Genomic DNA, 57,368 nt, shown 5'->3' with positions numbered 1-57,368 from the left:
CATGAAGGACGCGGGGCTGACCAACGGCGGCTTCTACACCCACTTCGCGTCGAAGGAGGACCTCGTGGCCACCGTGGTCGCCGACCAGTTGCAGACACAGAACGCGAACATCGTCGCGCATGCGGCACCCGGCCACGCCGGGCTCGAACAGATCGTGCGGTGGTACCTGTCCGCCCGGCATCGCGACAGCCCCGAAGACGGCTGCCCATCCGCCGCCCTGCTCGACGAAATCGGGCGCTGCGCAGACCTCACCAGGCAGGCGTACACCGAGGGTGTGCTGATCGTCGTCGACGGCATCGCCGCGCGCCTGGCACCCGACGACCCGCTCTCGGCCCGCACCAGGACGCTCAGCGCCTACGCCATGATGGCCGGGACACTGCAGCTCTCCCGAGCCCTCGCCGATGAACAGCTCGCCGATGAACTTCTCGATCAGGGCATCCACAACGCCCTGGCACTACTCGGCGTCGAGCTTGAACCCCCAGGACATCGAGCCGACTCACCCGCAGAGCCCGCCCGCTCGCGCCACCACTTGCCCGTAACGCCGGAGCAGCGCACCACCTGACCCCGCACCGCGCCACCAGGAACGGCCCCACTTGCGGTCCACCGACCCACCACTTAGCATTATGAACGTAATCCAATAGGCCGCCTCCCGCTCCCGCCCGCCACGTGGACTGGTGCACAGCCCTCCGCGGACAGCCGGGACCAAGAGCTCCGCCCCCCATAGAACCCATCACACATAAATCGCACATCGCCACAAAGAATCACTGCAGCTACTACCCGGGGATCCCGGGAGGAACAGCACCCCCGACCGCTTGCGGACGAGCTATGGAGACGACGATGAGGGCCTTCACGGTAGAGCGCTACGGAGACAAAGCCGGCGTGCGTGCCCGCGACGTGCCGGACCCGGAGGTGGGCGCGGACGACGTGCTGGTCCGGATCCGGGCCGCGAGCATCAACCCGCTCGATCGCATGATCCGCGACGGGGAGATGAAGGCGATCCTTCCCTACCGGGTCCCGTTCGTCCTGGGCAACGACCTGGCCGGAGTGGTGGTCGAAGTGGGTACGGCCGTCACGCGGTTCGCAGTGGGGGACGAGGTCTTCGCGCGGCCCGACAAGGACCGGATCGGCACGTTCGCCGAACTCATCGCGGTGCACCAGGACGACGTGGCGATCAAGCCGGCCACGCTGACCATGGAGGAGGCGGCTTCCCTTCCTCTGGTCGCCCTGACCTCGTGGCAGGCGCTGGTCGAGCGGGCGCGCATTCAGCCGGGTCAGAAGGTCCTCGTCCACGCGGGTTCCGGCGGCCTGGGCACCATCGCCATCCAGCTGGCGAAGCAGCTGGGTGCGCACGTGGCGACCACCACGAGCACGGCCAACGTCGACTTGGTGAAGCGTCTGGGCGCGGACGTTGTCGTCGACTACAAGAAGCAGGCGTTCGAGACGGTGCTGCACGACTATGACGTCGTCCTGGACTCGCTCGGCGGCGAGACGCTCAAGAAGTCACTGGACGTACTCAAGCCCGGCGGGAAGGTCATCAGTGTCGCGGGCCCGCCCGACGCCGCTTTCGCCAGGGAGCTGGGCGCGAATCCGGCTATTCGGCTGGTGATGTCCGCGCTGAGTTTCCGCACCCGACGACGCGCCCGGCGCCGCAACGTGACGTACTCGTTCCTGTTCATGAAGGCCAGTGGGGACCAGCTGCGCGAGCTCACTCCTCTCATCGATGCCGGCAGGATCCGCCCCGTCGTCGACACCGTGTTCCCGTTCGAGTCGACCCGAGAAGCGTTGGAGTACCTCGTGGCAGGCCGCGCGAAGGCCGGCAAGGTCGTCGTCAGGATGACGTGAGGGAACCGGCCTGCCGGGCAGCGAAAGTCCCCCGCGAGCGCGGGGCCGACACCGCGCCCGCGCCGACGGCAGAGTGCCTGAAACCCGCTACCCCAAGGACCTGGACATGAACACACCGCGGAATTCACCCTCCCCCTCGACGTCGTCGTACAAGCACGCGCCGACCCGCTCCGTGTCCGTTCGCGGCGAGGACTTCGTCTACCGCGAACTCGGTCCCGAGGGCGGCGTGCCGCTGATCCTCCTGGTCCACTTGGCCGGCGTCCTGGACAACTGGGACCCGCGCGTCGTGGACGGGCTCGCGACACGGCGTCGGGTCATCGCCTTCGACAACCGTGGGGTGGGCGGATCAACCGGCTCCACGCCGGACACGATCGAGGCGATGGCTCGCGACGCGGTGCTGTTCATCCGAGCCCTCGGGTTCGACCAGGTCGATCTGCTCGGTCTGTCGATGGGCGGCTTCATCGCGCAGGTCATCGCGGAAGAAGAACCGCACCTCGTCCGCAAGGTCATCCTCGCGGGCACGGGTCCCGCCGGGGGCCCCGGCATCGACAAGGTGCCGTCACTCACCCTTCAGGCCACACTCAAGGGCGCCCTGACCCGCCAGGACCCCAAGCTCTCCCTCTTCTTCACCGACACCGCAGGCGGTCGGCGGGCCGGACGTGCCTTCCTGGAACGACTGAAGGAGCGCACGGACAGCCGCGACAAGGACATCTCGCTGCCGTCGTTCCGCGCCCAGCTGAAGGCCATCAAACGATGGGGCCGCCAGGCGCCGTCGGACCTGTCGGCCATTGGCCTACCGGTCCTCGTGGCAAACGGTGAGAACGACCGGATGGTGCCCAGCCAGAACACAGTCGACCTGGCCGCACGCCTGCCCCGGAGCGAACTCGTCCCCCTCTTCCCGGATGCCGGACACGGGGGAATCTTCCAGCACCACGATGAATTCGTGACGAGGGCGCTTGGGTTCCTCGAGCGCTGAGCCGCGCAGAGCAGTGCCGCATCCGCCCGCTGGTCCCACCGACGGCCTCCCCGCCCTAGACATTGACGTACGGTCGCAATGGCATGACCGTACGTCAATGAGAGGCGCCTCTCGGCCTTTGGGCTTGCCGAAGCAGCGCATCCAGAAATGAGGCTCTCCGTGCGTGACCTCCCCTTCCAACCAGCCGCGGACCAGTTGGATGCGCTGGCCGCGGGCCAGGTCTCGAGTGAGGAACTGCTCGAGGTCTACCTGAGCCGCATCGGCACTTACAACGAGACGAGACCGCCGGTATGCGGACAGCCTGTGGTCGGACCCACCTCAAGGACTACATACCCGAGCAGGACGCCGAGGCGGTACGACGGTTGCGCGCCGCGGGTGCGGTGATCATCGGCAAGACCAACCTGCCCGCGGGAAACCAGGACGTCCAGGCGGACAACCCGGTGTTCGGGCCCACACTGAATCCGTGGAACACCGCCCGTACGTCCGGAGGTTCCGCAGGGGGTGGAGCCGTGGCTACAGCCGCAGGGCTGACCGCTTTCGACTTCGGCTCGGAAATCGGCGGATCGACCCGGATCCCAGCACACTTCAACGGCCTCTACGGACACAAGGCGACCTGGCGGTCCATCCCACTCATCGGCCACGTGCCGGGCGGACCAGGCGTGGGGCGGTGGGCGGAGATCGACCTCGCCTGCGCGGGCGCCCAGGTGCGCGAGGCACGCGACCTTGTCCCCATCCTCCACGCGACGGTGGGACCACCTGAGCGCGACGGTGGCTTCAGCTACACCCTCGCACCACCCAGGGCGAGCGAGTTGGGTGCCTTCCGGGTCGCGGTGTGGACCGAGGACCCGTCGTGCCCCATAGACGATGATGTCGCCGCCGCCGTGGACGACGCCCTGAATGCCCTCAAGGCGGCCGGCGCGAAGGTCGAGGTGCGGCCCGCCGGCCTCCCCGTCGACATGACGACCAGTCATGACATCTTCCTGCGCCTCCTCTACGGTGCCTTCACCTACGACCGATCCGGACTGACAGCGGCCTCCAACGCCGCGCTCCTCGCGCGCATGGCCCAGCACCCTCGCGGAGAAGCGATGCATGCCTTGCGAGGAACCTTCCAGTCCCACTACGGCTGGCTGCAGGCGGATGTCGCACGCCATGAACTCCGGCAACGGTGGACCGAGTTCTTCCGGGAGTTCGATGTCCTGCTCATGCCGGTCACACCGACCACGGCTCCGCCTCACCACAACAAACCGATCGACAGATTCGGACGCCGGATCCAGGTCGAAGGACGGTCTCGACCCTACTGGGACCAGGTCAAGTGGAGCGCTGTCGCCAACGTGGCCGGCTCACCGGCGACGACCATCCCCGTCCGAACGGGCCGGGACGGCCTGCCCGTCGGGCTACAGGCGATGGGTCCGAGCGGCGGCGACCTCACCACGATCAAGTTCGCCGAGCTCATGGGCCGCGAACTCGAGGGCTACCAGCCCCCTCCGGCCTTCGTGTGACGATCCGCCGGCCTGCACTGCACGGAAGTCGACGCTCCGGTACCTCGTAAGCAGGACCAAGAATGCCCTCGCTGCACCGAGCCTTGCTGACCAGGCGAGTCGTCGGCGAACAGGCGGCGTGACAGAGATCATTGACAAGCCGAATCCACGAAGGTTGTCATGAACACATGCTGCGATGCCTTCGGACCTGCTGCACTCCCCGTGCCAACGGCTCTGCCCTCGGCGCCGGTTGTCACCCGTCACTGGGCGCCGCGTGCACGACGACCGCGGGTACCGCCCCCAGGGCAACGGGCGGGCGGCTGCCGTGGATGTACGGTCATTGACCGGGCGCCGCGAGCTGCTTGAGACCGCCCGGGCCGAGTTGACGGACCGTTCCGGAGTGCTCTTCCACGGTCCCGCGGGGATCGGCAAGTCCATGCTCGTGGCCGCCCTCATGACGTCCTTGGCCGCGCATGACCGGTCGGCCGGCACGGTGCTGCACTGCTCGCCCGCTCAGGAGGACGCCCGGCTCCCCTTCGTCGGCCTCATCGACCTGTTCGCGCGGGTGCCGGAGAGCTGCCTGGAGGCCCTGGCGCCCGAGCCCCGGGCGGCACTGAGGGCGGTTCTGCTGCGCGGCCAGGAACCCGCCGGCGACCAGAGCCGTCTCGCGGTGCGCGTAGCCGTCCTCGAAGTGCTGCGCGCCCTCGCCGCCACCGGCCCCGTTCTGCTGGTCATCGACGGCCTCCAGTGGCTCGACGAGCCGAGCGCCGAGGTGCTCGCCTTCGCCGTACGCCGCATCCAGGGCCTCGGCATCCGGGTGGTGGCCGCCGAGCGGGTGGCCGACGGCGAGCAGCCCGAACGGCTGCGCTGCTGCCCGCCGGGCACCGTCGAACTTCCCGTGCCGCCGCTGTCGGACGGCGAGGTGGCACACCTCGTGCGCACCGGTATCGGTGCCGACCTGCCACCGGCGACGCTGCGGGCGATCCAGGACACCGCCGCCGGAAACCCTTGGTGCGCACTGGAGTTGGGACGGGCGGCGGCGCGCGACGCAGCGCCCGTCGGCTTCGGCCGGACGCTGCCCGTACCCCGCAGGCTGCGTACCCTGCTGCTGGACCAGGTGCGTACGCTGCCGGAGCCGGCGCGGCACACCCTCCTCGTCACGAGCGCCGCCGCCCGCCCCAGCCTCACTCTGCTGCGTGCCGCCGGGCTCCATGACCCCGCCGCGGACCTCGCGGAGGCCGAACGGCTGGGCATCGCGACGGCCGACGCCGACGGAGCCGTACGTTTCCGGCATCCGCTGATCCGGGCCGCCGTATACGCCGACGCACCGGAGTACGGCCGCCGGCAGGCGCACGCCCTGCTGGCTCGCGCGGTCACCGAGCCCGTGGAGCAGGCCCGCCACCTCGCGCTCGCCCACCCGCACGAGGACGAAACCACCGCCCGCACGCTGATGTCCGCGGCCGAGTCCGCACGCCGCCACGGCGCACCCGATGCCGCCTTCGAACTGGCCGAGCTCGCTGCCCGACGCACTCCCGGCGACCGCCCCGCGGAGCGCGCCGACCGGCTGCTGGCCGCGGCCGAGTACGCGTGCGACGCCGGACACCTGGAGGAGGCGGGACAGGCGGCCGAGACCGTCCTCGCCGCATCGGGCTCCGCACGGCAGCGCGTGCGGGCCCGGCTGATCCTGCTGCGCAACGCCGGGCAGGCGCTGGAAGGTGCCCGCGACCTGATCGAGGAAGGCCTCCGGGACGCCGACGGCGACCCGGAGGCCGAAGCATGGCTGCACTACTGGGCGGCTGTACGCGGCCTGCTCTGCGGGGAGTTGGAGGAGGCGGCCCGGCACGCCCGGCACGCCGCCCGGCAGGCGGACCGGGCGGGCGACACGGACACCCGGATCGGTGCACTCGCCACCCTCGCCCGGGTGCGGTCCCTGGCCGGGGAACCGGTCGCCGCCGACGCCGCGCTCGAGGAGGCGCTCGCGCTGGTCGGCGGCGCCGACGCCGGCCCGGAGAGCTGGGGACTGATCCGGATGCGGGCGATTCTCGCCCTGGACTCCGACAAGGTGACCGAGGCCCGGGACCAGGTCGCCGGACTCCTTGCGGAGATCGGCGAGTTCGCCGGGGTCGAGGAGGTCATGGCGACCTTGGTGTCGCTGACCCGCATTCAGGTGCGCTCCGGGCACTGCCGGGAGGCGCTGCGCACCGCCGCCCACTGCTCGCGCGCCCTGGCCGAGACAGGCGTACAGGCGGCTCCGGCGCTGTACGCGGCGGCGCTCGCGGCGACGGCGGGCGGCAGTGCCGACGAGGCCCGGCACCTCGCCGCGCAGGCGGTACGGGCCTCGGAGGCGGACGGCGACCGGCTGTTCCTGCTGCGCGCGCTGGCGGTGCTCGGGCAGGCCGAGCTGCTCGTCGGCGACCCACGAGGGGCGGCTTCCGCGGTCGAGGCGCTGCAACGCGTCAAGGAACTCGGCGAGGCCATGTCCGCCGCCGACCCGCCCTTGCTGCACTGGTACAGCGACTTGGCCGAAGCCCTGGTCGTCCTGGGCGAGACGGACGCGGCCGGGGCCGTGATCCGCGAGGCCCGCACGCGGGTGTCCGGCGATGCGCCCGGGAGCGTACTGGCGGCTCTGGAGCGGGCGGAGGGGTTGCGTGAGGCGGGACTCGGCCGGGCGAAGGAGGGCGCGGTACGGCTGCGTGCCGCCGTGGACCGTCTGCGTCAACTTCCGTTGCCCGTCGAGCTGGTACGTACCCTGATCGCGCTCGGCGCGGTCGAGCGCCGCGCGCGCCGCAGGACCGCGGCGCGAGCGGTCCTCGGCGAGGCGCTGGAGACCGCGACGCGGATCGGCGCCGCTCCGCTGGCGGCGCGGGCCAGGGACGAGCTGGGGCGGCTGGACGCCGGAGACCGGAGCGGTGAGGCAGGCGCGGGCGGGCCCGAACTCACCCCCACGGAAGCCAGGATCGCCGGACTGGTCGGCGGCGGGGCCACCAACCGGGAAGTCGCCGCGGAGCTGTTCATCAGCGTCAAGACGGTGGAGGGTGCCCTGTCGCGGGTCTACCGCAAGTTCGGGGTCCGCTCGCGCACCGCGCTCGCCCATGCGATGGCGGTCGCCGTCATCGCATCCGGGGCGGCGGCCGTGGATTCCGGCGACGACGACCAAGTGAGGCCCGCGGCCCAGGCGGTGATGACGAGCCAGCCGGGCCGTATCCGGGTTCCCCGTGGGCTCGACACCCGACCTTGACCTGACATCCGCAGTTCACGTGACATCCGCAGTTAACACGTAACGCAAGGGTTCCCCCGCTTATGCGGGTGGGGCTGATGTTCCTACGGTGAAGCCGTTCCGCTTCCGGGACACATCCCCCCACTCTCCGGAGGACCTCAGTGAAGTCACGCCTGAAACTGGTCGGTCTGGTCGCCGTGCCGGCCCTGCTCGCCGCCGCCGTCCCCGCCGCCTACGCCGTCGACACCCCCCAGTCGCACTCAACTCGCGCCGCCATCACCGGAGATGTCCTGAAGGGCCTGAAGCAGGACGCGACCCGCACCGGCAACGTCGCCGCCGGGAAGCGGATATCGGTGGCGATCAGCCTGACTCCCAGGGGAGGCAAGGCACTTGACACCTTCGTCGCGAAGGTCAGCAACCCGCGGTCCAGTTCCTACGGCCACTATCTGACGAAGAGTCAGTTCGCGGCCCGCTTCGGCCGGACCGACGCCGAGGTCAAGCAGCTCAAGGACTACCTGCGCGCCCAGGGTCTCACCGTCGGCAAGGTCCACTCGGGGAACCTGTTGGTCGACGCCAGCGGCACCGCCGCCCAGCTGGAGAAGGCTTTCGGCACCAGGCTGTCGACCTGGAAGGACGCCGCTTCGGGGCGCTCGTTCTACGCCAACGACGCCGCGCCGACCCTGCCGACCGCCGTCGCCTCCCTCGTCAGCGACGTGGCCGGCCTCAACAACCGCCTCCGGCTGCACCACCCGACGCCCTCCACCGTCACCCCCCACAACGGCCCGGGCGGCGGCTACACCCCGGCCCAGATCAAGGGCGGCTACAACGTCTCCGGTACATACACCGGCAGCGGCCAGAAGATCGCGCTGATCGAGTTCGACGGCTTCCAGCAGTCCAACATCACCGCCTACGACAACAACTACAGCCTGGGTTCACCCACCCCGACCGTGCAGAAGGTGGACGGCGGCTCCGGCTCCCTCGGCGACGGCCAGGTCGAGGTCGAGCTGGACATCGAGGTCCTGCACGCGATCGCCCCCAAGGCGAACGTCACCGTCTTCGAGGGCCCCAACTCCGACGCCGGCGAGGTCGACACCTACCAGGCCATCGTCGACAGCGGCATCCCGACCACGTCGATCAGCTGGGGCGCCGCCGAGAGCGCGCGCACCACCTCCAACATCAACGCCGTGGACGCCGTCTTCAAGGCGGGCGCCGCCCAGGGCCTCGGCTTCTACGCGGCCTCCGGAGACGACGGCTCCGACGACGCTGGCGACGGCGGCACCTCCGTCGACTACCCGGCCAGCGACCCGTACGTCACCGGCGTCGGCGGCACCAAGCTGACCGTCACCTCCGCCAACGCCTGGAGCAAGGAGGTGGCCTGGTCCGGCGGTGGTGGCGGCAAGTCCTCCGTCTTCAAGATCCCCAGCTGGCAGACCGCGGTGCAGAAGAGCGCCGGTGGCGGCTACCGCCAGGTGCCCGACGTCTCGGCCCACGCCAACCCCAGCCCCGGCGTCTCGATCTACTCGCAGGGCTCCTGGACCTCGGTCGGCGGCACCAGCGCCGCCGCGCCCGAGTGGGCCGCCTTCGCCGCCCTGTACAACCAGCAGGCCGCGGCGGCCGGCAAGGCCAACCTCGGCTTCGCCAACCCCGCCCTCTACACGGCGAGCGGCACCGGCTTCCACGACATCACCAGCGGCAGCAACGGCGCCTACTCCGCCGCCAGCGGCTGGGACTTCACCAGCGGATGGGGCTCGTACAACGCCGCGACACTGGCGAGCAAGCTGCTCGGCTGACCTCCAGCGCTGAAGGCCAACCAATAGGGCGCGCGCGGGCCGGGATCACTCCCGGCCCGCGCTGTGGTGGGCGCGCCGGGCCCGGACTCGCCCCAGGCGGTGGCACAGGCGCTGTGGGAGGCGGCGGCCGCGTTCGAGTGGCGACCTGCTGACGGGTTCGTCAGGCCTTCAGGTTCAGGGCGGACCAGAGCTCCCGCTCCACGTGCGTCAGCGGGATGTGCGCGGCAAGACGCTCCGGGTGGCCGGACGGCAGACGGCCGTCCGGCTCCGGAGTCCGTTCCGTCTCCTCGCCGCCCGTGGGCGCCTCCGGCACCGGAAGTCCCCACAGGCAACAGCCGACCGCGAGCAGGCCCGGCGTCCACCGGGCGAACACGTCCGCCCAGCGGCGTCGGCGTTTCACCGCCCGCTCACCGCAGCGGCGCCGTCGGCCACAGCGGTTCGGTCGCACGGTGTTCGGCCTCGCGCAGGACGCGCAGCACGTTGCGGCCGGTCAGCGCCTCCAAGTCGGCCCGGGACCAGCCGCGGTCGGCGAGTTCGCGCAGCAGGACCGGGTAACCGGAGACGTCGGCGAGGCCGGTGGGCTGGTGGTCGACGCCGTCGTAGTCGCCGCCCAGGCCGATGTGGTCCCTGCCTGCCACCTCGCGGGCGTGCTCGACATGATCGGCGACCTGGGCCACTGTCACCTCGGGGCGGGGGTGCTCCTCGGTCCAGCGTCGCAGCCGGGCGTCGGCTGACGCGGCGAAGGCCCCCGCGTATTCCTCGGCGACCTGGGCCGGATCCTCGCCCGGTCGTGGTGCGCGTGGCCACGTCCAGGGATGGGCCGGCAGCCCGAGACGTTCGCGTTCCGCCTGCAACTCCAGTGACCATTCGGCGACTTCGGCGGAGATGAAGTACGGCACGAAGGTGAGCTGGATGACACCGCCGTTGCCCGGCAGCAGCGCCAGGACCGGGTCGGCGACGTTGCGCGGGTGGTCGTTGAGGGCGCGTACGGAGGAGTGGCTGAACAGCACCGGGGAGGTGGAAGCGGCAAGGGCCGCCCGCTGGGTGGACTCGGCGACGTGGGAGAGGTCCACGAGCAGGCCGGTGCGGTTGAGTTCGGCGACGATCGCGCGGCCCGTGTCGTTCAGGCCGCCGACGCCCGGCTCGTCGGTGGCCGAGTCCGCCCAGGAGGTGTTGTCGTTGTGGGTGAGGGTCACATAGCGGACGCCGAGTCGGGCGTACGACCGCAGGACGCCCGGGGACTCGGCGAGGCTGTGGCCGCCCTCGATGCCCAGCAGGGAGGCGATCCGTCCGTCGGCGAGCGAGCGCTCGACGTCGGCGGCGGTGTAGGCGATCCGCAGGGTGTCCGGGTAGCGGGCGACGAGCCGGTAGACAGCGTCGATCTGCTCCAGCGTGGCCACCACGGCCTCGGGTTCGGGCAGTTTTGAGGAGACGTACACCGACCAGAACTGCGCGCCGACCCCTCCGGCGCGCAGCCGCGGCAGGTCGGTGTGGAGGTCCGGGCGGCCGTCGGCGAGCCCCTCGACGCTGTACCCGGAGCGGGCGCGCAGCGCCATGGGCAGGTCGTTGTGGCCGTCGAAGACGGGGGTGCTGCTCAGCACCTGTTCGACCACATCCAACACGGTGTCGGTCATGCGCGTGCCACTCCTTCGTCGAGGGCGTCAGGGACGCCGATGGTCAGGTCCCGGCGCCGAGCCTGCCGGACCGGGTCGGCGACGGGCAAGGCGGCGACCAGCCGCCGGGTGTAGTCGTCCTCCGGGCTGCCCAGCACCTCGGCCGTGGTGCCCGACGCGGCGATGCGGCCACGGTGCAGGACGACGACACGGTCCGCCACCTGCTCGACCACCGCGAGGTCATGACTGATGAACAGCGCCGCGAAGCCCAGCTCCCGCTGCAGTTCGGTGAAGAGGTCGAGCACCTTCGCCTGGACGGACACGTCGAGGGCCGAGGTAGGTTCGTCAGCGATGAGCAGCGGGGGCCGCAGAGCGAGCGCGCGGGCCAGCGCGGCACGCTGACGCTGGCCGCCACTGAGCTCGTGCGGGTAGCGGTCGGCGTAGCTGCGGGGCAGGTGGACGGACTCCAGCAGCGCCTCGGCCTCGGCGCCGATCGCTGTGGCGCCCAGTTCGCGCCGGTGGACGACCAGGGGTTCCGCGATGCTGTCGGCGATGGTCAGCAGCGGATTGAAGCTGGCCGCGGGGTCCTGGAAGACGTAGCCGATGTGGCCGGCCCGGCCGCGCGTACGCCGTCGTGCCGTCAACGGCTCGCCGAACACGTCGAGTTCACCGCCGGTCGCCGCCGTCAGACCGGCGACTGCCCGGCCGATGGTGGTCTTGCCGCTGCCGCTCTCCCCCACAAGACCGAGCACCTCACCCGGCCGGATCTCGAAGCTCACGCCGTCGACAGCCCGGAAACCCTTCCTCCCCAGCCGCCCCGGGTAGTCCACGACCAGCCCGGCAGCCCGTACAACCGGCTGCTCGTCGTCCGCCCCGGATGCCGGCGTACGGCTTCCCTCGCCGAAGACCGGTACAGCGGCCAGCAGTTCCCGGGTGTACGGATGGCCAGGCGCCGCGAACAACGCGCGGACCGGGGCCTGTTCCACCACCTCGCCCTCGCTCATCACCGCCACCCGGTCCGCGAGGTCGGCGACCACGCCCATGTTGTGGGTGATGAGGAGCACGGCGGTGCCGAAGTCGGTGCGGCAGCGGTGCAGGAGTTCCAGGATCTCCGCCTGGACGGTGACGTCCAGGGCCGTGGTGGGCTCGTCGGCCACGATGAGCCTGGTGCCCAGGGCGAGGGCCATGGCGATGACGGCGCGCTGCTTCTGTCCGCCGGACAGCTGGTGGGGGTAGTGGTCCACGCGGGTGGCCGGGTCCGGGATGCCGACCTTGTCGAGCCATTCGACGGCCAGGGCCCGGCGTTCGGCCTTGCTGCCGCCGTGTCCGTGGGCGCACAGGCCCTCGGTGAGCTGCCAGCCGATGGTGAAGACCGGGTTGAGCGCAGTGGACGGCTCCTGGAACACCATCGCGGCGTGCGTGCCGCGCAGGGCGCGCAGACGGGCGGGGGGCGCGGTGAGCACGTCCTCGGCCGGGTCGGCGGTGCCGTCGCCGAGCAGCACGCGGCCGCGAGCGTTCGCGGTGGCGGGCAGCAGCCCCAGGACCGACTTGGCCGTCACGGTCTTGCCGCTGCCGCTCTCGCCGACCAGGGCCAGCACCTCCCCTGGAGCGACGGACAGGCTCACCCCTTTCACCGCGGGGGCCGGACCGGCGTCCGTGGCGAAGGTGACATGCAGGTCCTCGATGCGCAGCAGGTCAGTCATCGTCCGCGCCTCCGTCCGTTCCGGTGGCGGTCGCCGTCGAGCCGCCGCGCCGCCTAAGCCGCGGGTCGGCCAGGTCGGTGAGGCTCTCGCCGAGCAGGGTGGTGCCGAGCACGGTGAGCACGATGGCCAGGCCCGGCGGTATCGCGGTCCACCACAGCCCCGAAGTGACGTCCGCGACCGAGCGGTTGAGGTCGTAGCCCCACTCGGCGGCCGAGTTGGGCTCGATGCCGAAGCCGAGGAAGCCGAGCCCGGCGAGGGTGAGGATGGCCTCGGAGGCGTTGATGGTGAAGATCAGCGGGAGGGTGCGGACCGAGTTGCGCAGCACGTGCCGGAACATGATCCGCCAGGTCCCGGTGCCGATCACCCGGGCCGCGTCCACGAAGGGCTCCGCCTTCACCCGGATCACTTCGGCCCGTACGACACGGAAGTACTGCGGTACGAAGGACACGGCGACCGAGCATGCCGCCGCACCGAGGCCCCCGACGAGGCTCGACTGTCCGCCGCTGATCACGATCGACATGACGATGGCGAGCAGCAGCGGCGGGAACGCGTAGAGCGCGTCGGCCAGCCCCACCAGCAACCGGTCCAGGCGGCCGCCGAGATAGCCGGAGGCCAGGCCCAGAACGGTGCCCGGGACCACCGAGAGCAGCAGCGCGGCGAGGATGATCTCCAGCGCGGTCCTGGCGCCCCACACCGTGCGGGACAGCACGTCGTACCCCGCGATGGTGGTGCCCAACGGATGGGTACTACTGGGGTGTTGCTGCGACCCGAACAACCCCCCGCCGTCCTGGAGTTGGGCGTATCCGTACCGGGCGAGCAGCGGTCCGAGGAGCGCCGCGAGGACGAACACTGCGGTGAGTACGGCACCGGTGAGCAGCATGGCGCGCTGCACCGCACCGCCGGTACGCAGCCGCACGCGAAGACGGTCCGGCAGCAAGGTCGGCCGTCGCACGAGGAGTTGGGCCACGGCTCAGTACCTCACTCGGGGATCGATCAGCGCCGCGACCACATCGACGAGGAAGTTCGTCACCGCCACGACGACGGCGAACAGCGCCACGATGCCCTGCACCGCAGGGAAGTCACGCACCGTCAGATAGTGGGCGAGTTCGTAGCCGAGGCCCTTCCACTCGAAGGTGGTCTCCGTCAGCACCGCTCCGCCGAGCAGCCCGGCGACCTGGAGCCCCAGGACGGTGACGACGGGAATCAGGGCGGGCCGGGTTGCGTGCCGAGTGACCAGGCGGAAAGGCGCCACGCCTCGGGAGCGGGCGGCCTCGACGTAGTCGGCGCCGAGGGTGCCGATCAGATTCGTGCGGACCAGCCGCAGCAGGATGCCGGCGACGAGCAGGCCCAGCGCCAGGGCGGGCAGTACGGCGTGCCTCAGGACGTCGGCGACGGCCGCCCCGTCGCCGCTGCGCAGGGCGTCGACGAGGTAGAGCCCCGTCGTGCTGGTCTGGTTCTGCAGGAAGAGCTGGACGTCGGTGCTCGCCCGGCCTGACGCGGGCAGCCAGCCGAGCTGGATCGCGAAGACGAGCTTCAGCAGCAGTCCCACGAAGAACACGGGGGTGGCATAGGTGAGGACGGCGAACAGCCGAAGCGCCGCGTCGGGCGCGCGGTCCCGGTAGGAGGCCGCGACCATGCCCAGGGGGACTCCCACGACGAGGGCCACGATGAGGGCGTAGAAGGCGAGTTCGACGGTGGCGGCGCCGTAGGTGCCCAGCACGTGGGTCACCGGTTCGTTGTCGGTGACGGTGTGGCCGAAGTCGCCGGTCGCCAGGGACTTCAGATAGTCCAGGTACTGGGTGAGCAACGGCCGGTCGTAGCCCGCCTGGTGCAGTTTCGCCTGGAGCTGGTCCGGGGTGAGCCGGTCGCCGAAGGCGGCACTGATCGGGTCACCGGTGGCGCGCATCAGGAAGAAGACCAGGCTGACCAGCACGAACACGGTGGGGATGATGAGGAGGAAGCGGACCACCAGGTAGCGGGCGAGACCGTACCCGGCGGCGCCGTCGGCCGGGGTGACGACGGCGCCGGGGGTGTCCTGCGTCAGAGTGCTCACTTCTTCGCGAGTCCTGCCCAGCGGAAGGTGTACGCGCTGTTCAGCTCGTCCGGTACACCGCTGATGTCGGTACGGGTGACGATCGCGGTGGACCCCTGGAGCAGCGGCAGCAGCGGCACCGACGCGGCGGCCTTGTCCTGTACCTGCTTGAGCAGTTCGGCGCGCTTGGCGGTGTCGGTCTCCGTCTCCTCCTTCTTGATCAGCTCGCGTACTGCGGGGTCGGAGTAGTCGTTGGCGACCCAGCTGTTGGCCGAGTAGAAGGGCGAGAGGTAGTTGTCCGCGTCCAAGTAGTCGGCGTACCAGCCGAGTTGGTAGAGCGGGTAGAGGTGCTTGATGCGGTCCTTGCCGTACTGGGTCCACTCGGTGGACTGCAGGTTCACCTTGAACAGTCCGGTGGCTTCGAGCTGGGTCTTGACCAGCGCGTACTCGTCGGCCGAGGACGAGCCGTAATGGTCGCTGTTGTACTGGAGGTTGAGGGTGACCGGGGTGCTCACCTTCGCCTTCTTGAGCCGTGCGGCGGCAGCTGCCTTGTCGGGGCCGCCCTTCTTGTCGCCGTAGAGCGACTTGAACGAGTCGGTGGCGCCGGTGAGTCCGTCGGGCACGGAGCTGTACAGCGGCTGATAGCTGTTCTTGTAGACCTGCTGGGCGAGTTGGGCCCGGTCGACGGAGTCGGCGACGGCCTGCCGCACGGCCAGCGCCTTGGCCTTGTCGGCGTTCTTGGTCTTGGTGCCGTACGGCTGTGTCCGGAAGTCGAAGACGACGTAGCGGATGCCGTTGCCGGACCCGGTGTGGACCTTGATGTCCTTCTTCTTGGACAGGTCGTCGAGGTCGGCGGTGGTGAGCGTGCGGTAGACGGCGTCGACGGTGCCCTGCTGGACGTCGAGCTTCAGGTTGCTGGCGTCGGTGTAGTACTTGAGCTGGACGTTCTTGGTCTTCGGGGCGCCCAGTTGACCCGCGTAGGCACTGTTGGCGGTGAAGGAGACCAGCGAGTTCTTGTCGTAACTCGTGACGCCGTAAGGGCCGTTCCAGGGTTTGGCCGCGACGATGGCCTTGTCGTCGAGGATCTTGTCCGCAGGGAAGACCTGCTCGTCGACGATGTAGCCGGCCGCGGTGGACAACACCTGTGGGAACAGCGTGTCGTTGGCGGACTTGAGGGTGAAGACGACGGTGGTGGGTGTCGGGGCGGCGACGGAGTCGAGGTTGTACAGCAGTGACGACGGACCGTTCTCGTCGGCGATCTTCAACGTGCGGTCGAAGCTGAACTTGACGTCGGAGGAGGTCAGTTGGTGACCGTTGGCGAACTTCAGGCCCTTCTTCAGCGTGACCGTGTACTCCTTGGCCCCCGTCAGCTCGATCCCGGTGGCCAGGTCCGGTGAGACCTCCGTGGCACCGTTCTTCACGCTGAGCAAGGTCGCGTAGACCTCGCTCTCGATGGTGCCGGAGCCCGCGTCCCAGGCGCCCGCCGGGTCGAGGCTGGTCACCTGGTCCGTCGTACCGACGGTGATCGTCGCACCGCCGGTGCCGGTGGCGCCGGTGGAGTTCTTGGTGCTCGTGCAGCCGGTCAGGGCCACCAGGAACGCCGTGCCGAGGGATATGGCGCCGAGGGACCGGAACGGTCTGAGGGTGCTGTGCTGTGCCATGGCTGGTCTCTGCTTCCGCATGAGTGGGAACACGAAGGGGCCCCGGCAGGCAGGACATGCCGAGCGCGCGCTGTCGCGTGAAAGGTGGGAGTGAAGAGCGAAAAAGGGTCAGCTGTGACAGAGACAGCTGCAGACCAGCAGCAGATCCACATGGCGTCGGGAGCACAGCACGAGGCCAGTTGCCACGCCGTCCTCCTAGGGGTGTCGCCGGCTCACGGGCCGGTGGGAACGCACTTGCAGAACAGGAACATCCGCCGAGCCTTCACCTGGGGCACCCCGCTGCGTCGAGGGTTGCCGTCCGGCCAGCCAGGGCTTGATCACCGGAACTCGTAGCTCGCGCTCACCGTAGATCGACAATTCTCTCGGCGTCAAGAGTTCCCTGTGCCGGGATGACGTGCGCGGACACCGGCACAAGGAGGCGGTACAAGGCCTGGAGCACGTCTACGACTCCCCCCGCGAGGGCCCTCAACGACGTTCCTCCGCGGCGGACGGCGGAGGCAGGATTCCCCCGTTGGCACTCAGCCCGCCGTCGACCGGAACGGTCACTCCGGTCACGTAGGAGGCGGCGGGCGAGGTCAGGAACCAGATGACCTCCGCCTGTTCGCGCGGGGTGGCCCAGCGGTGGACGGGGATCCGCGCGGTGAGATCCGGGTTCGCGACCTGGGTGGCGGTCATCTCGGTCTCAGTGAGGCCCGGGGCTATGGCGTTGATGCGGATGCTCTGCGCCGCGTAGTCGACGGCCGTGGCCCGCACGAGGTTGATCACGGCCGCCTTCGTCGCGTTGTAGCCCCAGGTGCCCGGATCGCCGCGCAGCCCGGACACCGACGCCGTGGCGACGATCGCCCCGCCGCCGCCCGCGCGCAGCGCCGGCACGGCGGCCCGGATACCGTGGGCCACCGCACGGACGTTGACGGGGAAGAGCCGGTCGAACCGCTCGATCGCCCCGGGCGACTCCAGCGGACCGGCACCGCCGATCCCCGCGTTCAGGACGGCCGTGTCCAGCCGTCCGAACCGGTCGAGCGCGAGGCGTACGGCCGCTGTGTTCGTCTCCTCGGCCGCCACGTCGCCGGCGAGTGCCGCCACGCCGTCGAGCCCGGCGAGCCGGGCAAGCCGCTCCTCCGCCACGTCGACGGCGACGACGCGGTGTCCACGTGCGGCGTACAGACGCACGGCCGCCTCCCCGATCCCGGAGGCGGCGCCCGTGATCACGGCCACCGGTGCCGTCACGTCGGCGGCTGCGCCGCGAGCGCCTTGGTGAACGGGGTGACGGGGCGCTCCAGGCGTTCGCCGTCGACCGTGATGTCGACGGCCTCGTTGTAGAACGCCAGGAGGCCTTTGACGGCGCCCACCGCGGGCAGCGGCTCCGGGTAGCTCCAGACGACGTTCGGCGGGACGCCGGCCTCACCCCGCCACGACCAGTACTCGGCGGTGCCCTTGTAGGGGCACCCGGTGCTGTGGTCGGTGGGTTCGAGCAGCTCCAGGCGGACGTCCTCGCGCGGGATGTAGTACCGCGTCGGCAGGCCGGTCTCGAAGAGCAGGACCGGGCGGTGGGTGTCGGCGACGAGCGTGCCGTCGATCTCGACCCGGACGTGGCGGCTGCTGGGGATGGCATCCACCCGTTTGTGCGGGTCGCGGGGGTGGATGAAGATCTCTTCCTCCTCCTCGTACCAGTGGTCGAGGCCCTTGCCGCTGCGCCGGAACCACTCGAAGGCGATGTGGTCGGCCAGGTCGGCGGCCGGGAAGGTCCAGGCCGCGTTCTCCAGCAGCTCGTCGTCGACTTCAAGGTCGTAGAAGATCCGCGATCCGGTGTGCGTGCCCGTCGGGGGGTTCTTCGCCGGGCGGAGCAGGTCCTCGCGGACCTCCTCGCGGGGGAAGGCGTACAGCGGGACGGGCACTCCGGGTTCCCATACGAGGACGGGATGCCGGCTGTCGACGACGGTGACGTCACCCTTGCGGCCGCGTACCCAGCGTTCGCCTGGCTCCCACAGGAGGCCTTCGGGGGTGGTCCTGACGGCGCGCGCGGTGGGGAATGTGGTCATGACCGGCTCTCCTTCGGCTTGCTCACGCGGTGACTTCGGCGACGTAGGCGCGGTTCTCGCGCCAGGCCGCGACCTGCTCGGGGCGGCCGAACACCCGCAGGTACTCGTCGACGTTGCTGCTGGCCCGTTCCCACACTGACACGGGTTCGAAGTCGGAGCCGTCCAGGTCGGCGAACGCCGGCAGCGGTTCGACGACCGTGTCCAGGCTCGGGTGGACGAACACCGCGGAGGAGCGGCGCGTCACCGACCCGCCGGCCACCACGCGGTGCCGCCCGGGCCGCAGCCGGCCCTCCGTCCAGTTGGTCAGCAGGGTGCCGGTGAACACCTGCAGGGCGCCCGGCCGGATCGGCACCGGGATCCAGGTGCCGTCGGGACGCTGGCCCTGCAGGCCCGCGTAGTCGCCCTCCTGATGGAGCACGGTGATCGCGGAACTGTCGGCATGCTCCAGGAGAAGGAGTTTCTCGTCGTCGGAAGTGCCGGTGTCGTGGGGCCACTTGGGGTAGTCGTTGACGACCAGCGTCGTGTAGACGTCGTCGCCGAGCGGGATGGTGTGCGCGGGTACGTCGAGCACGCGCGCGTACAGGCCGAGGACGCGTCGCGCGACGTCGACGAACGCGTCGTGGTAGCGGTGTGTCGCGGCACGGAGGCCGGGCTCCTGCGGCGGCCACACGTTGGCATGCGCGAAGAGGGTGGCGTGCTCCGGGGAGAGTCCCGCGGCTTCGGCCGCGGCCGCGTCGTCGTACTGGGCGATGTTGAACCGTTCGAGCTCCAGGCGTCCGAAGTCGTCGGGCCACTGCCGCCAGCCGCGGTAGGGGTGTCCGGTGGGGCTGGCCAGCCGCTCCTTCTCCGCACGGGGCAGATCGAGGATGCGGCCGAAGCCGTCGTTGAACTCCGCGATCACCTCCGCGGGTACGCCGTGGTTGACGATCTGGATGATGCCGATGGTCTCGGCGGCCCGGCGCACGTCGGCCAGCAGGTCGTCCGGGGCGTCGTCGGCCAGTGCGGCGGCGAGGTCGATGACGGGGATGTCGGTGTCGTGTGACATGGCGGTGCTCCTTCGGATGGGTGAGTCAGTGCGTGAGCGGGCGCAGTGTGTCGGCGAGGGCGCTCGGGGTCGCCTCGATGGTGACGATCTCGCCGTCCGGTACGTCCGCGCCGAAGCGGGCGACGGAGGCCGTGTCCAGCGGGCCGCCGTCGGTGCGGATGAGCAACGGGGCGGGCAGGGAGGCGAGTTGCTGCCAGAGCGTCTCGTCGTCGAGGACGGTGGGCGCATCCGGCGGCAGGCTGCCGAGGTGGTGGCGCCAGGCCCAGGTGCCGTCCGCAGCCTGCTCGGTCTCCAGTTCGGCCGTCCGTGCCGCGTCCGCCGCGCCGCGCCCGTCGAGCCAGGTCGCCGCCTCCTCGCGGCCGGCGAAGACGGGGCTGGGCGTGGGCCACAGACGCAGGCCCGGCGACAGCGCGCCGGGCAGCGCGTCGACGAGCACGAGGCGTCCGGCGCTGTGCGGGAACTTCGCCTTCAGCGCGATCGCGGCGAGCGCCCCGTAGCCGAGCCCCACGACGGGTACGCCGCCCGGGGCGAAGGACCGAACCGTCTCCTCCAGCGCGGCGGCGAGTCGGCGGGGACGGTAGTCACCCCGGCCGCGCCGGCTCGAGCGGCCGTGCCCGGGAAGGTCGAGGGCGACGGCGGGACGGTCCAGGGCCAACAGCACCTCGTCCCAGGCGCGGGCGCTGGAACCGGCGTCGTGCAGCAGAACGAGGGCGGGCTTCCGCGTGTGCCAGAAGACGCCGCCGACGTGGCCGCCGGTGGCCACGGTCACCCAACGGCGTTGTATGACGGGCGCGTTCACCAGGTCGGCGAACTCCTCGGCGGTGGCGCTTGTGGTCAGGGGCATGAGGGCTCCCGGTGATCGAGGCAGTGCGGGACGGGCGGTCTCTTGTGCGGTCTCGTATGTGGTCTGGCTTGCGTCACACGGGGTCGGCCGCGGTGAGCGCGGCGGTGGCGGGGATCCCGGCGGGCAGCTCGGCGGGGTCCAGATGGCACCGCACGACGTGTCCTGTTCCCAGGTCGCGTTCCGGTGGCGGCACGTCCTCGCACAGCCCGGCGATCCGCCGCGTACAGCGGCCGGCGAAGCGGCAGCCGCGCGGTCGTGGTGTGGCCGGTTCGGGCGCCGCCGCGTCGGGCGGGCTTGTGGCCACCGGGCGCGAAGCGGCCTCGACGAGCAGGGCGGTGTACGGGTGGGAGGGGCCGCGCAGTACGTCGGCCGCGGGGCCTTCCTCGACGATCACGCCGCGGTACAGGACGGCGATCCGGTCGGCGAGGTAGCCGACGACCGCGAGGTCGTGCGAGATGAACAGGTACGAGGTCCCCGTGCGGTCGCGCTGGTCGGCCAGCACCTCCAGCACCGCGGCCTGCACGCTGACGTCCAGGGCGGACACGGGTTCGTCGCAGATCACCAGGTCGGGGCGGCCCGCGAAGCTCCGGGCGATGGAGACGCGCTGTTTCTGCCCGCCGGACAGCTGCGCCGGGCGGCGGTCGAGGAGGTCGGCGTCGACGCGGGTGCGGTCCAGGAGGGTTTCGAGGGAGGTGGCCGAGGGTTCTGCGAGCGTGGCCAGCGATCTGCTCAGGACGGTGCGCACGGTGTGACGGGGATTGAGTGAGGCGTCGGGGTTCTGGAAGACCATCTGGATGCGCCGCCGTACGCGCGCCTCGCGTCGACCGAGGTGTGCGGGCAGCGGTTCGCCCCGCAGCCGCAGGGTCCCCGTGCCGTCGGGAGCGAGGCCCGCGACGGCGCGGGCGAGGGTCGTCTTGCCGCTGCCCGACTCCCCCACCAGGCCGAGGACTTCGCCCTCGCGGATCGTCAGGTCGACGTGGTCGACGGCAACGGTGCGCCCGAACGTCCGGACAAGGTCCTGGACTTCGACGAGTGCGGGCGGCGTCCCGCCTGCCTCCGGGGGTGCAGTTCCGTCGGGGACCGCCGGACGAGCGCGCACCGTGCTCTCCCCGGGGTGCAGGCACCGCACCGCCCGGCCTGGCACGGCGTCGCCGTCCAGCGAGGGTTCGGCTGCCCGGCAGGCGTCCTCGGCCAGCGGGCAGCGTGCCGCGAAGGCGCAGCCGTCCGTGGTCTCGCCGGGCAGCGGCAGCCGACCGGGCACGGGCCGCAGCGGGCGGTCGTGCCGCGTGGTGCCCAGCACGGGTACGGCGGACAGGAGACCCGCGGTGTACGGGTGCGCGGGGGCGTCCAGGACCTCCCTCACCCGCCCGGTCTCGACGAGGCGACCCGCGTACAGCACTCCCACGCGGTCGCACATCCGGCCGATCAGGCCGAGGTCGTGGCTGACGAAGACCACGGCGGCGTTCAGCCGGCCCCGCAACTCCTTGAGGAGGCCGAGCACTTCGTGCTCGACGGAGGCGTCGAGGCCGGTCGTCGGCTCGTCGAGGATCAGCAGCCTCGGCTGCGCGGCGAGGGCGGCGGCGATGACGACACGTTGCTGCTGCCCTCCGGACAGCTGGTGCGGATAGCGGCGCACGAGCCGCTCCGGATCGGGCAGCCGTACCGTACGCAGGAGTTCGACGACGCGCTCGGCCGTCTCACGGCGGGACAGGCCACGGCCGCGCAGAACTTCGGCCAGCTGCTTGCCTATCCGCATCGTCGGGTCCAGAGAACCCGCCGCGTCCTGGTGCACGAAGGCGAGCCGGGACGCCCGCCATGCCCGCAACTGCCGCCCGCACAGGGCCAGTACGTCGGTTCCGTCCAGCCGCACACCGCCGCCGAGCACGGTCCCGCCCGGCGCGAAGTGGCGGGCCAACGCGTACGCCAGGGTCGACTTGCCGCAGCCCGATTCGCCGACCAGGCCGAAGATCTCACCGGGGGCGACCGTGAACGAGACGTCGTACAGCACCTGGGCGGATCCGTACGCGCTGCTCAACCCCTCGACGACGAGGCCTTGTTCGTCCGTGCTCATGGCGCACCCTCCTGCACCCGTCGTGAGGTGTCCGCGACCAGGGCGACCCCGACCACCAGCGAGACGATCGCCAGGGCGGGCGCGAGGACCGTCCAGGGCGCGTTGGACAGCCACACCCGGTTGTCGGCGACGGTCGCGCCCCATTCCGGGGAGCCCGGCGGCTGGCCGAGGCCGAGGAAGGAGAGGGTCGCGGCGGCGAACACCGCGTCGCCGAGCCGGGAGGTCGCCTCGACATACACGGTGGAACGGACGTTGGGGAGGATCTCGCGGCCGAGCAGCGACCACAGGGGCTCGCCGCGCAGCCGGGCGGCCTCCACGTACGGCTTCTCCCGTTCGACGAGCGTCGCCGCCCGGACGCTGCGCGTGACGAGCGTCGTGAGGGCGGCCGCGATGACGAGCACAAGCACCGGAGTCGAGCGTCCCAGGAGCGCCACGAACAGCACCGCGGCGATGACGGCCGGGAAGACCACGACGGCGTCGACGATGCGCATCACCATGTCGTCGAGCCAGCCGCCCACTCCCCCCGTGACCAGTCCGAGGACGGTGCCGGCGAGGACGGCCAGCGCGGTCGCGGCCGGTGCGACCTCCAGGACGGGGCGCGCTCCGGCGAGGGTGCGGGAGAGGACGTCGCGGCCGAACTGGTCGGTGCCCAGCCAGTGTTCGCCTCCCGGCGGCAGGAACCGGTCCTGGGGACGCTGCCGGTCGGGTGCGTACGGCACCAGGTGCGGCCAGAGCAGGGCGACGGCCGCCCACAGCGCGATGACGGCGGCTCCGACGACGGAGGCGACGGGCAGCCGCGCCACGGGGCGGAGAACGATCGATATGGCGCTCACACCGCACCCCCGAGTCGTATGCGCGGATCGAGCAGCCGGTGGACGAGGTCGGCGAGCAGCACGACCAGCATGTAGAGGGCGCCCAGCACCATGGCGCTCGCCTGCAGCGTCGGCAGGTCCTTGTCCTGCGCCGACTGCAGGAGCAGGGCTCCGGCTCCGGGGTAGTTGAAGAGCAGTTCGACCACGACGATGCCGCCCAGCAGGTACTGCAACTGGACACCGAGGGCGCTGGTGGCCGGCACCGTGGCGTTGCGCAGCACGTGACGCAGGACGATGCGCCCGGGGCCGACACCCCGCAGGCGGGCGGCGCGGACGTAGGGTCCGTCGACGACCGCGATGGTGCTGGCGCGTACGTGCCGGGCGACGTATCCGGTGCACACCAGGACCAGCGAGGTGGCCGGCAGCACCAGGTGCCACAGTGTCTGGGCGAGGCCGTCGTGGCCCGGCTGGGTCTGCGCGGACGCGGGAAGCCAGCGCAACTGCACGGAGAACACCACGAGGAGGACGACTCCGGTCACGAACTCCGGTGTGGCGCCCAGCGCCAGGGTCGTGGAGCTGATCGTCCGGTCGAGGGCCCGGCCGTGGTACAGCCCCGCGAGCACCCCGAGCGTGAGCGCGACCGGCACCAGCAGCGCGAACGCGAACAGCGCCAGGAAGAGCGAATGCCCCAGCCGCTCCAGGAGCAGTCCGCGCACGGGCACGTGAAGCGTGTACGACGTGCCCCAGTCCCCGGCGGCGAAGTGCCCGAGCCAGGTTCCGTACTGCACGGCGAGCGGCCGGTCGAGGCCGAGTTCGTGGTTGAGGGCCCGCACCGAACTGTCGGACGCCTCCCGGCCCAGTACGGTGCGGGCCACGTCGCCGGGCAGCACCTGGGTGGCGAGGAAGACCAGGAGGGAGACCGCGAGCAGGGTCAGGGGGACGGCGGCGATCCGGCGCAGCAGGAACCGTCTCATGGCGTGGGCTTCCTCCCTGCTGAGAAACCGTTCGGAAGCGGTTCAGACACGGGAGACGCCGGAGAAGTCGACGTACTGGCTGGGATGGGCCTCTACGCCCCTGAAGGCGCTGCTGTTGTAGGCGCGTGCCGCGCCGCTCCAGTACGCGACGACGATGGGCACGTCCTCGTGCAGGGCCTTGGCGATGATCTCCGCCTGCTTGCGTCGCTCGGCATCCGTGGTGGCGGCGTCATAGGCGTCGGCTGCCGCGTCCAGGGTCTTGTTGGCGTACTTGGAGCCGTTCCAGACCCCGTCGCTCTTGACCATGGGGATGATGAACTGGCTCGGCACGGCCCGGCCGGCCCAGCCGACCAGGTTGGCGGTGGTGAACAGCCAAGGGGTGTCCTTGGCCTGGTCGCCGCCGTAGAACTCCTTGGAGGAGCGCTGGTCGAGGTCGACGGTGATGCCGGCCTCCTTCAGCTGGCTCTGGATGGTCACCGCGTAGTCCTTGGCGGGCGGCTCGAAGGTGAGCGTGAAGCGCAAGCTCTTCAGACCGGCCGCCTTGAGCAGTTCGGCGACCTTCGCCTTGTCCTTGGCGCGCTGCGGGATGTCGGCGGGCGCGGCCGGGAACAGGGGTGCCAGCAGATGGTCGTTGCCGAGGTCGCCCAGACCGCTGCCGGCGGCCTCGCGCACGTCGGGCCGGTCGAGCGCGTAGGCGACGGCCTGGCGGACCTCCTTGCGGTCGAAGGGCGCCTTGTCCACGCGGAGGGTGAGGACGGTGACGCCGGTGCCCTTGACCTTGTCGACGGTGATGCCGTCGCCCTTGCCCAGTGGCTCGACGAGCGCGGGCCGGCTGAGGAACTGGGCGTCGATGTCGCCGCCCTGAAGGGCCACGAGGTCGGCCTGGTCGTCGGCGTAGAACTTCACGTCCACGCCGTCGAGGTAGGGCTTGGGGTCGTCCCAGTACTTGGGGTTGCGGACGAAGGAGGCGCCCGTGGACACGTCGTACGACTTGAGGGTGAAGGGGCCCGTACCGATGCCGTGCTTGGTGAAGTCGCCGTCGTAGTCCTTCTTGAGGACGACCGCGTTGTAGTTCCCGGCAGAGACGAGGTACGGGAAGTCGGAGAAGGGCCGTTCGAGGGTGAAGACGACGGTCGAGTCTCCCTGCGTGGTCACGCCGCCGGCCTTGAGGACGGTGTCGAAGGCGGACAGGGCGGCCGACTTGCTCTTCGGGTCGAGCAGCCGGTCGAAGGACGCCTTCACGGTGACGGCATCGAGCTTGGTGCCGTCCGAGAAGGTCACGCCGTCGCGCAGCGTGAAGGTCCACTTCCGGCCCGACGCATCCGATGCCCACTTGGTCGCGAGCCGGGGTACCAGCTTGAAGTCCTTGTCGAGCCAGATCAGGTACTCGGCGACAAGCTGGTAGAGGGCGATCGCGCTGCCGTCGTACGCCGTCACCGGATCGAGGGCGGTGGGCGGCGGCGGGGTGCCGACGCGGAGCGTGCCGCCGCGTCTGGCCGGGCCCGAGGCCGTCGCTCCGGCCGATGTGTCGTCCGCGGCGCCTGGGGCGCAGCCCGCGAGCAGGGCGGCCAGGGCGCCGCCGCCGGCCAGGGCGAGGAAGCCACGGCGGGAGGGTCCGCCGGGCAGGACGTCCTGCCAGTGCTGCGGAAGCGCGTCAACATCGGGTCTGGGCATGGGAATTCTCCAGGAAATGACCGGCGGCGCGGCACAACCAGGGGGAGCTGTACGCGAGCGTGAGCGGTGCAGGCGGGATGGGTGAAGGTGACGGTGAAGGTGACGTCGGGGCTGAGGGCCGTCAGAAGGCCGGAGCCGTCGCCGATGCCGGGAGCACGGCCTCGGGGAGCCGTGCGTGGTGCGAGGGTGCTGCCGCCGTTGGCGCGGTCGGACGCCTCAGCGCTACGGACAGACGCACGTGCCGACACGCAGCAGATCCACGTGGATCCTCCGGGTCAGCAGCTTGTTCGCGGTCACGACTCATTGATAACAGCGGAGTTCGGCGGCGGACAATGCAGTCCTTGTTTCAAATTCGAGAAACTCGCCCGTCAACATCCGACCGTAGACTTCCGATATGACCGACTCCCGCACGCCGTCGCGCTTCGCCGCCGGCTGTCGCCGCCCCGGTTCCGACGACCACCGGCCGTCTCCGAGGCACGACACAGGAGTTGCTCCCGATGCAGTCCCCAGCGCACACGTGGCCGGATGGCCCGGCGGTCACCGACGCTGACACCGCGCACCGCGCGCCGCTCGGCCACCCGTCGATAGACGACCTGCTGGCGCGGGCCCGTACCCGCCTGGACCGGCTCGTCCCCGAGGACGCGGCCCGCGAACTCGCGGACGGTGCCCTGCTGGTGGACATCCGCGCGGACCTGGTGAGGCGGGCGGAGGGCGAGATCCCCGGTTCCCTCGTCATCGACCGGAACGTGCTCGAGTGGCGGCTCGACCCCTGCAGCGCCTGGCGTATCGAGGAGGCGGGCGACCACTCCCTCCGTGCCGTGATCATGTGCTCCCAGGGCTATATGTCGAGCATGGCCGCCGCCTCACTGCACGACCTCGGCCTGCTGCGGGCGACCGACATCGTGGGCGGCTACGAGGCCTGGCGCGCCGCGGGCCTTCCGGTGGTGCCCGGTGCCACGATGCCCGGGTCGTACGTCGCCACCGCACCGTCCCCGATCAGCCTCGACCCGGGCGGTCAGCGCATGCTGGTCGACGGCGCACCCGTCGCCCTGACACCACTGGAGTTCCGGCTCCTCACCGCACTCCTTCGCGGCAACGGCCGGGTGATCCCCAGAGAGGACCTCCGCGCCGGCCTGGGCGAATGGGCCGGCAGCCGCAGCCGCTCCGTCGATCTCCACATCCACCGGATCCGCCGCAAGCTCGGACCACGCGCCGCGGCCCTGCTCACCACGGAGCGGGGCGTGGGCTTCCGGCTGCGCGCGGCGCCCGCTCCGGCCGACTGCCGCTGACAGCGCCGTGTCACGGGGGCTGCGGCAACTCCCGCACTCCGTAAGCCGGTTCGGCGGATGTCGAGACCTCAGCCGGAGCAGCCTTGGTTCAGTCGGGGAACTCTGGCCCGACCGCGGTACGGGCGCCGAGCGCCCTTCCCCTGCCCCGGCCGAGCTCGCGGCGATATCCGCCGAGCAGGCCGGCCTCCTCACGTTCCCGCACATCGTGGAAACGCGAACCGGGTGCGACCGCGGTCATGGCTTCAGACGCCCGGTGGCGAACATGGCGGCGGACCATGCCGAGAGCGCCGCCGCGAGGGCCCAGACCGTGAGCAGGGCCCATCCGGCGCCGACGTCGCCGTGGCCCAGGAAGCCGATCCGCTCGACCTGGACCAGCCAGAAGACCGGGTCGAGGCGGCTCAGGACGTCCCAGACGGGCGGCAGTTGACGGACCGAGTAGAAGACGCCGCCGAGGAAGCCGAGCGGCAGCAGGACGATCGACTCCATGGAGTAGACGTGGTCGAGCGACTTGGCGAGGCTGCCCGCGATCACGCCCACCTGCGCGGCGACCAGGAGGACACCGAGCGTGCCGAGCAGCAGGACGAGTGGACGGGCGACGCTGCCGCTGCCGGTCAGCGGGAGAGCCACCGCCAGGACTCCCGCACCCACGACGATGCCTCGGGCGACGCCTCCGCCGACCAGGGCCGCATTGATCTCCCACCATCTCAGCGGGCTGGCGAACACATCGTGGATGTACCGGTCGCGCCGGGCTTCGAACAGGCTGGTCGTCCCGTTGAAGAAGCCGACGTTGAGGATCGCCTGCGCGAAGAGGCCGGGCACGATGAACCTGCCGTAGGAGACGCCGTCGACCGTGTCGACGTGCCCGCCGAGAGCCGAGCCGAAGACGATGACGAACAGCGCGGTCGACAGCACCGGGCCGAACACGCTGTAACGCCAGATCGAGAGGAAGCGCAGGACCTCGCGCTCGAAGAGCCACAGGAACGGGGACCGCTCCGCCCGGAAGGGTTCGTCGTACGGCGGGAGGGACGAGTGGGCCGGATCGTCGACCGCGACGCTGCTCGTCATGCCACCTCCTCCCGGGTGATCACCCGGTCGTAGACCTCCGAGATGTCGCGCGCCTCGTAGCGTTCCCGCAGCGACGCCGCGGAGCCGCGGTCGACGATCCGGCCGGCGCGCAGCAGCGCGATCTCGTCACACAATGTCTCCGCCTCCTCCAGGTAGTGCGTGGTCAGCAGGACGGTGGTGCCGGCCGCGTTGAGGCCCTTGACCAGTCGCCAGATCTCCGAGCGCAACTCGACGTCGACGCCTGCCGTCGGCTCGTCGAGGATGAGCAGGCGAGGACGCTGCATGAGCGCCCGCGCGATGACGAGGCGCCGCTGCATGCCCCCGGACAGCTCATAGGCGCGCGCGGCGGCCTTGTCGCCGAGGCGGAACAGTTCCAGCAGTTCGTCCGCGCGCCGGACGGCCGTCTTGCGGCCGATGCCGTGGTACCCGGCGTGGTAGATCAGGATCTGTCGGATCGACAGGAACCGGTCGACGTTGATCTCCTGTTCGGCCAGGCCCAGCAGCCGTCGGGCCGCACGGCTTCGGTGGTCGTGGCCGAAGACGGTGAGCGTGCCCGTCGTGGGACGAACGATGTTGCACACCGAGCCGATGAGGGTGGTCTTGCCGGCGCCGTTCGGGCCGAGCAGACCGAAGAAGGCGCCGTCGGGGATCTCCAGGTCCAGCCCGGCGACCGCGGTGAAGCCGTCCCCATACGTCTTGCTGAGTCCCTGGACGAGCAGCGCGGGCGGTGTCCCGGCACTCCGGTCAGGCATGGAACTGGTTCGCCGGAACCGGCAGTCCGTAGTGCTCGCGGAGCGTCGTGCCCTCGTACTCCTCACGGAACAGGCCCTTGCCGCGCAGGATCGGCAGCACCTGCTCGACGAAGGTCTCCAGGCCCGACGGCAGGGCGGGCGCCATGATGTTGAACCCGTCCGCCGCACCGCCGTCGAACCAGGTGATGATCGTGTCCGCGACCTGCTCGGGCGTACCGATGAACTCGAAGTGACCGCGCCCGCCCCCGAGCCGGGAGATGATCTGACGCACCGTCAACTTCTCGCGTACGGCGAGCTCGATGATCAGGTCGGAGCGGCTCTGCGAGCCTTCGAGCTTCGGCCGCGCGAGGATGAAGTCCGGCAACGGCTCGTCGAGTTCGAAGACCGACGGCTCGGTCTCGAACACCGCGGCCAGCTGGCGCAGCCCGTAGTCCGGAACCCGCAGATCGTCGAACTGCTTCGCCAGTGCGCGGGCTTCCTCCTCGGTCGACCCGATGTACGGGACGATTCCCGGCAGGACGATCACGCCGTCCGGGTCACGCCCGGCGGCTCTGGTCCGTGCCTTGATGTCGCCGTAGAAGTCGGCGGCGCGCTCGTACGTACGGTGAGCGGTGAAGATCGCCTCGGCGTGCCGTGCCGCGAAGTCCTTGCCGTCCTCGGAGGACCCGGCCTGGACGAGTAGTGGGTAACCCTGCGGCGGACGCTCGACGTTGAGCGGTCCGGCCACCGAGAAGTACGTGCCCCGGTGGTCGAGTGTGTGGAGTCGCCCGGGATCCGCATAGCGCCCGGTCGTCTTGTCCGCTACGACGGCCTCGGACTCCCAGCTGTCCCACAGCGCCTTGGCGATCTTCAGGAACTCGTCGGCCCGGGCGTAGCGTTCGGCATGGTCGGGACGGTCGACGAGGCCGAAGTTGGCCGCCTCGTCGGCCCCTGCCGAGGTGACGATGTTCCAGCCGGCCCGGCCGCCGCTGACGTGGTCGACCGAGGCGAGCCGACGAGCGAGGTTGTAGGGCTCGTTGTACGTCGACGACACGGTGGCGATGAGCCCGATCCTGCTGGTCGCCTGGGACAGTGCCGTCAGCAGCGTCAGCGGCTCCAGCTGCCCCGGCGGCCGGAACTCGCCGGTGCCGATGATCGCCGGTCCGTCCGCGAGGAACAGCGAGTCGAACTTGGCGCTCTCGGCCAGCCGGGCCAGTCTGATCCAGTGTTGAAGGTCGAAGTCGGCCCGCGGATTGCTGTCCGGGAGCCGCCACGCCGCCTCGTGGTGGCCCGCCTCCATGAGGAAGGCGTTGAGGTGGAGCCGACGTCTTCTCTCGCTCACAAGTGCTCTCCGTTCCGTGCTGAGTCGCTGAGTCGCTGAGTCCGTGGTGCGCAGGACGACCTGGCTCAGCCGACCTTGAGCTTCGAGCTGTCGTAGCCGGTCGGGAGGAGGTTGTCGGTGATCGACGAGACGTCGACCTTCTTGGTGATCTGGCCCGCCTCCAGGAAAGCGTCGGCGAGCTTCTGCTCGGCCGCGATGTCCGACTTCTCCACCGGCGTCACCCGGGTCTCGAAGGCCTTGAGGGAGGCCTTGGCGTCGGCCAGGGGGATGCCCTCCTCCTTGGAGATCGCCTGTGCGTACTTGTCCTCGTGCTTGACGGCCCAGGCGAACTCGTGGGCCAGCCGCTTCAGGACGTCCGTGAGAGCCGCCCGCTTCGTTTTGTCGTTCAGCGACTTGTCGGTCGCGACGTAGTAGCTGCTCGTCTGGTCGATCGGCGGGAGACCCTTCGCCAGAATCCGCGCACCGTTCTTGACCGCGATCGCCGACTGGGGGTTCCAGATCGACCAGGCGTCCACCTTGCCCGTGTTGAACGCGGTGGCGCCGGCAGCCGGGTCGAGGAAGACCAGCTTCACGTCCTTGGGCGTGAGACCGACGCTCTTGAGCGCGTTCAGGGCCAGACCATGGGCCGAACTGCCCTGTGGGACAGCGAGTTTCTTGCCCTTGAGGTCCTTGAGCGTCTTCAGCGTCGAACCCTTCGGAACGATGATGTTCTCGTTCGACTGGGTGGGCGTGAGCGAACGGTTGACGGCGACGACCTTGAAGCCGTACTCCTTGGCGGCACCGGTGATCGGCGGCACGTCGCCGACGCTGCCCAGGTCGATGTCGCCCGACGCGGCCGCCTGCACCAGCGGGGGGCCGTAGGTGAACCGGGCGAACTTCACCTTGTAGGGCGCGTTGTCGAACACCCCGGTGATCTTCGCCAGCTCCTGGCTGCCGTCACCGCCGTTGTCACCGATGGTGAAGGTGTACTTCTTCCACTCGGGGTGACTGTCGGCGCTCGATCCGCCGGCGCTGCTCAGCGGCGCGGCGGCCTCCGACGTCGACGCGCAGGCGACGAGGGTGCTTCCCAGCGCGACCAGGCCGACGGCGGCGGCGAGTCGGGACGTTCTTCCGGGCATGGACATGGACATGAGTTCTCACGTGCTTTCTGTGCTGTGGGTGGGAGAGATCAGTGCTGGTTGGCGAGACCGAGGTCTCCCAGGAGGGCGGAGCGGAGCTCTTCACGTGCGACGCTCGCCTCGCGGTCGGCGGCCGAGAGCCCGACGAGGTGCGACGTGCCGATGCGTCCGTTGCTCATGACGACGATGCGATCCGCCAGCGCGATCGCCTCGTCGACGTCGTGGGTGACGAGCAGCATGGCCGCGTGGTGTCTGTTCCGCAGGGCGCGCACGAGGTCGTGCATGCGGAGCCGTGTGATCGCGTCCAGCGCCGCGAACGGCTCGTCGAGCAGCACGAGTTCGGGCTCCGAGACCAGCGCCCGCGCCAACGACACCCGCTGGGCCTCGCCGCCGGAGAGTTCCTTGGGCCATGCCTTCTCGCGGCCCGCGAGTCCGACCTCGGCGAGCACGTCGAGGGCCCGCTGCTCCGCGTCCGGTCCGTGCAGGCCGAGCGTGACGTTGCGGAGAACCCGCTGCCACGGCAGCAGACGGTCCGCCTGGAACACGATGGCGCGCTTCGCCGGGACCTCCACCCGCCCTCCGTCGGGCCGGTCGAGACCGGCGAGCAGCCTGAGCAGGGTGCTCTTGCCGCAGCCGGAGGGGCCCAGCAGGACCACCAACTCCTCGTCGGCGATGGCGAGTTCCAGGTGGTCGAGGACGATCCGGTCACCGAACCGACGGACGACCTGCTCCACGACCGCCCCGGCCTGCCGGCGGGGCTGCGTCTCAACCGTCGTACTCATGCTGCCTCATAACTGGGGCGCCACCGCAGCAGCACCCGCTCGAGAACCCGGACGAACTGGTCGGCGAGCAGACCGAGCAGCGAGTAGATCACCAGCCCCACGAAGACCTGGTTGGTCTGGAGGTAGGTCTGCCCCTGAGTGATGAGGAAGCCAAGTCCCTTGTCGGCGTTGACCGTTTCGGCGGCGACGAGGCCCAGAACGCTGTACGCGAGGGAGAACCGGAGGCCGACCAGGAACCCCGGCAGGGCGCCGGGCACCAGCACCCGCGTCACCAGGCGCCAGGTGCCCGCGCCCGTCGTCCGCGCCATCTCGATCAGCCGCTGGTCGACTCCGCGGATCGCGGCGAACAGGTTGAGATACATCGGGACGCCGGCACCGAACGAGATCAGCAGCACCTTCGTGAGCTCGTCGATGCCGAACCACACGATCATCAGCGGCAGCACCGCCAGCAGCGGGATCGTGTTCAGGACCTGCACGAGGCCGTTGAACAGATACTCGCCGCTGCGCAGCAGACCACCGAGCACCCCGGTGACGATGCCCACGGTCAGACCGATCGAGAGACCGATGCCGGCCCGTTGCAGCGAGATGGCCAAGTCCGGCCCGAGTACGCCTTGTTGCCACAGATCGACGGCGGACTTCACGATGGAGGTCGGTGCCGGAGCGTAGGTCTTGGCCAACACCCCGGTTCTGGCGAGGATCTCCCAGGCGACGAGGACCACGACCGGAGTCGTATAGATCCCCAGCGGCCAGCGCAGGCGCTCCCGGAGCGTGCTGAACAGCGTCCGGCGGCGGGCGTCGCGTGGCAGGAAGACCTCCCGCTCCCGCGCGCTCGTCGTCTCGGCAATCGGCCCGACGGTCGGCGCCTTGAGACCGATCTCGGTCATGCCGCCACCTCCAGGACGCCGGTGTAGTGCGAGGCGTCGCCGACGAGTTGCTCGCTGGAGCGACCGTCGACGCCGACCGGCACGTCTCCCGCGACCGTCACACGGTTGAGGCGACGCGGGTGGGCGTCGTAGTTGTCCACCGCATAGTGCTGGGTGATCCGGTTGTCGAAGATCAGCAGCTGGTCGGGGGACCAGGTCCAGCGCAGGATGTTCTCCGGACGCGTCACGCACGACTGGAAGATGCGCAGCAGGTCGGCCGACTCGCTGCTCGACAGGCCGACGATCCGCCGGGCGAACCCGCCGATGAACAGCCCGCGTTCGCCCGTCAGCGGATGTACCCGCACGGCCGGGTGCTCCGCCTCGTACGGCGTCGACACGAAGGCCCGGTCGTACTCCTCGCGCCGCGCCGTCGTGGCCGAAGTGCGCGCGTAGTCGTACTGGTTGGTGTGCACGACGCGCAGCGAGTCCGCGAGGGCGCGCAGCGGGCCGGGCAGGTCGCGGTAGGCCGCGGCCGCGTTCGCGATGAGCGTCTCGCCGCCGTACGGCGTGGTCACGATCGACCGGAGCGTCGTGAGCTGCGGCGGGTTGACCACGAAGGTGACGTCCGTGTGCCACACGTTCGACTTGGACGTCTCACTGTCGACGGCGAGCACGTTCGTCGTACCGTCGGTGGCCGGCACGTTCGGGTGGGCGGTCGTGAGCTCGCCGAACCACCCGGCCACACGCTCCTGGCCGGCGTTGTCGAGGCGCACGCCGTCGAACACGATCGCCTTGTGCTCGTTGAGGGCCTGCCGGAGCGCCGTGACCGTCGAGTCGTCGGGCGGCGCCGTGAAGTCGACACCCTCGACGACCGCGCCGATGCGGCCCGTGAGTTTGCGGATGGACGGAGACATGAGGGGATCCCTCTCGAGGATTTGGGCGCGACGAAGTCAGTGGTCGGTCCGGTCACGATGCGAGGGACCGACGACTACACGAGGAGAGCCGGATGAGGAGAGCCGGATACAGGGCGAGCCGCGGAGCGGAGGTCGTACGACGGAAAATTCGCCGAGCCCGCGCCGCTACCGCAACAGGCCATTGGCTGACGGCACATCGCTTCGTCGGCCTGCGCACTTCTCCCCTGAACAGAGAGGGAAGACGGAGTGAGGAGCCGCGAGAAGGGAGGCGGTCAGACGGCGGGTACGACGTTCCGGGCAGGCACCGCCGTGCGGGCCGCTTTCCGGGTCAGCGACAACAGAACGCGCTGGAGACGTGCGCCAGGTCGATGTGGCGCCGTCGAGTCAAATCAACGCGCGGGGTCATGAAACGGGAGTTCAGCAGACGTCCACCACTTCGGTCAAGAAGTTCCGGAACAGGTCTTGCATTGCGGACACGTGGAACTTCTTCGCCCCTTCGGATCCGCCGGAAATCCCTCCCTGATCCCAGAACGACGACCACGTCACCTTCGGCGAGGGCAGCCCTCATCACCCATCACCAGGTTGACCAACGTCCCTGGGCAGTACATCCAGGGCAGCGGGTCATGCGGGGACCGCGGAGGCGGTCTCCGCGGCCGGTCGCCAGCCGAGCTCGGGCGCGATCAGGTGCCGGACATCGTGCAGGATCTGCTCGTAGTCGGCCCGATGGAACTCGTACGGCAACTCCAGGCGCAGCTCCGACACGGCCGAGACCACGGGATCCGCGGTCAACTGCTCCAGGATCTGCTCCGCGGTCCCGACCACGTCCGGGGCGAACAGGATCCGCTTCTCGCCCTGCGGTGCCAGGGTGCGCTGGTGCCGGCCGGCCGCGTAGTCCCGGTAGCGGGCCCGAGTGGTCGCGTCGGCGCTGTCGAACGGCACGATCACCCGTCCCAGCGCCACCCGCGCCGGCCGGCCGTCGGAGATGGCACGCCGGTACTCGGAGATCAGGGTGAGCTGGGCCGTGGTGAAGTCGTCGGTGCCTTCGCCGGTGACGATGTTGCCGCTCAGCAGGTTCAGGCCGTGTTCGGCGGCCCACCGGGTCGAGCGCAGGCGGCTTCCTCCGTACCAAGTGCGGTCCACCAGGCCGGGGTTGTGCGGTTGCAGCCGTGGCCGCTGGGTGTTGCCCGGCGACTGGATCACCGTGTCCGGATTCCCGAGGTAGTCACCGCGCAGGTTGTCGATGACGCGGGCGACCCTGCCGTAGGAGAGGTCGAAGCTGCGCCAGTCCCCGTCGTAGACCAGATCGCCGAGCAGCTCGGCGTGCGGCATGCCGGTGCTGAACCCGACCTGGAGCCGACCGCGGGACAGTACGTCTGCCAGCGCCAGGTCCTCGGCCAGCCGGAACGGGCTCTCGTACCCGATCGGGATGACCGCGGTCCCCAGCTCGACCTGCTCGGTGCGCTGGCCGGCCGCGGCGAGGAACACCGCGGCCGAGCCGACACCGTGCTCGAGATGGCGTTGGCGGATCCAGGCGCCGTCGAAGCCGAGCCGTTCGCCGTACTCGAACAGTTGCAGCGTCTCCTCCAGACCGGTGTAGGGGTCGTCGTCGGCGAAGTTGCCGGGAGTGAGGAAGGCCAATGAGCTGATCGTGGGGACGCTGCCGCTTGTGGGGATGCTGCTGCTTGTGGGGATGCTCATGACTCGCTCCGCGCGCTGCGCTCGTGGGGGATCTTCTCCCCGGCCTCGATCGACACGGGCAGCCGGTTCTCCGTCGGCGGCAGTGGGCAGGTGGCCAGATCGGTGTAGGCGCATGGCAGGTTCGCCGCGCGGTTGAAGTCCAGTTCGACCGTGCCGTCCGCGGCAGGTGGAGCCAGCACAAGGACCCGGTTGGCCGCGTAGGTGGTGACCCCGGAGGTCGCGTCGGTGAACAGGACCATCAGACTGCCCGGACCGTGCCCGGGAAATGCCGTCAGTGCCAGCGCCTGCCCGTCCAGCTCGAACTCGACCCGGCCCGGCGCGTCGTACACGTGCTCCAGTCCCTCGACGGCCGCGCCCACAGTCGTGGGCCGCGGCTCGTCGAAGGCCACATAGCAGCCGGTCACGGCCCAGCGAGGGTGGGGTGCGTAGGCGGGCGTTCCGGCGAAGGCGGTGCGCAGCGGTGCGTCCGGGTGCCGGGGGCGGACGATGTCGTGCCCGCCGCGCTTGGCCACCTCGATCACGGCGTCGCCCCAGACCGCGCTGACGCTGCTGCGCTCCGGGAGCACCCCGAAGCGGTGCTCGCCCTGAACGAGGGTTCCGTCGACGACCAGTTCCTCTCCGTCGTCGAGGACTACGGTGATCCCGTCGGCGTCGGTCGACCATGCTCCGGGAGCATCCGGGAAGCGTTGCGGCTGGTCGCTGAGCCAGTGCAGGTGGGTGATCGCCAGGAACCCGTGCGGGTCGCCGATGCTTGCTTCCTGCCTGCGATGCCACTCCTGCCAGTCGTGAGTGAAGGCTTGAAGGTCCGCCTGGGCATCTTGAACGGTCACGTGTGCTCCTTGTCGTGGGCCGGTGTACGTCCTGATAGCTGCTGCCCGGGATCGCCGCGAGCAGCTCGCGGGTGTAGTCGTGGCCGGCGTTGGTGAACAGCGAGTGGAACCGGCCCACCCCGAGGGGGGTGGGCCGTCGTCGCGGAGGAGACGCGGTCAGCCGGCCTGTCGCCGGTCGGTCGTGGAGCGGTGGGTGAGGGGTTCCCGCAGGCCAAGGTGCTCGCGCAGCGTCGTACCCGTGTACTCGGTGCGGTAGACACCGCGTTCCTGCAGTGCGGGGACGAGCAGGTCGACGATGTCGTCGAGGCCGTCGGGGATCAGGTACGGCGTGACGTTGAAGCCGTCGACGGCGCCGTGCCGGACGAAGTGGGCGAACTTGTCCGCCAGTCCCGCCGGAGTGCCGACGTGGCCGCGCTGGGGACCGAGCGCGATGACGGTCTCGCGCAGCGACCACCGGTGCGTCTCGGCCTTCTCCCGCCACTCGGCGACCACCTTGCGCGGGTCGGTGATACGCCGTGCGCCGAAGGAACCGTCGTTCTCGGCGACGACCGGGTCCTCCTTGGGCAGCGGCCCGTCGGCGTCGCGATCGGTGAGGTCCAGGCCCCACAGGAGTCCGGCGATGCCCAACGCGGTTGCCGGGGTGACCTGTTGGAGGCGGATCCACTGCTTCTTCTCCAGGGCCTCTTCCTCCGTGGCCCCGATGATGATCTCCGTACCCGGGAGGATGCGCAGGTCGTCGTCGGGCCGGCCGACGGCCCGCAGGCGGTGCCGGAGGTCGTCGGCGAAGGCGAGCGCGTCGTCGAAGTCGCTGCCGTGCGCGGAGAAGATGACGTCGGCGTTGCGGGCGGCGAAGTCCCGGCCGTCGCCGGAGTCCCCGGCCTGGAAGATCACCGGGTGGCCTTGGACGCTGCGCGGCAGCGTGGGCGCGAGGTCGACGTCGAACTGCGGCCCCTTGTGGCGGACTTGGCGTACGGCGCCGGGTGCCGCCCAGGCGGGGGCGCCCGGGGAGCCGGAGACGGCCCCGTTCTCCCAGCCGTCCCAGATCGCGCGGGCCACGGTGAGGAACTCCTCGGCGCGTCGGTAGCGGTCGGCGTGGTCGAGGTAGCCGCCGCGGCGGAAGTTGGCGCCGGTCCAGGCGTTGTCGGTCGTCACCACGTTCCAGCCGGCGCGGCCCTCGGAGAGCAGGTCGAGACCGGACAGACGGCGGGCGAGGTCGGCAGGTTCGTTGAAGGTGGTGTTGGAGGTGCTGACCAGGCCGATCCGGTCGGTGACGGCGGCCAGCGCGGCGAGCTGGGTGATGGCGTCCGGCCGTCCGGCGACGTCGAGGTCGTGGATCTGTCCGTCGACCTCGCGCAGCCTCAGCCCCTCCCCCAGGAAGAACGCGTCGAACAGGCCCCGTTCGGCGGTCTGGGCCACGCGCCGGAAGTTGGCGGGGTCGATCTGGGAGCCGCTGGCCGGGTCGGACCAGATGGTCCAGTGGTTGACGCCCTGGAAGAAGACTCCGAAGTGGAGTTGAGCGTCCGGGCGAGGGACGTCGAGGGGGTCGGTGCGGGTCATCGGGTCTCCTCAAGCGCCTCGAACGCCGCACCGGCGGCGTAGCGGTTGGCGGGCCGCTCAAGGCCCAGGTGGGTGCGCAGGGACGCGCCGGGCAGCGGGCGGACGGCGTGGCGCCGCTCGAAGAGGTGGGGCAGGACGAGCCGGGACAGCTCGGGCAGGTCCTCGTCCAGCACCAGCGGGTGCAGCCGGACTCCATCCACAACGCCCCTCAACTCCCCCAGGAGTGCGGCGAGTCCGGCGGCGGAGCCGATGTGGCGCAGCCGTCCGCGGTCGGTCCAGGGTGTGTGCCGTTCGAGGTCGGCGACGCGTTCGTCGGCCGTGGCGGCCACGGTGTCGAGGGCGACCTCGACCTCGGCGAAGGTACGCGGAGTTCCGGCGGCGGCGGTCGCGGCCGCGGTGACCGCGGCGACGTCGCGGCCCTCGACGAGGGCGACGTCCAGTTGCTCGGCGGGCACGAGGTCGAGGCTGCCGAGCACGACGAGTTGGCCCTGGGGCGGACGCGGCACGATCCCCGGGCCCTTCACGGCGTAGGTGTCGCCGGTGAAGTCGACGTAGTGGAGCCGGTCGCGGTCGAGGTAGCGGCTGGTGGCCACGGAGCGGATGACCGCGTCGTCCTCCCAGGAGTCCCACAGGGCGCGGACGACCTCCACGCCGTCGCGGGACTCGCGTGCGCGGGCGGCGGCGCCGTCGACGAGGGGACGGTCCCAGGCGCGGGCCGCCTCGGGACGTGCCTCCTCACTCACCACCCACCCGGCACGCCCGAGCGAGATGTGGTCGAGGGACGCCAACTGGCTGGAGACGTGGAACGGTTCGGTGTAGGTGACCGGGACGACCGGCGCGATGCCGATGACGCTCGTCGACGCGGCGAGGAAAGCGGCCCGCTCCACCGCGCCGATGCGGCCGGCCACGTCGGGCGTGGCGCCGGGCGGGAGTGCGCCGTCCTCCAGGGTGAGCAGGGTGAACCCGGCATTCTCCGCGGCGGCGGCGACGCGGGCCACTCGGCGCGGGGTCAGCAGGTGGTCGGGCGAGTGGGCGGCGCGGCGCCAGGCCGCGGGATGGGCGCCGTCACCGTCGAGTTCGACGGCGAGCCGCAGGGCGGGGCCGGACATGGGGTTCCTTCCGAGGGCACAACGAGACGGCCGGCCCGACGGGCCGACGGGGGTCAGGAATGTGCGGAAGGACAGACGGCGGAAGCGGTGCGGCAGTAGTCGACGTGCCGCCGGATGATCAGCCACGTACCCGTGCCGGCACCGTGCGGTGCGGCGCCATGTACGCGCATCGGGGCCTCCACCCGTCCGGGACTGATCGCTTCAACCTACGTCGTCGGCACTGGAAGATGTCAAGACCATTAGATGTACGCGCACACAAAAGCTGTCACGGCGGGTGCGGGTCACTCCGGGAGCGGTGGGGCTGGTGAGATCGAAGGGGGCCGTACGAGGCCCGGTGAGCGCCGTGAGGATCGTCTCCGCCGACCCCGCGTACGTGTTGTGGCCGCTGGGGTAGTCCGGATGCGCCGGCATCGGGGTCGATCGTGCCGGTGCGGATCGCGGTGACCGGGCGCCGGCGCAGGTAGGCGTACTTGCTGTCGGAGGTGGCGATCTGCGTGTCCACCAGCGCGACGTGGAACAGTGCCACCAGGCCGGCCTGACCCGCGGTGAATTCGACGTCGCTCCAGCCGAGGCCGGCAGGATGAGGTCGCCGGTGACGACTGAGAGGCGGGCGGCGCGGGTCGCGGTGGCCGAGCTCGGCGTTCTCCATGGGTCTCGTCCCGCCTTCGTGCCCTGGTACTGACCGAACCGGCAGAGACCTCAACTCGCCCCGGTCCGGGGCGCCTCAGCCGTTCGCCAGCTCTCCGAGCAGCTTCCAGGTACGGCGTCGGTCCGCCTCACCACCCAGGTCCGTCGCGGTGAACACCACTTCCGTCGCCCCGGCCTCGCGGTACCGGTGCACCTCGGCCGCAACGGTCTCCTCGTCGCCGATGACGGCCAGGTCCACGGCCCGGGTGCCGCCGGAAAGCCCGATGACGCGCTGGTAGGAAGGAAACTGCTCGTAGAACGCGAGCGTCCCGGTCGCGGTCTCCCGTACCGCCTCGACGTCGGCGGTGACCACGCCGGGCACGAAGGCAACGATCCGGGGCGCCGGCCGGCCCGCCGCCTCGGCCGCCGCGGTGACGGCCGGAACGATGTGCTCGGCGAGGGCGCGCGGCCCTGCCAGGAGCGGAATGATGCCGTCCGCGAGTTCACCGGAAGCGCGCAGTGCCTGCGGCGCCATGGCGGCGACCAGCAGCGGGACCGGCGGATCGGCGCCCGGCACCGACGCCGGCAGCGGTGTGGTGGCGGTCAGCAGTTCTCCGTGGAAGTCGGCGCTGCCCGTCTCCACGAGTTGGCGCAGGGCGGTGAGGAACTCCCGGAGCCGGGCGATGGGGCGGTCGTACGGAATGCCGAAGCCTGCCTCGGTCAGGTGCTTGGTGCCGAGCGCGAGCCCGAGGTGGTAGCGGCCGCCGGTGGCGGCCTGGGCCGTCTGTGCCTGGCTGGACACGAGCAGCGGATGGCGGCCGAAGACGGGGATCGCGGCGGTCCCGACGTGCAGCCCGGGAACCTCGCGGCCGACGATCGCGGCAAGGGAGGGAGAGTCGTACGCGAAGGTCTGCCCGAACCATGCGGAGCGCAGTCCGGCCTCGTGGGCCTCCCGCGCGAGATGCACCGTGCTGTCGATCCGGTTCTGGAGAGCGAGCGCTACACCGATGGTCATACACAGGGCAACCGGCGCCCGCGTGACGGGCATTCCTGCTCGCGCATGACAAGCTCGTGGCGGCCTCGTGACAGCGCTCAAGGACTCAGCGCGCCCGGCGGGAAGTCGTCACCCGGCTGGTCGTAGGGTGCGGAGCGGCGATTCGCTGAAGGGGAGGCGGTCGGGGCGGACACGCCGCCCCGACCGCCTCCCCTTCGACTCGTCGAGTCTCTGATCTTCTACTTGGCGCTTCGCGTCGCGGCACTGCTCGCGATACCGAGGAAGGCCCGTACCGGATCCTCCGGATACTTGAAGTCCGCGACGAGCTCCCGCTTCGCGAAGTACACGCGGCCTTGCTCGACGATGATGTCCGACTTGTCTGGATCACCGAACTGGCGGTCACTGCTGTTGTCGTCCGGCAGGCGGAACAGCAGGAACGGGGTCTCCTTGCCCGTACGCGGATCCAGGCTGATCACCGCAGCGGGGCCGATGTCGTCGCGCGTCGCGCGGTAGACCAGGAGCTGGTCGCCGCTCGTCCGCAGCGGATAGATCGGCTGCCCCTCGCGCCCGTTGAACTTGCGCAGCGTCTTGCCCGTCGCGACATCGAACCCCACGATCCAGTTCGCCTCCTGTCCGTTCTCGGACCCCACCTTGCTGGCGACGAAGATCTCGGTGCGCCCCACCACCATCGCGTCACAGTTCTCCACCACGCCGAAGCGCGACGTGCTGGAGTACCGGACGCCGCACATCGGGTCGTAGCTCTCGCCGTGCAGGGAAATGGTGGCGCTGTGCTTGCCGTCCGCGTCGAGGGTGATCAAGTCGGTCACCGTGGTGTCCCCGGCCCCGACGGCGAGCACCGGCGGATCGGACGAGGGCAGATAGACGGTCGTGATGCCCTTGCCGACCTTGTACGTCCACTTGGCCTTGCCCGTACGGGGATCGAGCTTCTGCACCTCGTACGTGACGTCGGGCAGGGATCCGCATCGGGCCAGGGCGAGAAGCGCGCGCCCTCCGGCGAACCCGTGGTCCTCGCACCGGGAGACGGTCGTGCTCTTCCAGAGCTGCTTGCCGTCCTTCATGTCGTACGCCACCGAGCCCTGATCCCATGCCACGGCGACGGTGCCCCGCGTCATGGTCAGGTTCGTGTTCGTCACGAACGCGGAGGCGGCCTCGGGCATCTTCGACTGCCAGAGCTTCTTGCCTGTGTCGATGTCGAAGAACACCACCTCGTCGCAGACGCCCTCGGTCGGGGACCCCTTGGGCTTGGGGGGCTGGACGACCACGGCCGTACGACCGTCCGCGGTCACGTGCTTGGTCGTCGCGCAGATATGGCCGCCGAGCTTGAGCGTCCACGCCTTGTCGCCGCCGTACCGGTCGACCTTGAAGCCCATGACCTCGTCGGCGATGCCCTTGGCGAAGATCTTGCCGGTCGCCCAGGTGCCCGGCGCATAGCGGGGGTTGACGTCCGTGGTCTTCTCGAGGTTCTCCTCCATCCAGCCGACGGCCAGTTCACCCTCGGGCGTGCTCGGGAGCTTCTCGACCGTCTCCCTGATGTCGTCGGGAGCTTGCGGAGCAGCCGTCGCCTTGCTGTTCGCCGGGGTCTTGTCGCCGGTCCCGTACATCAGAAGCCACCCGCCCACGCACAACACCACGACGAGTACGGCGGCCACGGCGCCGATCAGTCTCGTACGGCGCCGTCTTCGGTCGGTGTCCGCCGCCAACGCGGATTGGGTGTACGGAGAAGGAGGCGGGCCGAAGCTCACGCGCGGGAGTCCTTTCAGTGAAGGCCGTTCGGTCTCGGGGGAGCCCCCTACTATGCCCGCTCGTTGATCGTGTACATGCGGGGGGTGACGTAGCGGGCAGTCGGCACGCGGAGTTGGGGGGTGGGGACACGGCAAACTAACTCCAGTCCCGAGCTGGGTGCCGGGGCCTGTACGACCCACCCCCCCATGGCCGCGAGTCCCTCACGATCTCCGTCCGGCCGAACACGCCGCACCGTATCCCGAGCCACTGACAACACAGCCGGTCCGGGGGCCAACGCTTGTCAGCGGATGTGACTGCTGAACTCGTCGCGGAGATCGGCCCGTTGTGCCGGCGCCCGAGGTCAAGGAACAGGCTGAGAAGCTGCGCGTGAACCTCCTTGCACCGGTCACCGCCCGGAAGGGGTGCGGGTCATTCGCTGCCGGGAGGGCGTGGATGTTCCATGCGGGAGAGCCAGGTCGTGAGCAGTGCTTCGAGCGCCTTGGCCTCGGCGGGGGCCAGCAGGTCCAGCAAGTGACGTTCGTTGCGCATGTGGTCGGTGAACGCACGGTCGATCAGCTCGCGCCCGGGCTTCGTGAGGGCGACGATCCGGCCGCGTTGGTCGTCGTCGGAGCGGCGGCGGGTGACAAGCCCGGCCCGCTCCAAGCGGTCGATTCTCTTCGACATCGCGCCGGTGGTGACCATGGTGTGCGCGGCGAGCTCGCCAGGTGCCCGCTCGTACGGCTGACCCGCGCGGCGGAGGGCACACAGGACGTCGAACTCCCCCTCGCTGAGGCCGTAGCGGCCGTATACGAGGCAGAGTTCTTCGGTGAGCTGGTCCGCCAGGCGGTGCAGCCGGCCGATCACTCCCTGCGGGGTGACATCGAGGTCGGGCCGTTCACGGCGCCAGTCGGCCTGGATGCGGGCTACACGGTCCAACGGTTGCCGGTCTTCCATGGACACCATATTAGCTTCCCGGGAAGCTATATTGTCTTCCATGGAAGCTAATGCACGTTGGGTGGCACTGACCGCGGTCGCACCGGTGGCATGGGGGGCCAACTACTTCGTCACGCACGAGTTCCTCCCCGCCGACCGGCCGCTCTACGGGGCTGCTCTGCGTGCGCTGCCCGCCGGCCTCATCCTGCTGGCCCTGTGCAGGCAGCGGCCGCGTGGCGCATGGTGGTGGCGATCCGCGGTGCTCGGGCTGCTCAACGCGAGCGTGTTCTTCGTCCTCGTCTACGTCGCTTCCCAGCTGCTGCCGACGAGCGTCGCCTCGACCGTCATGGCGGTGTCCCCGCTGACGATGATGCTCATAGCCTGGCCCCTGGTGTCCGAGCGGCCCCGGACCGCCCACCTGGCCGGCGCCGCGATCGGGCTCGCCGGGGTGTGTCTCATGCTGCTCACGGGGGTGGAAAGGGTGAGCGTGCCGGGAGTCCTCGCCTCCGCCGCCGCCATGCTGGTGTCGTCCTTCGGCCACATCCTGGCCAAGCGGTGGAGCGCCGACGCCGACGTACTCGCCTCGACCGCCTGGCAGCTCACCGCCGGAGGCCTGTTCCTGCTCCCAGCTGCCGCAGCCGTGGAGGGTCCTCCCCCCGCGCTCTCCACGCCGGCACTCCTCGCGTTCGGCTACGTCACCCTGGTCGCCACCGCGCTGGCCTTCGCCGCCTGGTTCACCGGACTGCGGCACCTGCCCGCAGGGACCGTCGGTCTGATCGGACTGCTCAACCCCGTCACGGGCGTACTGCTCGGCACAGTGGTCGCCGCCGAGGTGCTGACCGTTCAGCAACTGTGCGGACTGGGCCTGGTCCTGGCCGGAGTCCTCCTCGGCCGACCCACGCGCGCAGACCGCCGCGGCAGCAGTCAGAAACCCGCCCATCCTGTCTCTGCCGAAAGTCCCGCGCGCGAGCCATCCCCGAGCAATCCTCGATGAGTACGCGGGGCTCCCGGCGGTCACGTCCGCTTCGTACAGGCACAAATTCGTGAGAACGAAATGCCCAAGGGACCCTAAAGTCAACGGTGACCCTCAGCACCTAGAGAGGCACCTGCATGCATGACACAGCCGACTTCATGGCGGACATCTATGCACTGGGCACCGGGCCATGGACGATGACGCCCGTCACCCGTGGCGCGCTGGGCCAGATCTGGAAGTTAACCGGAAACGGCTCCTCATGGGCAGTGAAGGAACTCCTCTTCGGCTGCGACAAGCAGCAGGTCCACCGGGAGGCCGCGCTACGGAACGCCACGGAGAAACTGGGGATCGTGTCGCCACGATTCATCCCGAATCGCGACGGTGAATACGTCTCACGACTCCCTCCCCCGTTGGGCGGCTCCTACGTAAAGCTGTACGACTGGGTCAACGGGACTGAGGCAGACGCCTCCGACCCGGAAGTCCTGAGCTGGTTCGGCCGAACCCTGGCACTCCTCCACATGGCCGGAAAGGGTGCAACCGCGACACCGAACGCCTGGTACGAGGAGTGCCACCTGGCCGCCGACTGGGCAGAACTGCACGAGGAGATTCGCCAGGCAGGTCTGCCGTGGTCGGACGCGCTGGGGCAATTCCTCTCCACCTCGGCGGCAGAGCTGACGCACCATGTGACCACGTCGGACCCTGGTGATTTGGTGACGTCACATCTCGACCTACAGCCCCAGAATGTTCTGGTTGGTCCGGCCGGGCCGGTTCTCCTCGACTGGGACAACGCAGGATCCACATCGGCGGAACGCGAGCTCGCACGAGCCATTTACGTATGGTCGGGCGGGAACCAGTTCCAGACGGATTCCGCTCGGCGATTGGCCCGCGCGTATGTGGATGCAGGAGGTCGTGCGACCGTCAAAGGCCTGGATTCGTTCTCGATGCTCTTCGCAACGGCCTTGAACTATCTTTACGTGCAGGCCGAGTGCGCGATCGATCCGACCGTGACCGCCGCGCAGCGGGAGTTCGCGAGCGGCCAAGTCGTTGCCTCCTTGCGGAACATGCCGGACCTGGCCGCGGCCTCCCGATTGATCCAGGCCCTTGAGACCGAGTGGTGACCGGTCGGTCATCGAGGTCATCGCAGACCACTCACGCGTTCACGGAAAAGCGGGAGCTGTGCCCGTCCGAACATCTGGCGTGCGAACTGGATCGGGAGAGTGTCACAGTCACTGCCGTGACCTTGATGGACGTACTCGTCGGCTTCTCCAGCACTGGCCGGATCGGGCCCCTGAGCTGCGGAATGTCCCTGGCTGAGGCTGAAGATCTCCTCGGCCCGGGGCGCCCGCACCCCGCCCACATCTTGAAGGGGCCCGATATCGACGGCTATCCGTACTCCTGGGGCGGGCTGCGGCTGGTGGTCACTCAGCGGGCCGTCAGCGGAATCTGGGTCAGCCTCTGGCCCGGTTCGACCGCCGGACTTCCGCCGCTCGTCCTGCCCGATTCCGAGTCGTTCGAGGCCACCGTCCTCCGCGAGGACCTGATCGCCGCCCTGGACAACGCAGGCTGCCGGCACGCCGTCAACAGCAGACTCACCTTCGGCGAGCAGTCAAGTCTCATCACCCAACCCGCTGACGTCTGCGCGGTCTTCAGCCTGCCGGGACGGGACAACCACGTGCCGCACCGTGATCGGCACTACCTCGACGTGATGCACAAGCACACGGCTTGACACTGCTGATTTCACAGAACGATCGGCAGCACCGTGTGTGCCTGGCCACTGGCCTCCATGGACGGCCGGGCGGGGCGCCCGAGGCGTCGCCGCCCTCCCAGTCGTGCTGGTGTGCCGTCACCATCTGTGGTTACCTGACCCCATGACCGTGCTTGTGACCCGCCGCCACGTTGACTACGTGCGTGTCACCACCACGGGTTGTTCCGCCGTGAGCTGACGCTCCGCTCCGGTATCTGATCCCCCTCTTCACCACCGCGCCGCACTGTCCTCCGCCCTGCCCTTTTCAGGTCCGGACAGCAGCCCCGCGGTCTCTTCACGCACCCCGCACGCCCCGCACAAGGGAGAACCATGAGCCAGCCGATCGACTCCGTCACCGCCGGCCACACCCCCGAGGACGAACCCGCCGGGCCCGACACCTCGGCCTGGTCGTTCGAGACCAAGCAGATCCACGCCGGTGCCGCGCCGGACCCGACGACCGGGGCGCGGGCGACGCCGATCTACCAGACCACCTCGTTCGTCTTCCGCGACACCCAGCACGCCGCCGACCTGTTCTCGCTCGCCGAGCCGGGCAACATCTACACCCGCATTCACAACCCGACCCAGGACGTCTTCGAGCAGCGGATCGCCGCGCTCGAAGGCGGGGTCGCCGCGGTGGCCCTGGCCTCCGGGCAGGCCGCGGAGACCCTGGCGATCCTGACTCTGGCGAGCGCCGGCGACCACATCGTCTCCAGCACGTCCCTGTACGGCGGCACGTACAACCTGTTCCGGCACACGCTGCCCAAGCTGGGCATCGAGGTGTCGTTCGTGGACGACCCGGACGACGTCGAGGCCTGGCGGGCGGCGATCCGGCCCCACACCAAGGCGCTGTTCGCAGAGACGCTGGGCAATCCGCGCGGCAATGTCCTGGACGTGCGGGCGGTCGCGGATGTCGCCCATGAGGCCGGGGTGCCACTGATCGTGGACAACACCGTGCCGACTCCCTATCTGCTGCGGCCCCTTGAGCACGGCGCGGACATCGTCGTGCACTCGGCGACCAAGTTCCTCGGCGGACACGGGACCACCATCGCGGGTGTCGTCGTGGACGGCGGCACCTTCGACTTCGGCGCGCATGCCGAGCGCTTCCCCGACTTCACCGAGCCCGACCCGAGCTACCACGGGCTGCGGTACTGGCCGGCGCTCGGCCCGGGCGCCTTCGCGATCAAGCTGCGGGTCCAGCTGCTGCGCGACCTCGGCCCCGCCCTCGCGCCGCACTCCGCGTTCCTGCTGCTTCAAGGCGTGGAGACCCTGAGTCTGCGCATCGAGCGGCACTCGGCCAACGCCCAGGCCCTCGCGGAGTGGCTGGAGCAGCGCGACGAGGTCGCCGCTGTCCACTATCCGGGACTGGAATCCAGCCAGTGGTACAAGGCGGGGCAGAAGTACCTCCCGCGCGGTGCCGGTGCCGTGGTCTCCTTCGAGCTGCGGGACGGCGTCGAGGCGGGCAAGCGGTTCGTGGACGCGGTCGAGCTGTTCAGTCACCTCGCCAACATCGGCGACGTACGCAGTCTCATCATCCATCCGGCGTCCACCACCCACAGCCAGCTGGACGATGCGCAGTTGGCGGCGACCGGCACCTCGCCCGGCCTGGTGCGCCTGTCGGTCGGCATCGAGAACCTCGCCGATCTCAAGGCGGACCTGGAGGCCGGCTTCCGCGCGGCGAAGGGCGCGTCCTGAACACCGTACTGACGACCTCCGAGGTCCCCCTCCCGCCGGCCTCAGGCGCCTGGAGGGAGGGGGACCCTCCGGGGCGCCGCCAATGGCACGTACGGGAGAAACCGCTGCCGTTGGAGGCAGCAGGTGAACTGCCCGGTGCGCGGCTCGCGTTCGAAACCTGGGGGCGGCTGGCAGCGGACCGCTCCAACGCCGTACTGGTGCTCCACGCGCTCACCGGCGACAGCCATGTCGCCGGACCGGCTGAACCCGGTCACCCCACCCCCGGCTGGTGGGACGGGCTCATCGGGGCCGGGCTGGCATTGGACACGGACCGCTGGTTCGTCGTCGCTCCCAATGTGCTGGGCGGCTGCCAGGGCAGTACCGGACCGTCCTCAACACGTCCCGACGGGCGGCACTGGGGTGGAACCTTCCCCGCCCTGACACAGCGCGACCAGGTCGCTGCGGAAGCCGGCCTGGCCGACGCACTCGGCATCGACCGCTGGGCCCTGGTGGTCGGCGGCTCCATGGGCGGGATGCGCGCCGTGGAGTGGGCCGTCTCGTATCCGGAGCGCACGAGCGCACTCCTCCTGCTCGCCACCACGGCGGCGGCAAGCGCGGAGCAGATCGCCTGGGCCAACATCCAGCTCCACGCCATTCGCAGCGACCCGCACTGGCGCGGCGGCGACTACCACGACACCGGCCGCGGTCCGCACGCGGGACTCGGCCTGGCCCGCCGCCTCGCCCACGTCACCTACCGCAGCGAGCCGGAGTTGCAGGTCCGCTTCGGTCGCACGCCCCAGGGTTCGGAGGACCCCTGGAACGGCGGCCGGTACCAGGTCGAGTCCTATCTCGACCACCACGCCGCCAAGCTGGTGCGCCGCTTCGATGCGGGGAGCTATGTCGTGCTGGCGGACGCCATGAACACGCACGACATCGGCCGCGGTCGCGGCGGTACGCGCGCCGCCCTGCGCCGCGTGACCGCCAGGACGCTGGTCGCCGGAGTGAGCTCGGACCGCCTGTATCCCCTCAGCCAGCAGGCGGAGCTGGCCGCCGGGATCCGCACAGCGGATCACCTCCGAGTGATCGAATCCCCCTACGGTCACGACGGCTTCCTCATCGAAGTGGAACAGGTCGCCGCGCTCGTACGCGAACTCGTCGGTTAGCGGCGACCGTTCAGGTCCGTTGATCCGTCACACCACGCTCACCGGATGCCGTACCACCGCGTCGAAGAGGTAGCCCTGTGTGTTGGGGACGGCGATGTCCGGCTGAGTGCGGCCGGCCGTGTCCGTGGCGCGGGCCAGCAGGTGGGTGGCGCCGGGTGCGTCGGGCTGCCAACCGAGGGACCAGCGGGTCCAGGTACCGGCGCGGGGCCGGTCGTGCAGGCGGGCGGGCCGCCAGTTCGCGCCGCTGTCGGTGCTGACGTCGACCCGGGCGACGGCTCCCGCGCCCGACCACGACCGTCCGTGCAGTACGTGCCTCTGGCCCGCCGTGAACGTGGCCCCGCTCGCCAGCTCGAAGGCGCTCTTCGTGGCCTGCCGGGTGAGCGGCGCGCTGCCGCCCTCGGGGTGGGAGGGGCCGAACAGCCGGTAGAAGGTGGTGTTCCAGGGCGAGTAGAGCGGCTGCGCGGACACCTCGATGTCGCCGACCCACTTGATCGACGCGATCCCCACCCAGGAGGGCACCAACACCCGCACCGGATAACCGTGGTCGTACGGAAGCTGCTCACCGTTCATCTCGTACGCGAGCAGTACATCGTCCAGCGCCTTGGCCAGCGGCAGTGGACGGCGTACCCGTCCCAGACTCTCACCGCCGCTGACGTACTCGGCGTCCAGGCCGCGCGGCTGCACGTCCACGGCGTACGGGGACAGCCCGGCTCTGCGCAGTACGTCGGCCAGGCGCACCCCGCGCCAGCGTGCGACGCCGATCGCTCCCAGGGTCCACGGGGTGCCGGTGACCGTCTCGCCCTGCTGTGTCGTGTAGTAGGAGCGACCGTTTCCGGCGCACTCGACAAATGCGGTACGGGTGACGGCCGGCAGGGCTCGCAGATCGTCGTACCCGAACTCCACCGGCCGGTCCTCGCCGGGCGTGCCGCGCAGCCCGCTCCCCCACAGCCGCAGCCGCCAGTCGTCGGCTTCCAGGACGGGGGTGGCGGTGTGGTTGCGTACGAAGAACAGCTCGTTGGGGGTGTGGTGGCCGGTTCCGCGCAGCGCCTCCCAGCGGGTCTCGGCGTTGGTGCCGCGCGCGATGAACCACTCGGGCGGCAGGGGCTTGACGATCGGCCCGTCGGCGGCGTGGGCGGGCCGCGTGGCACCGAGGGCGGTCCCGGCGGCGGTGGCGGCGAGCAGGGTGAGCAGCCGACGGCGGGTGACCCCGTCGGCCCTGGCCTCACCGGCGAGCCACTGGCGCAGTCTGCGGCGGTCGTAGTCGGTTTCGTAGCGGTGACCGGCGGGGGTGGGTGAAGGCATGGCGGGTCCTCGTCATGAAGGGACGAAAAGTGCGAGAGGGATCGGCGCAGGCCAGGGCACGGGCATCCGCGGGTGGGGCGGATGCGTGCACAACTGGCTTGTCCAGCAGGACTGTTGACCGAGAGAGGAGGAAGCGCGTGATCAGCCGGTCGTCCGACACAGCGCGGCGGCCACCCGGACGAGGTCCACGGCGCGGCGGCGGGTCAGAGGCTCCGGCAACGGCATGGCGGGATGCAAACACGTGGGGCGGACGGTGTCAACGGAGCGTTCACGTCGGCACGGTGAGGCACGGACGGGCCGAACAGGGCGAACGGACCGCGTCTGCCGAGGAGTTGCCCTCCCTGGTCGAGTGACCTCGACGCTCTTGCCCTTGACGCGCACGTCAGGGGTTAACGTCTGCGCGCCGACAGCCGGACCGGTCCGGCTGTCACAGTCCGCGCTCATCCTCGAACCCGTTCAGGAGCCCGACATGGCCGCTGTCCTGCCCGCCACGACCCGCGAGATCCTGCTGGCCGGCATCCCCGGCGGGCTGCCCGGGCCCGAGCACTTCACGGTCACGCGGAAGCCGGTCCCCGTCCCCGGTCCGGGACAAGTCGTCGTCCGGAACCGGTACTTCCTCGTCTTCCCCGGGCTGCGCACACTGATCGGCAGCCAGGCCGACAGCGTACCGCTGCCCCGCATCCACGCCGGCGACGCCCTGTTCGGTCCCGCTGTCGGTGAGGTCGTCGCGGCCGCGCCCGGCGGTCCGTTGCGCCCGGGAGACACGGTCACGCATCTGCTCGGGTGGCGCGAGCACGCGCTGGTGGCGGCGGCCGAGTGCACTCCGCTGGGCGATGTCCTGCCCGACCCGGTGGCCCATCTTTCGTCCGGGTCGGCCGCCTACGGCGCACTGACCCGGCTCGCCGAAGTCCGCCCCGGCGACACCGTGTTCGTCACGGGCGCGGCGGGAGCCGTGGGAACCCTGGCGGGCCCCGTCGCGCGTCTGCTGGGCGCCACGAGGGTCATCGGGAGCACCCGTTCGCCGGACAAGGCCGAGCGGCTGCGGGCCGAACTGGGCTACGACGCGGTCGTGGTGCCCGGACCCCGGCCGATCGACGAGCAACTGGCCGCGGCGGCGCCGGACGGCATCGACGTGCTGCTGGACACCGTCGGCGGTGACCAGCTGGCCGCGGCTGTTCGCGCCGCGCGCCGGGGCGCCCGCTTCGTACTGGTCGGCGCGCTGTCAGGACAGTTGTCGCCGCGCGGGGACGGTGGCAGCGCGCCCGCGGAGATCGACACCTTCCGGCTCGTCACCCAAGGCGTCTCGCTGCGCGGCTACAGCGGCCAGGACCATCCCGAGGTGACGGAGGAATGGACCAAGCGCTTCGGGGACTGGCTGCGCTCCGGCGAGATCACCTTCCCGCATATGCGGATCCCGGGCATGGATCACGCGGCCCGGGCGTTGCAGGAACTGTTCGAGGGGCGGCACTTCGGGACCGTCGTCGTGGAGTTGCCGCCGGAGTGATGCGTCGTCGCGCTCGAGTCGCGGCGACGGAGGCTGAGGCGCGAGGTCGGACATGCGGATCGGGGATGCGGCGGCAGCGGCGGGGACCACCCCGCGGGCACTGCGGTTCTACGAGGAACGCGGCCTGCTGCCACCACCGCGGCGCACCGCCACCGGGCAACGAGAGTACGGGCCGGGTGAGGTGGCCCGAGTCCGCGTCATCCGTGAGCTGCTGGCACTCGGGCTCACCGTCGAGGATCTGCGCGGCGTCGCCGACCGGATCGACCTGCTGGTCGAGAATCCCCAACGACGGTGTGGGCGCCCCGACTCCGACGTCCCCGGCTCCGGGGTGGTCGACCGCAGACTCGCGGCCCTCGACGCCGAGATCGACCGCCTGACCCGTCTGCGCGCCCATCTGGCCCTGCGCACATACGGACAGCCGTGAGGACACGTCTGCGGCGGCAGGATCGGCCTCGCGCAGCACGGAGACGAGACGGCGCCATCCTCCCCGGACTCCATCCAATCCACACAAAGGGGATGGAATTGGCCATAGTCACCTGAGATAGGATGTCCGTGATCCATACGGACCTCGCCTCTCGGCTGGTGACCTGCGCAGACCATACTGGGAGGGCACACCGCTCCCCACCCGCAAAGTGACCGATGCCCAAGTCCTCCACCGACCGTGCCACGGCCCCGGAATCAGTCTGGCTGGCAAGCGGGCGCCACACCGGACCCGCCCCGCAGAAGGTCCTTCGGGACAACCTCCGGAAGCTGAAGGCCGCCGGGACCATCCAGGACTTCCTGGAGCCGGAGAACTCGGCGACCTCCGACCAGCATGTCTTCGAGGCCCGCTGGCTGGTCGGCGACGCCGTCACCGTACGGGCGCGGCTCACCACCGACCGGCGTGAGCACGCGGCCGAAGAGCGGTGCTGGACGCTGGCGGCCGAGGCGGAGCGGCCCTGGGATCACGCGTGGCCCTCCCCCGCGACCATGTTCTGGCCCGAGAACAGCGACGTCTCCTGGGACCACGACAGGGTGGCCGGGCTCCGTCTGCGGGACATCAACCCGCTGCCGAAGGAGGACGCGGCGCTGCGCCGCCTGCTGAGGGATGCCGCGCGCCACAGCTGGAGCATTAACGTCGTCGTCCACGAGGCGATGACCACCGACGACCGCGGCCGGCTCCCCCTGGCCCGGCTGCTTCCGCCCGGACTGCGGCATCGCGTCGTGGAACACCGGGCCGCGCCCGAGCAGTTCCAGGCCGTCAACTGGGCGCTGTACGACGTGGGGACGCGGGTGCCGCGCGGTGGCGCTGTCATTCTGCCCGGCACGCCTGCCCGGCTGGGGTACGACGAGCAGGACTTCAGCGTGCGCAGCGTGTTCCTCGACGGCTCGGAGCCGACAGAGCTTCTGGACAAAGTCGTACGGTATGCCGCGCTGCCGCGGCCCCTGCCGGAAGAAGCGGCGGAAGCGCTCACCGCTCTCCGGCAGGACTGGCATCTGCTGACCCTCGAAGAGGAACTTGCCCACGCACGGGCGCTGGTGGACTCCTACGCCGAAGCGCTCGACGCCATGACCAAGTCGCGCGACCTGTACCGCGAGGCGACCGAACACGCCCACGCGGCACTCGCCGAGATCAAGGAGCTCCGGGGCACGGCATACCCCGCGCTCGGGACATCGCGCGGCCAGAACGGGCGCTCGCCGAACCCGCTGACGAAGACGATTCAGCGCGTCACGGACACCATGAGAGCGCGGCGCACGCCGAGCGACGACGGGGCGAGCCGCACGGACCGCTGACCGCGCGCCCGCACCCGGCCCCGCCACGCGGCGCGCGGGTGGCCGTCACTCGCGCGGGTGCTTGTCACGCGCCTCGCCAGATATTGGCGAACGCCGCGTTTTCGAAGGCCCGCCTCTGGCGTACGGCTTCCAGTTCCAGCACCGCCTCGTCGACGGCGGCCAGCACGGTCGTCACCGTGTCGTCGACGGTGCCCGGGGAGTCCGAGTTCTGCACGTCGTGGATCCCGACGACCGCCGCGAGGGCGGCGAGGACGGGCTCGTCCGCTGCCCAGCGGTGCATGGCCCGGCGGCGTGCGGCCGAATCGACCAGCGCCATTCGGTCGGCGCCGAGGGACAACCGGCCGCGCCGTTGCCGGGTGAGCAGGCCGGCCTCCTCGAAGGCGGCCAGATAGGCCGCGGACAGGTCACGGCCTCGGCGCCACAGCCAGTCTTCGACGCGCTCGTACGGCACCTGCCGGGCGAGCGACGACGCGGCCTCGGCCATGAGGGGATCATCCGTCGTCGGCGGCCGGGTCGGCACCATGCGGTCGCCGACCAGCATGAGGGCCTCGGCGCGGAGGAGGTCGATCACCTCGGCTCCGGCGAGCGCGAGCGACAGGTCGCCCTGCCCCACAGGAGAGCTCGGCTCCGCGTCGACGGCGATGATGAACAGGTCCTTGGCCGTGGTCATGAACGGCTCCCCTCGGAGTCATCGGCAACGAAACGATACGTGGCCGGGCGGTCGGCCCGGCGTCAAGTGGGTGACGCAACGCGGGGCGGGCCTCCACGCGTGCCATGCTGGAACTCCGGATCTTGACGGAGAACGGGGAAAAGCGGCAGCGTGAGGACAGCGACACGGCCGAGCCGGACGAGGATCTGGGGCCGGATCCGGCACCGGATCTGGGACCGGTTCGCGGCCTCCGACCCCGGGCTGTTGCGGCTCATGGCGGGGCTGCGGACAGTCGGCGCCATCGCGCTCACGCTCGCGGTCCTGGCGCTGCTCAAGGCCGATGTGAGTCACATGGTGACCGGCGCCATGGCGGCCATGGTCGCGACCTTCGCCATCAAGGAGAAGCAGCGGCGCGAACAGGCCCTCACACTCGCGCTCGGTCTGCCCGTGGCACTTGTGGCGATGTCGCTGGGAGCGCTGTTGAACACCAGGGTCGTCGCGGGCGACCTCTTCTTCATCGCCCTGATCTTCGCCGCCGTGTACAGCCGCCGGTTCGGTGATCGCGGTACCGCCCTGGGACTCATCGGGTTTCAGATCTACTTCGTCTCCCTGTTCGTCGGAGCCAGTTACTCCGCTCTGCCCGGGCTCTGCGGAACACTGGCCATCGCGTTCGCCTGCAGTGCGGTGGTGCGGTTCGGCCTGGTCGTCGAGATGCCCGAACGTGTCCTGCTGCGACTGCGCGAGGCCTTCCGGGCTCGTCTGGCCCAATTGGTGACCGCCCAGATCGAGCTGCTCGACGCCGGGCCCGACGGTGTCGAGAAGGCCCTGGAGGACGTACGCCGGCACACCGCGCGCCTCCACGAGAGCGCGCTGATGATCCAGGGGCGGCTGGAACAGGGCACCAGAGACAGCGCCACCGCCTCGCTCGTACAGCGCCGCGTGGCCGACGCCGAGATCGCCGCCGAGCGGCTCGATGTTCTCCTCCTCAGCGCGCGCAGCGCCGAACGCGCCCCCACCCTCACCCTGCACCTCCCGGACGCGCCCGTGCCGGCGCCGAGCAACCGGCTGCGGGCACACGACGACACCACCGCGATGCTGCGCCGCGACCTCGACGCACTGCGCCTGCTGGTCGTCCGCCCCGTGGCGTTCGACCGCGGCACCGGGCTGGCCCATCTGCGCAACCGGCTGCTCGGTTACCGCGACGAGGAGAATCTGCCACGCGCCTCGGCCGCCGTCCAGGACGTCTTCCGCGGCATCGGAGAGGCGGCGCGCTCCGTCCTGGGCCTGCGGCTGGCCCTCGACGGCCCCCAGGACGAATCCGACGACACACCGTCGACGACCCGTTCGCGCGAGGAGCTGGAGGCCGAGGACATCGCCATCGCCGGGTCCGAGGAGAGCGAGCCGGACGCGGACCGCCCCCAGGGGCTGGAGCGTCCCACGACCCGTGCCGCGATCCAGGTGTCGGTGGGTTCGGCGCTGGCCATCGTCGGCGGGGAACTCCTCTCCAGCCAGCGCTGGTACTGGGCGGTGCTGACCTGCTGGGTCGTCTTCCTGAACACGGCGTCCACCGGGGAGATCCTCGTCAAGGGCTACCGCCGGCTGTTGGGCACCGTTCTCGGCGTCATCGCCGGTGTCGGCCTGGCGGGTGTGGTCGGCAAACACACCTGGACGGCGTTCGCCCTCGTGCTGCTGTTCATCTTCGCCATGTTCTTCACCGCGCCGCTGTCGTACGCCCTGATGTCCTTCTTCGTCACCGCGATGCTGGGGTTGCTGTACACGCTGCTCAACACCTACAGCCCCGCCGTTCTCGTCCTGCGGATCGAGGAGACCGCGCTCGGCGCCGCCTGCGGTGTGATCGCGGCCGCCCTGATCCTGCCGGTCAACACCGATCGACGCACCGATGAACTCCTCGGCACGGTGCTGACCCGGCTCGGTGACGTCACCGGTGCCGCGGTGGAACAGCTCAGTGGCGGGCCCGCGCTCGATCTGCTGGACATGGCCCGGGATCTCGACAAGGCACTCGACGATCTACGGTCCTCCACGCAGCCGTTGACCCATCCGATCACCCCGCTGCGGGCCCGCCGGCAGACCGCTCGCTACGTCGTGGCCCTGCTGGAGACGTGCGCCTACCACGCGCGTTCACTGGCGGCGACGGCCGAAGTCCTCCCCTACAGCAAGACCGTCGCCGCGGACCCCCGTCTCAAGGTCGCGGGACGGCGTATCGCCCACAACATCGACGTCCTGGTCGCCCGTGTCGAGGACGACGACACGGGCGGGGTGGCCGAGACCGGTGCGAGCCTCGCGTCCATGCTGGAGACGGACGGACCGGGTGCCCCTCGGCACGACCGCGTCACACACCGGGTGCTGCGGCATCTGCAGCGCTTGGACGAGGGCGTGATCGGCCTCGCCCGCCCGCTGGGGGTACCGGTCTCGACAGCCGGCAGAGCGAGCTAGCCGGCCGCCGCGAGCACGCTACGGGAGCACCCGTCAGCCCACGTTCCACAGGAACCGGTGCGTGTGGATCCCGAAGTACGGGAACGACTGCACCTGACGGACCCCTTCGATCGGACGGACGACGTCGTTGACGAAGTCCAGCAGATCCCGCGGGCCCGGGCAGACCACCTCGGCGAACAGGTCGAAGCCGCCGGAGGTCAGTACCGAGTAGACCACCTCGGCCCGTTCGGCCAGTGCGTCGGCGACCGTTCGTGGGTCGCCGTCGACGGCGATGCCGAGCAGGGCCATCGACTGTCCGCCCATGCCCATCGGGTCGGTGACTCCGACCACCTGCACGGACTGGGAGTCGAGCAGTCGTTGCAGTCGCTGGCGGGCCGCCGACGCGGACAGGCCTACTTTGGGGCCGAGTTCGGCATACGCGATACGGCCGTCGATCTGCAGTTCGCGCAGAATGGCCCGGTCGATCTCGTCCACGGTCTTCCTCTCCGGCTGGGTGGCTGGCTCCAAGACTGACGGCGCTGTTCAGCCGACCAGTTCGGCCAGGGCGGCGGCGAAGACATCAGTGTGCGTGTCCACGTCCTCCTCCGTGGTGGCGGGGCACATGAGCGCCATGTTGTGGAACGGGGTCAGCAGGATGCCCCGGTTGGCGAGATAGAGGTGGAGGAAGTCCTCCAGCTCCGTGTCGGCGGCCCCGGCGGACTCGGTTCCGTTGCGCGGCGCGGGGTCGGCGAAGCGGTACTCGGTGCGGGCGCCGAGCCGGCTCACCGAC

The 57,368-nt window shown here is 70.4% G+C and carries 51 protein-coding genes and 1 riboswitch (2 of these 52 only partly in view); of the genes, 16 read left to right on the top strand and 35 right to left on the bottom strand.

Annotation, left to right across the window (positions count from 1 at the left end):
* The 6 genes from AB5J50_RS48030 to AB5J50_RS48005 all read left to right on the top strand — a co-directional run.
* Positions 1-562, top strand: partial view of a TetR family transcriptional regulator gene (locus AB5J50_RS48030; RefSeq protein ID WP_369264823.1) — the 3' portion only. The gene continues 107 nt to the left of window position 1, outside the view; the window shows 562 of its 669 coding nt (coding positions 108-669); its start codon lies beyond the left edge, outside the window; it ends in the stop codon at positions 560-562.
* Between the two features lie 275 nt (positions 563-837).
* A complete protein-coding gene (locus tag AB5J50_RS48025) occupies positions 838-1,842 on the top strand; it encodes an NADP-dependent oxidoreductase (protein ID WP_369264822.1) in 1,005 nt (334 codons plus the stop codon).
* Positions 1,843-1,948: 106 nt separating this feature from the next.
* Positions 1,949-2,818 (top strand): alpha/beta fold hydrolase, encoded by an 870-nt coding sequence (locus AB5J50_RS48020; RefSeq protein WP_369264821.1) that lies wholly within the window; start codon positions 1,949-1,951, stop codon positions 2,816-2,818.
* 290 nt (positions 2,819-3,108) lie between these two features.
* Positions 3,109-4,317 carry an amidase family protein gene (locus AB5J50_RS48015; protein ID WP_369264820.1) on the top strand — a complete coding sequence of 403 codons (1,209 nt, stop codon included), beginning with the start codon at positions 3,109-3,111 and terminating at the stop codon, positions 4,315-4,317.
* 253 nt (positions 4,318-4,570) lie between these two features.
* Positions 4,571-7,534, top strand: coding sequence for an AAA family ATPase (locus AB5J50_RS48010; RefSeq protein WP_369264819.1), 2,964 nt, complete (start codon positions 4,571-4,573; stop codon positions 7,532-7,534).
* A 140-nt stretch (positions 7,535-7,674) separates the two neighbouring features.
* Entirely contained in the window at positions 7,675-9,303 is a 1,629-nt protein-coding gene (locus AB5J50_RS48005; protein ID WP_369264818.1) for a protease pro-enzyme activation domain-containing protein, read from the top strand.
* A gap of 160 nt (positions 9,304-9,463) precedes the next feature.
* Here AB5J50_RS48005 and AB5J50_RS48000 read toward each other — a convergent pair whose 3' ends face one another.
* The 15 genes from AB5J50_RS48000 to AB5J50_RS47930 form a co-directional block, all read right to left on the bottom strand.
* On the bottom strand, positions 9,464-9,703 hold the full coding sequence (locus AB5J50_RS48000) for a DUF6059 family protein (protein ID WP_369264817.1): 240 nt from the start codon (positions 9,701-9,703) through the stop codon (positions 9,464-9,466).
* Positions 9,704-9,710: 7 nt separating this feature from the next.
* The gene (locus AB5J50_RS47995) at positions 9,711-10,937 is read right to left on the bottom strand and encodes a dipeptidase (protein ID WP_369264816.1); all 1,227 of its coding nucleotides are present in this window, start codon (positions 10,935-10,937) and stop codon (positions 9,711-9,713) included.
* Positions 10,934-12,619: a dipeptide ABC transporter ATP-binding protein gene (locus AB5J50_RS47990; protein WP_369264815.1), complete on the bottom strand. Its 1,686-nt coding sequence runs from the start codon at positions 12,617-12,619 to the stop codon at positions 10,934-10,936. Before AB5J50_RS47990 ends, AB5J50_RS47995 begins: the two co-directional genes overlap by 4 nt.
* The gene (locus tag AB5J50_RS47985; RefSeq protein WP_369264814.1) at positions 12,612-13,535 is read right to left on the bottom strand and encodes an ABC transporter permease; all 924 of its coding nucleotides are present in this window, start codon (positions 13,533-13,535) and stop codon (positions 12,612-12,614) included. The genes AB5J50_RS47990 and AB5J50_RS47985 overlap by 8 nt, the downstream gene beginning before the upstream one ends.
* A 54-nt stretch (positions 13,536-13,589) precedes the next feature.
* Entirely contained in the window at positions 13,590-14,672 is a 1,083-nt protein-coding gene (locus AB5J50_RS47980) for an ABC transporter permease (protein WP_369264813.1), read from the bottom strand.
* Positions 14,669-16,312 carry an ABC transporter substrate-binding protein gene (locus AB5J50_RS47975; protein ID WP_369264812.1) on the bottom strand — a complete coding sequence of 548 codons (1,644 nt, stop codon included), beginning with the start codon at positions 16,310-16,312 and terminating at the stop codon, positions 14,669-14,671. The genes AB5J50_RS47980 and AB5J50_RS47975 overlap by 4 nt, the downstream gene beginning before the upstream one ends.
* A gap of 225 nt (positions 16,313-16,537) precedes the next feature.
* A riboswitch (SAM riboswitch) is annotated at positions 16,538-16,647 on the bottom strand.
* Positions 16,648-16,777: 130 nt separating this feature from the next.
* Positions 16,778-17,539 carry an SDR family NAD(P)-dependent oxidoreductase gene (locus tag AB5J50_RS47970; protein WP_369264811.1) on the bottom strand — a complete coding sequence of 254 codons (762 nt, stop codon included), beginning with the start codon at positions 17,537-17,539 and terminating at the stop codon, positions 16,778-16,780.
* The gene (locus AB5J50_RS47965) at positions 17,536-18,351 is read right to left on the bottom strand and encodes a DUF427 domain-containing protein (RefSeq protein ID WP_369264810.1); all 816 of its coding nucleotides are present in this window, start codon (positions 18,349-18,351) and stop codon (positions 17,536-17,538) included. Before AB5J50_RS47965 ends, AB5J50_RS47970 begins: the two co-directional genes overlap by 4 nt.
* A 22-nt stretch (positions 18,352-18,373) precedes the next feature.
* Positions 18,374-19,396 (bottom strand): 2-oxoglutarate and iron-dependent oxygenase domain-containing protein, encoded by a 1,023-nt coding sequence (locus AB5J50_RS47960; RefSeq protein ID WP_369264809.1) that lies wholly within the window; start codon positions 19,394-19,396, stop codon positions 18,374-18,376.
* A gap of 25 nt (positions 19,397-19,421) precedes the next feature.
* Positions 19,422-20,240: an alpha/beta fold hydrolase gene (locus AB5J50_RS47955; protein ID WP_369264808.1), complete on the bottom strand. Its 819-nt coding sequence runs from the start codon at positions 20,238-20,240 to the stop codon at positions 19,422-19,424.
* A gap of 73 nt (positions 20,241-20,313) precedes the next feature.
* Positions 20,314-22,311: a dipeptide ABC transporter ATP-binding protein gene (locus AB5J50_RS47950; protein WP_369264807.1), complete on the bottom strand. Its 1,998-nt coding sequence runs from the start codon at positions 22,309-22,311 to the stop codon at positions 20,314-20,316.
* Complete coding sequence (locus AB5J50_RS47945; protein ID WP_369264806.1) at positions 22,308-23,144, bottom strand: ABC transporter permease; 837 nt, start codon at positions 23,142-23,144, stop codon at positions 22,308-22,310. Before AB5J50_RS47945 ends, AB5J50_RS47950 begins: the two co-directional genes overlap by 4 nt.
* Positions 23,141-24,097 carry an ABC transporter permease gene (locus AB5J50_RS47940; protein WP_369264805.1) on the bottom strand — a complete coding sequence of 319 codons (957 nt, stop codon included), beginning with the start codon at positions 24,095-24,097 and terminating at the stop codon, positions 23,141-23,143. Before AB5J50_RS47940 ends, AB5J50_RS47945 begins: the two co-directional genes overlap by 4 nt.
* A gap of 42 nt (positions 24,098-24,139) precedes the next feature.
* Positions 24,140-25,771 carry an ABC transporter substrate-binding protein gene (locus AB5J50_RS47935; protein ID WP_369264804.1) on the bottom strand — a complete coding sequence of 544 codons (1,632 nt, stop codon included), beginning with the start codon at positions 25,769-25,771 and terminating at the stop codon, positions 24,140-24,142.
* Between the two features lie 222 nt (positions 25,772-25,993).
* A complete protein-coding gene (locus tag AB5J50_RS47930; protein WP_369265717.1) occupies positions 25,994-26,068 on the bottom strand; it encodes a putative leader peptide in 75 nt (24 codons plus the stop codon).
* 200 nt (positions 26,069-26,268) lie between these two features.
* On the opposite strand from AB5J50_RS47930, the gene AB5J50_RS47925 reads away from it, so the two are divergent.
* Complete coding sequence (locus tag AB5J50_RS47925; RefSeq protein ID WP_369264803.1) at positions 26,269-27,060, top strand: winged helix-turn-helix domain-containing protein; 792 nt, start codon at positions 26,269-26,271, stop codon at positions 27,058-27,060.
* A gap of 88 nt (positions 27,061-27,148) precedes the next feature.
* Here the strand turns inward: AB5J50_RS47925 and AB5J50_RS47920 are convergent, their stop codons facing one another.
* The 16 genes from AB5J50_RS47920 to AB5J50_RS47845 all read right to left on the bottom strand — a co-directional run bounded on the left by AB5J50_RS47920 (position 27,149) and on the right by AB5J50_RS47845 (position 43,387).
* Positions 27,149-27,298, bottom strand: coding sequence for a hypothetical protein (locus AB5J50_RS47920; RefSeq protein ID WP_369264802.1), 150 nt, complete (start codon positions 27,296-27,298; stop codon positions 27,149-27,151).
* The gene (locus AB5J50_RS47915; RefSeq protein ID WP_369264801.1) at positions 27,295-28,125 is read right to left on the bottom strand and encodes an ABC transporter permease; all 831 of its coding nucleotides are present in this window, start codon (positions 28,123-28,125) and stop codon (positions 27,295-27,297) included. The genes AB5J50_RS47920 and AB5J50_RS47915 overlap by 4 nt, the downstream gene beginning before the upstream one ends.
* Complete coding sequence (locus tag AB5J50_RS47910) at positions 28,122-28,877, bottom strand: ABC transporter ATP-binding protein (RefSeq protein WP_369264800.1); 756 nt, start codon at positions 28,875-28,877, stop codon at positions 28,122-28,124. The genes AB5J50_RS47915 and AB5J50_RS47910 overlap by 4 nt, the downstream gene beginning before the upstream one ends.
* Positions 28,870-30,156, bottom strand: a complete 1,287-nt coding sequence (locus AB5J50_RS47905; protein ID WP_369265716.1) for an LLM class flavin-dependent oxidoreductase — start codon at positions 30,154-30,156, stop codon at positions 28,870-28,872. The genes AB5J50_RS47910 and AB5J50_RS47905 overlap by 8 nt, the downstream gene beginning before the upstream one ends.
* A 107-nt stretch (positions 30,157-30,263) precedes the next feature.
* Positions 30,264-31,316 (bottom strand): aliphatic sulfonate ABC transporter substrate-binding protein, encoded by a 1,053-nt coding sequence (locus AB5J50_RS47900; RefSeq protein ID WP_369264799.1) that lies wholly within the window; start codon positions 31,314-31,316, stop codon positions 30,264-30,266.
* 50 nt (positions 31,317-31,366) lie between these two features.
* Positions 31,367-32,098, bottom strand: a complete 732-nt coding sequence (locus AB5J50_RS47895) for an ABC transporter ATP-binding protein (protein WP_369264798.1) — start codon at positions 32,096-32,098, stop codon at positions 31,367-31,369.
* Positions 32,095-32,982, bottom strand: coding sequence for an ABC transporter permease (locus tag AB5J50_RS47890; RefSeq protein ID WP_369264797.1), 888 nt, complete (start codon positions 32,980-32,982; stop codon positions 32,095-32,097). Before AB5J50_RS47890 ends, AB5J50_RS47895 begins: the two co-directional genes overlap by 4 nt.
* Entirely contained in the window at positions 32,979-33,875 is an 897-nt protein-coding gene (locus AB5J50_RS47885) for a TauD/TfdA dioxygenase family protein (RefSeq protein ID WP_369264796.1), read from the bottom strand. Before AB5J50_RS47885 ends, AB5J50_RS47890 begins: the two co-directional genes overlap by 4 nt.
* Positions 33,876-34,496: 621 nt before the next feature.
* A complete protein-coding gene (locus AB5J50_RS47880; RefSeq protein ID WP_369264795.1) occupies positions 34,497-35,573 on the bottom strand; it encodes an LLM class flavin-dependent oxidoreductase in 1,077 nt (358 codons plus the stop codon).
* Positions 35,570-36,403 carry a DUF1684 domain-containing protein gene (locus AB5J50_RS47875; RefSeq protein ID WP_369264794.1) on the bottom strand — a complete coding sequence of 278 codons (834 nt, stop codon included), beginning with the start codon at positions 36,401-36,403 and terminating at the stop codon, positions 35,570-35,572. The genes AB5J50_RS47880 and AB5J50_RS47875 overlap by 4 nt, the downstream gene beginning before the upstream one ends.
* 156 nt (positions 36,404-36,559) lie before the next feature.
* A complete protein-coding gene (locus AB5J50_RS47870) occupies positions 36,560-37,960 on the bottom strand; it encodes an NtaA/DmoA family FMN-dependent monooxygenase (RefSeq protein WP_369264793.1) in 1,401 nt (466 codons plus the stop codon).
* Positions 37,957-39,069, bottom strand: a complete 1,113-nt coding sequence (locus tag AB5J50_RS47865; RefSeq protein ID WP_369264792.1) for an LLM class flavin-dependent oxidoreductase — start codon at positions 39,067-39,069, stop codon at positions 37,957-37,959. The genes AB5J50_RS47870 and AB5J50_RS47865 overlap by 4 nt, the downstream gene beginning before the upstream one ends.
* Positions 39,070-39,334: 265 nt before the next feature.
* Positions 39,335-39,718 carry a hypothetical protein gene (locus AB5J50_RS47860; RefSeq protein WP_369264791.1) on the bottom strand — a complete coding sequence of 128 codons (384 nt, stop codon included), beginning with the start codon at positions 39,716-39,718 and terminating at the stop codon, positions 39,335-39,337.
* Positions 39,719-39,793: 75 nt separating this feature from the next.
* A complete protein-coding gene (locus tag AB5J50_RS47855; protein ID WP_369264790.1) occupies positions 39,794-40,711 on the bottom strand; it encodes an LLM class F420-dependent oxidoreductase in 918 nt (305 codons plus the stop codon).
* 218 nt (positions 40,712-40,929) lie between these two features.
* Positions 40,930-42,453, bottom strand: coding sequence for a PQQ-binding-like beta-propeller repeat protein (locus AB5J50_RS47850; protein WP_369264789.1), 1,524 nt, complete (start codon positions 42,451-42,453; stop codon positions 40,930-40,932).
* A gap of 409 nt (positions 42,454-42,862) precedes the next feature.
* Positions 42,863-43,387: a MarR family winged helix-turn-helix transcriptional regulator gene (locus AB5J50_RS47845; RefSeq protein ID WP_369264788.1), complete on the bottom strand. Its 525-nt coding sequence runs from the start codon at positions 43,385-43,387 to the stop codon at positions 42,863-42,865.
* 40 nt (positions 43,388-43,427) lie between these two features.
* Between AB5J50_RS47845 and AB5J50_RS47840 the strand changes: the two genes are divergently transcribed.
* From AB5J50_RS47840 to AB5J50_RS47820, 5 genes are all read left to right on the top strand, one after another.
* Entirely contained in the window at positions 43,428-44,360 is a 933-nt protein-coding gene (locus AB5J50_RS47840; protein WP_369264787.1) for an EamA family transporter, read from the top strand.
* A 116-nt stretch (positions 44,361-44,476) separates the two neighbouring features.
* Positions 44,477-45,457: a phosphotransferase enzyme family protein gene (locus AB5J50_RS47835; RefSeq protein WP_369264786.1), complete on the top strand. Its 981-nt coding sequence runs from the start codon at positions 44,477-44,479 to the stop codon at positions 45,455-45,457.
* Between the two features lie 116 nt (positions 45,458-45,573).
* Positions 45,574-46,065 (top strand): hypothetical protein, encoded by a 492-nt coding sequence (locus tag AB5J50_RS47830; protein WP_369264785.1) that lies wholly within the window; start codon positions 45,574-45,576, stop codon positions 46,063-46,065.
* A 348-nt stretch (positions 46,066-46,413) separates the two neighbouring features.
* On the top strand, positions 46,414-47,775 hold the full coding sequence (locus tag AB5J50_RS47825; protein WP_369264784.1) for a bifunctional o-acetylhomoserine/o-acetylserine sulfhydrylase: 1,362 nt from the start codon (positions 46,414-46,416) through the stop codon (positions 47,773-47,775).
* The gene (locus AB5J50_RS47820) at positions 47,772-48,917 is read left to right on the top strand and encodes a homoserine O-acetyltransferase (protein ID WP_369265715.1); all 1,146 of its coding nucleotides are present in this window, start codon (positions 47,772-47,774) and stop codon (positions 48,915-48,917) included. The genes AB5J50_RS47825 and AB5J50_RS47820 overlap by 4 nt, the downstream gene beginning before the upstream one ends.
* Before the next feature lie 27 nt (positions 48,918-48,944).
* Here AB5J50_RS47820 and AB5J50_RS47815 read toward each other — a convergent pair whose 3' ends face one another.
* Positions 48,945-50,219, bottom strand: a complete 1,275-nt coding sequence (locus AB5J50_RS47815) for a sulfite oxidase (protein ID WP_369264783.1) — start codon at positions 50,217-50,219, stop codon at positions 48,945-48,947.
* A 469-nt stretch (positions 50,220-50,688) separates the two neighbouring features.
* Here AB5J50_RS47815 and AB5J50_RS47810 point away from each other — a divergent pair, with 469 nt between their 5' ends.
* The 3 genes from AB5J50_RS47810 (at position 50,689) to AB5J50_RS47800 (ending at position 53,496) form a co-directional block, all read left to right on the top strand.
* Positions 50,689-51,723, top strand: a complete 1,035-nt coding sequence (locus AB5J50_RS47810; RefSeq protein WP_369264782.1) for an NADP-dependent oxidoreductase — start codon at positions 50,689-50,691, stop codon at positions 51,721-51,723.
* A 52-nt stretch (positions 51,724-51,775) separates the two neighbouring features.
* On the top strand, positions 51,776-52,147 hold the full coding sequence (locus AB5J50_RS47805) for a MerR family transcriptional regulator (RefSeq protein WP_369264781.1): 372 nt from the start codon (positions 51,776-51,778) through the stop codon (positions 52,145-52,147).
* Between the two features lie 215 nt (positions 52,148-52,362).
* Entirely contained in the window at positions 52,363-53,496 is a 1,134-nt protein-coding gene (locus AB5J50_RS47800; RefSeq protein ID WP_369264780.1) for a hypothetical protein, read from the top strand.
* Positions 53,497-53,560: 64 nt separating this feature from the next.
* On the opposite strand, the gene AB5J50_RS47795 is transcribed toward AB5J50_RS47800, so the two are convergent.
* A complete protein-coding gene (locus AB5J50_RS47795; protein WP_369264779.1) occupies positions 53,561-54,166 on the bottom strand; it encodes a GPP34 family phosphoprotein in 606 nt (201 codons plus the stop codon).
* Positions 54,167-54,418: 252 nt separating this feature from the next.
* Here AB5J50_RS47795 and AB5J50_RS47790 point away from each other — a divergent pair, with 252 nt between their 5' ends.
* Complete coding sequence (locus tag AB5J50_RS47790) at positions 54,419-56,599, top strand: FUSC family protein (RefSeq protein WP_369265714.1); 2,181 nt, start codon at positions 54,419-54,421, stop codon at positions 56,597-56,599.
* A 33-nt stretch (positions 56,600-56,632) separates the two neighbouring features.
* On the opposite strand, the gene AB5J50_RS47785 is transcribed toward AB5J50_RS47790, so the two are convergent.
* A complete protein-coding gene (locus AB5J50_RS47785) occupies positions 56,633-57,073 on the bottom strand; it encodes an Lrp/AsnC family transcriptional regulator (RefSeq protein WP_369264778.1) in 441 nt (146 codons plus the stop codon).
* 48 nt (positions 57,074-57,121) lie between these two features.
* Positions 57,122-57,368, bottom strand: the 3' portion of a protein-coding gene (locus AB5J50_RS47780; protein WP_369264777.1) for a transaminase. The gene runs 1,103 nt beyond the window's last position; the window shows 247 of its 1,350 coding nt (coding positions 1,104-1,350); the start codon falls outside the window, past its right edge — the gene reads right to left on this strand; the stop codon is at positions 57,122-57,124.

Source organism: Streptomyces sp. R35, from assembly GCF_041053035.1.
Classification (GTDB): Bacteria; Actinomycetota; Actinomycetes; order Streptomycetales; family Streptomycetaceae; genus Streptomyces; species Streptomyces lutosisoli.
This window is presented reverse-complemented; position numbering and strand designations above follow the sequence as displayed.

Bases quoted from the DNA above. Each gene is read 5' to 3' on its own strand.
- AB5J50_RS48025 (WP_369264822.1), top strand. From the start codon at position 838: ATGAGGGCCTTCACGGTAGAGCGCTACGGAGACAAAGCCGGCGTGCGT.
- AB5J50_RS48020 (WP_369264821.1), top strand. From the start codon at position 1,949: ATGAACACACCGCGGAATTCACCCTCCCCCTCGACGTCGTCGTACAAG.
- AB5J50_RS48015 (WP_369264820.1), top strand. From the start codon at position 3,109: ATGCGGACAGCCTGTGGTCGGACCCACCTCAAGGACTACATACCCGAG.
- AB5J50_RS47995 (WP_369264816.1), bottom strand. From the start codon at position 10,937: ATGACCGACACCGTGTTGGATGTGGTCGAACAGGTGCTGAGCAGCACC.
- AB5J50_RS47990 (WP_369264815.1), bottom strand. From the start codon at position 12,619: ATGACTGACCTGCTGCGCATCGAGGACCTGCATGTCACCTTCGCCACG.
- AB5J50_RS47975 (WP_369264812.1), bottom strand. From the start codon at position 16,312: ATGGCACAGCACAGCACCCTCAGACCGTTCCGGTCCCTCGGCGCCATA.
- AB5J50_RS47965 (WP_369264810.1), bottom strand. From the start codon at position 18,351: ATGACCACATTCCCCACCGCGCGCGCCGTCAGGACCACCCCCGAAGGC.
- AB5J50_RS47960 (WP_369264809.1), bottom strand. From the start codon at position 19,396: ATGTCACACGACACCGACATCCCCGTCATCGACCTCGCCGCCGCACTG.
- AB5J50_RS47955 (WP_369264808.1), bottom strand. From the start codon at position 20,240: ATGCCCCTGACCACAAGCGCCACCGCCGAGGAGTTCGCCGACCTGGTG.
- AB5J50_RS47950 (WP_369264807.1), bottom strand. From the start codon at position 22,311: ATGAGCACGGACGAACAAGGCCTCGTCGTCGAGGGGTTGAGCAGCGCG.
- AB5J50_RS47940 (WP_369264805.1), bottom strand. From the start codon at position 24,097: ATGAGACGGTTCCTGCTGCGCCGGATCGCCGCCGTCCCCCTGACCCTG.
- AB5J50_RS47935 (WP_369264804.1), bottom strand. From the start codon at position 25,771: ATGCCCAGACCCGATGTTGACGCGCTTCCGCAGCACTGGCAGGACGTC.
- AB5J50_RS47925 (WP_369264803.1), top strand. From the start codon at position 26,269: ATGCAGTCCCCAGCGCACACGTGGCCGGATGGCCCGGCGGTCACCGAC.
- AB5J50_RS47920 (WP_369264802.1), bottom strand. From the start codon at position 27,298: ATGACCGCGGTCGCACCCGGTTCGCGTTTCCACGATGTGCGGGAACGT.
- AB5J50_RS47915 (WP_369264801.1), bottom strand. From the start codon at position 28,125: ATGACGAGCAGCGTCGCGGTCGACGATCCGGCCCACTCGTCCCTCCCG.
- AB5J50_RS47910 (WP_369264800.1), bottom strand. From the start codon at position 28,877: ATGCCTGACCGGAGTGCCGGGACACCGCCCGCGCTGCTCGTCCAGGGA.
- AB5J50_RS47905 (WP_369265716.1), bottom strand. From the start codon at position 30,156: ATGGAGGCGGGCCACCACGAGGCGGCGTGGCGGCTCCCGGACAGCAAT.
- AB5J50_RS47900 (WP_369264799.1), bottom strand. From the start codon at position 31,316: ATGCCCGGAAGAACGTCCCGACTCGCCGCCGCCGTCGGCCTGGTCGCG.
- AB5J50_RS47895 (WP_369264798.1), bottom strand. From the start codon at position 32,098: ATGAGTACGACGGTTGAGACGCAGCCCCGCCGGCAGGCCGGGGCGGTC.
- AB5J50_RS47890 (WP_369264797.1), bottom strand. From the start codon at position 32,982: ATGACCGAGATCGGTCTCAAGGCGCCGACCGTCGGGCCGATTGCCGAG.
- AB5J50_RS47885 (WP_369264796.1), bottom strand. From the start codon at position 33,875: ATGTCTCCGTCCATCCGCAAACTCACGGGCCGCATCGGCGCGGTCGTC.
- AB5J50_RS47880 (WP_369264795.1), bottom strand. From the start codon at position 35,573: ATGAGCATCCCCACAAGCAGCAGCATCCCCACAAGCGGCAGCGTCCCC.
- AB5J50_RS47870 (WP_369264793.1), bottom strand. From the start codon at position 37,960: ATGACCCGCACCGACCCCCTCGACGTCCCTCGCCCGGACGCTCAACTC.
- AB5J50_RS47865 (WP_369264792.1), bottom strand. From the start codon at position 39,069: ATGTCCGGCCCCGCCCTGCGGCTCGCCGTCGAACTCGACGGTGACGGC.
- AB5J50_RS47860 (WP_369264791.1), bottom strand. From the start codon at position 39,718: ATGGAGAACGCCGAGCTCGGCCACCGCGACCCGCGCCGCCCGCCTCTC.
- AB5J50_RS47855 (WP_369264790.1), bottom strand. From the start codon at position 40,711: ATGACCATCGGTGTAGCGCTCGCTCTCCAGAACCGGATCGACAGCACG.
- AB5J50_RS47845 (WP_369264788.1), bottom strand. From the start codon at position 43,387: ATGGAAGACCGGCAACCGTTGGACCGTGTAGCCCGCATCCAGGCCGAC.
- AB5J50_RS47840 (WP_369264787.1), top strand. From the start codon at position 43,428: ATGGAAGCTAATGCACGTTGGGTGGCACTGACCGCGGTCGCACCGGTG.
- AB5J50_RS47835 (WP_369264786.1), top strand. From the start codon at position 44,477: ATGCATGACACAGCCGACTTCATGGCGGACATCTATGCACTGGGCACC.
- AB5J50_RS47825 (WP_369264784.1), top strand. From the start codon at position 46,414: ATGAGCCAGCCGATCGACTCCGTCACCGCCGGCCACACCCCCGAGGAC.
- AB5J50_RS47815 (WP_369264783.1), bottom strand. From the start codon at position 50,219: ATGCCTTCACCCACCCCCGCCGGTCACCGCTACGAAACCGACTACGAC.
- AB5J50_RS47810 (WP_369264782.1), top strand. From the start codon at position 50,689: ATGGCCGCTGTCCTGCCCGCCACGACCCGCGAGATCCTGCTGGCCGGC.
- AB5J50_RS47805 (WP_369264781.1), top strand. From the start codon at position 51,776: ATGCGGATCGGGGATGCGGCGGCAGCGGCGGGGACCACCCCGCGGGCA.
- AB5J50_RS47800 (WP_369264780.1), top strand. From the start codon at position 52,363: ATGCCCAAGTCCTCCACCGACCGTGCCACGGCCCCGGAATCAGTCTGG.
- AB5J50_RS47795 (WP_369264779.1), bottom strand. From the start codon at position 54,166: ATGACCACGGCCAAGGACCTGTTCATCATCGCCGTCGACGCGGAGCCG.
- AB5J50_RS47790 (WP_369265714.1), top strand. From the start codon at position 54,419: ATGGCGGGGCTGCGGACAGTCGGCGCCATCGCGCTCACGCTCGCGGTC.